Source organism: Antiquaquibacter oligotrophicus (assembly GCF_020535405.1).
Taxonomy (GTDB): Bacteria; Actinomycetota; Actinomycetes; order Actinomycetales; family Microbacteriaceae; genus Rhodoglobus; species Rhodoglobus oligotrophicus.
Map to the genome: position 1 here is coordinate 286,713 of NZ_CP085036.1, position 56,747 is coordinate 343,459.

The 56,747-nt window shown below is 63.7% G+C and carries 57 protein-coding genes and 3 rRNA genes (2 of these 60 cut by a window edge); 8 read left to right on the forward strand and 52 right to left on the reverse strand.

Annotation, left to right across the window (positions count from 1 at the left end; translation table 11 throughout):
* The 20 genes from recN to argC form a co-directional block, all read right to left on the reverse strand.
* Positions 1–471 carry the 5' end (the start) of a DNA repair protein RecN gene (recN, locus tag LH407_RS01415; protein ID WP_322133073.1) on the reverse strand. 1,224 nt of this gene lie to the left of the window's left edge, so 471 of the gene's 1,695 nt are visible here — the first part of the coding sequence; the start codon lies at positions 469–471; its stop codon lies off the left edge, out of view.
* Complete coding sequence (locus tag LH407_RS01420; RefSeq protein WP_322133072.1) at positions 468–1,394, reverse strand: NAD kinase; 927 nt, start codon at positions 1,392–1,394, stop codon at positions 468–470. The genes recN and LH407_RS01420 overlap by 4 nt, the downstream gene beginning before the upstream one ends.
* Before the next feature lie 28 nt (positions 1,395–1,422).
* A complete protein-coding gene (locus LH407_RS01425) occupies positions 1,423–2,217 on the reverse strand; it encodes a TlyA family RNA methyltransferase (RefSeq protein ID WP_322133071.1) in 795 nt (264 codons plus the stop codon).
* Entirely contained in the window at positions 2,210–2,383 is a 174-nt protein-coding gene (locus tag LH407_RS01430; RefSeq protein ID WP_322133070.1) for a hypothetical protein, read from the reverse strand. Before LH407_RS01430 ends, LH407_RS01425 begins: the two co-directional genes overlap by 8 nt.
* A gap of 1 nt (position 2,384) precedes the next feature.
* The gene (locus tag LH407_RS01435; protein WP_322133069.1) at positions 2,385–3,380 is read right to left on the reverse strand and encodes an HAD-IIA family hydrolase; all 996 of its coding nucleotides are present in this window, start codon (positions 3,378–3,380) and stop codon (positions 2,385–2,387) included.
* The gene (locus LH407_RS01440) at positions 3,373–3,939 is read right to left on the reverse strand and encodes a tetratricopeptide repeat protein (RefSeq protein WP_322135029.1); all 567 of its coding nucleotides are present in this window, start codon (positions 3,937–3,939) and stop codon (positions 3,373–3,375) included. Before LH407_RS01440 ends, LH407_RS01435 begins: the two co-directional genes overlap by 8 nt.
* 437 nt (positions 3,940–4,376) lie before the next feature.
* Positions 4,377–4,493, reverse strand: a 5S ribosomal RNA gene (rrf, locus tag LH407_RS01445).
* Between the two features lie 123 nt (positions 4,494–4,616).
* A 23S ribosomal RNA gene (locus tag LH407_RS01450) occupies positions 4,617–7,733 on the reverse strand.
* A gap of 430 nt (positions 7,734–8,163) precedes the next feature.
* A 16S ribosomal RNA gene (locus LH407_RS01455) occupies positions 8,164–9,686 on the reverse strand.
* Together the 16S, 23S and 5S rRNA genes form the textbook arrangement of a ribosomal RNA operon.
* A 476-nt stretch (positions 9,687–10,162) precedes the next feature.
* The gene (locus tag LH407_RS01460) at positions 10,163–10,984 is read right to left on the reverse strand and encodes a DUF4184 family protein (protein WP_322133067.1); all 822 of its coding nucleotides are present in this window, start codon (positions 10,982–10,984) and stop codon (positions 10,163–10,165) included.
* Positions 10,985–10,986: 2 nt separating this feature from the next.
* Positions 10,987–12,279 (reverse strand): tyrosine--tRNA ligase, encoded by a 1,293-nt coding sequence (tyrS, locus tag LH407_RS01465; RefSeq protein WP_407650605.1) that lies wholly within the window; start codon positions 12,277–12,279, stop codon positions 10,987–10,989.
* Between the two features lie 37 nt (positions 12,280–12,316).
* Entirely contained in the window at positions 12,317–12,913 is a 597-nt protein-coding gene (locus LH407_RS01470) for a DNA-3-methyladenine glycosylase (protein WP_322133065.1), read from the reverse strand.
* Between the two features lie 6 nt (positions 12,914–12,919).
* Positions 12,920–13,063 (reverse strand): hypothetical protein, encoded by a 144-nt coding sequence (locus LH407_RS01475; RefSeq protein WP_322133064.1) that lies wholly within the window; start codon positions 13,061–13,063, stop codon positions 12,920–12,922.
* The gene (argH, locus tag LH407_RS01480; protein WP_322133063.1) at positions 13,060–14,487 is read right to left on the reverse strand and encodes an argininosuccinate lyase; all 1,428 of its coding nucleotides are present in this window, start codon (positions 14,485–14,487) and stop codon (positions 13,060–13,062) included. Before argH ends, LH407_RS01475 begins: the two co-directional genes overlap by 4 nt.
* A gap of 22 nt (positions 14,488–14,509) precedes the next feature.
* The gene (locus tag LH407_RS01485; protein ID WP_322133062.1) at positions 14,510–15,190 is read right to left on the reverse strand and encodes a hypothetical protein; all 681 of its coding nucleotides are present in this window, start codon (positions 15,188–15,190) and stop codon (positions 14,510–14,512) included.
* Between the two features lie 46 nt (positions 15,191–15,236).
* Positions 15,237–16,169, reverse strand: coding sequence for an ornithine carbamoyltransferase (argF, locus tag LH407_RS01490; protein WP_322133061.1), 933 nt, complete (start codon positions 16,167–16,169; stop codon positions 15,237–15,239).
* Positions 16,166–17,329, reverse strand: coding sequence for an acetylornithine transaminase (locus LH407_RS01495; protein WP_322133060.1), 1,164 nt, complete (start codon positions 17,327–17,329; stop codon positions 16,166–16,168). The genes argF and LH407_RS01495 overlap by 4 nt, the downstream gene beginning before the upstream one ends.
* Entirely contained in the window at positions 17,326–18,207 is an 882-nt protein-coding gene (gene argB, locus LH407_RS01500) for an acetylglutamate kinase (protein WP_322133059.1), read from the reverse strand. Before argB ends, LH407_RS01495 begins: the two co-directional genes overlap by 4 nt.
* Complete coding sequence (gene argJ, locus LH407_RS01505; RefSeq protein WP_322133058.1) at positions 18,207–19,355, reverse strand: bifunctional glutamate N-acetyltransferase/amino-acid acetyltransferase ArgJ; 1,149 nt, start codon at positions 19,353–19,355, stop codon at positions 18,207–18,209. Before argJ ends, argB begins: the two co-directional genes overlap by 1 nt.
* Positions 19,352–20,398 carry an N-acetyl-gamma-glutamyl-phosphate reductase gene (gene argC / locus LH407_RS01510; protein ID WP_322133057.1) on the reverse strand — a complete coding sequence of 349 codons (1,047 nt, stop codon included), beginning with the start codon at positions 20,396–20,398 and terminating at the stop codon, positions 19,352–19,354. Before argC ends, argJ begins: the two co-directional genes overlap by 4 nt.
* A 264-nt stretch (positions 20,399–20,662) precedes the next feature.
* Between argC and LH407_RS01515 the strand changes: the two genes are divergently transcribed.
* On the forward strand, positions 20,663–21,202 hold the full coding sequence (locus LH407_RS01515; RefSeq protein ID WP_322133056.1) for a DUF937 domain-containing protein: 540 nt from the start codon (positions 20,663–20,665) through the stop codon (positions 21,200–21,202).
* Positions 21,203–21,208: 6 nt separating this feature from the next.
* Here LH407_RS01515 and pheT read toward each other — a convergent pair whose 3' ends face one another.
* From pheT to infC, 10 genes are all read right to left on the reverse strand, one after another.
* Positions 21,209–23,722 (reverse strand): phenylalanine--tRNA ligase subunit beta, encoded by a 2,514-nt coding sequence (gene pheT / locus LH407_RS01520; RefSeq protein ID WP_322133055.1) that lies wholly within the window; start codon positions 23,720–23,722, stop codon positions 21,209–21,211.
* The gene (gene pheS / locus LH407_RS01525; protein WP_322133054.1) at positions 23,722–24,762 is read right to left on the reverse strand and encodes a phenylalanine--tRNA ligase subunit alpha; all 1,041 of its coding nucleotides are present in this window, start codon (positions 24,760–24,762) and stop codon (positions 23,722–23,724) included. The genes pheT and pheS overlap by 1 nt, the downstream gene beginning before the upstream one ends.
* A gap of 11 nt (positions 24,763–24,773) precedes the next feature.
* Positions 24,774–25,703 (reverse strand): amino acid ABC transporter permease, encoded by a 930-nt coding sequence (locus LH407_RS01530; protein ID WP_322133053.1) that lies wholly within the window; start codon positions 25,701–25,703, stop codon positions 24,774–24,776.
* Positions 25,700–26,347, reverse strand: a complete 648-nt coding sequence (locus tag LH407_RS01535) for an amino acid ABC transporter permease (protein WP_322133052.1) — start codon at positions 26,345–26,347, stop codon at positions 25,700–25,702. The genes LH407_RS01530 and LH407_RS01535 overlap by 4 nt, the downstream gene beginning before the upstream one ends.
* A gap of 98 nt (positions 26,348–26,445) precedes the next feature.
* Complete coding sequence (locus tag LH407_RS01540) at positions 26,446–27,285, reverse strand: glutamate ABC transporter substrate-binding protein (RefSeq protein WP_322133051.1); 840 nt, start codon at positions 27,283–27,285, stop codon at positions 26,446–26,448.
* 69 nt (positions 27,286–27,354) lie between these two features.
* The gene (locus tag LH407_RS01545; RefSeq protein ID WP_322133050.1) at positions 27,355–28,092 is read right to left on the reverse strand and encodes an amino acid ABC transporter ATP-binding protein; all 738 of its coding nucleotides are present in this window, start codon (positions 28,090–28,092) and stop codon (positions 27,355–27,357) included.
* A gap of 44 nt (positions 28,093–28,136) precedes the next feature.
* Positions 28,137–28,940 carry a TrmH family RNA methyltransferase gene (locus LH407_RS01550; RefSeq protein WP_322133049.1) on the reverse strand — a complete coding sequence of 268 codons (804 nt, stop codon included), beginning with the start codon at positions 28,938–28,940 and terminating at the stop codon, positions 28,137–28,139.
* A gap of 59 nt (positions 28,941–28,999) precedes the next feature.
* Positions 29,000–29,383: a 50S ribosomal protein L20 gene (gene rplT / locus LH407_RS01555; RefSeq protein WP_322133048.1), complete on the reverse strand. Its 384-nt coding sequence runs from the start codon at positions 29,381–29,383 to the stop codon at positions 29,000–29,002.
* Positions 29,384–29,401: 18 nt separating this feature from the next.
* A complete protein-coding gene (gene rpmI / locus LH407_RS01560) occupies positions 29,402–29,596 on the reverse strand; it encodes a 50S ribosomal protein L35 (protein ID WP_322133047.1) in 195 nt (64 codons plus the stop codon).
* Positions 29,589–30,299, reverse strand: coding sequence for a translation initiation factor IF-3 (gene infC / locus LH407_RS01565; RefSeq protein WP_322133046.1), 711 nt, complete (start codon positions 30,297–30,299; stop codon positions 29,589–29,591). The genes rpmI and infC overlap by 8 nt, the downstream gene beginning before the upstream one ends.
* A 156-nt stretch (positions 30,300–30,455) precedes the next feature.
* Between infC and LH407_RS01570 the strand changes: the two genes are divergently transcribed.
* Positions 30,456–30,794, forward strand: a complete 339-nt coding sequence (locus LH407_RS01570; RefSeq protein ID WP_322133045.1) for a DUF1844 domain-containing protein — start codon at positions 30,456–30,458, stop codon at positions 30,792–30,794.
* 16 nt (positions 30,795–30,810) lie between these two features.
* On the opposite strand, the gene LH407_RS01575 is transcribed toward LH407_RS01570, so the two are convergent.
* From LH407_RS01575 to LH407_RS01600, 6 genes are read right to left on the reverse strand one after another with little or no spacing between them, the layout of a single operon-like run.
* Positions 30,811–31,566: an SseB family protein gene (locus LH407_RS01575; RefSeq protein WP_322133044.1), complete on the reverse strand. Its 756-nt coding sequence runs from the start codon at positions 31,564–31,566 to the stop codon at positions 30,811–30,813.
* A 2-nt stretch (positions 31,567–31,568) separates the two neighbouring features.
* Positions 31,569–32,318, reverse strand: coding sequence for a bifunctional 1-(5-phosphoribosyl)-5-((5-phosphoribosylamino)methylideneamino)imidazole-4-carboxamide isomerase/phosphoribosylanthranilate isomerase PriA (priA, locus tag LH407_RS01580; RefSeq protein ID WP_322133043.1), 750 nt, complete (start codon positions 32,316–32,318; stop codon positions 31,569–31,571).
* Complete coding sequence (gene hisH / locus LH407_RS01585; protein WP_407650650.1) at positions 32,315–32,956, reverse strand: imidazole glycerol phosphate synthase subunit HisH; 642 nt, start codon at positions 32,954–32,956, stop codon at positions 32,315–32,317. The genes priA and hisH overlap by 4 nt, the downstream gene beginning before the upstream one ends.
* Positions 32,953–33,555 carry an imidazoleglycerol-phosphate dehydratase HisB gene (gene hisB / locus LH407_RS01590; protein WP_322133041.1) on the reverse strand — a complete coding sequence of 201 codons (603 nt, stop codon included), beginning with the start codon at positions 33,553–33,555 and terminating at the stop codon, positions 32,953–32,955. The genes hisH and hisB overlap by 4 nt, the downstream gene beginning before the upstream one ends.
* A 31-nt stretch (positions 33,556–33,586) precedes the next feature.
* Positions 33,587–34,660, reverse strand: a complete 1,074-nt coding sequence (locus LH407_RS01595; RefSeq protein WP_322133040.1) for a histidinol-phosphate transaminase — start codon at positions 34,658–34,660, stop codon at positions 33,587–33,589.
* A gap of 49 nt (positions 34,661–34,709) precedes the next feature.
* Positions 34,710–35,078, reverse strand: coding sequence for a LysM peptidoglycan-binding domain-containing protein (locus LH407_RS01600; RefSeq protein WP_322133039.1), 369 nt, complete (start codon positions 35,076–35,078; stop codon positions 34,710–34,712).
* A 258-nt stretch (positions 35,079–35,336) separates the two neighbouring features.
* Between LH407_RS01600 and lexA the strand changes: the two genes are divergently transcribed.
* Positions 35,337–36,029: a transcriptional repressor LexA gene (gene lexA, locus LH407_RS01605; RefSeq protein WP_322133038.1), complete on the forward strand. Its 693-nt coding sequence runs from the start codon at positions 35,337–35,339 to the stop codon at positions 36,027–36,029.
* A 22-nt stretch (positions 36,030–36,051) separates the two neighbouring features.
* Here lexA and metE read toward each other — a convergent pair whose 3' ends face one another.
* From metE to hflX, 3 genes are all read right to left on the reverse strand, one after another.
* Positions 36,052–38,361, reverse strand: coding sequence for a 5-methyltetrahydropteroyltriglutamate--homocysteine S-methyltransferase (metE, locus tag LH407_RS01610; RefSeq protein ID WP_322133037.1), 2,310 nt, complete (start codon positions 38,359–38,361; stop codon positions 36,052–36,054).
* A complete protein-coding gene (locus LH407_RS01615) occupies positions 38,358–39,335 on the reverse strand; it encodes a methylenetetrahydrofolate reductase (protein ID WP_322133036.1) in 978 nt (325 codons plus the stop codon). The genes metE and LH407_RS01615 overlap by 4 nt, the downstream gene beginning before the upstream one ends.
* A 128-nt stretch (positions 39,336–39,463) precedes the next feature.
* Positions 39,464–41,002 carry a GTPase HflX gene (gene hflX, locus LH407_RS01620; RefSeq protein ID WP_322133035.1) on the reverse strand — a complete coding sequence of 513 codons (1,539 nt, stop codon included), beginning with the start codon at positions 41,000–41,002 and terminating at the stop codon, positions 39,464–39,466.
* Between the two features lie 43 nt (positions 41,003–41,045).
* Between hflX and LH407_RS01625 the strand changes: the two genes are divergently transcribed.
* Positions 41,046–41,693, forward strand: coding sequence for a class I SAM-dependent methyltransferase (locus LH407_RS01625; RefSeq protein ID WP_322133034.1), 648 nt, complete (start codon positions 41,046–41,048; stop codon positions 41,691–41,693).
* Here the strand turns inward: LH407_RS01625 and dapF are convergent.
* The 13 genes from dapF to thyX form a co-directional block, all read right to left on the reverse strand.
* The gene (gene dapF, locus LH407_RS01630) at positions 41,690–42,565 is read right to left on the reverse strand and encodes a diaminopimelate epimerase (RefSeq protein ID WP_322133033.1); all 876 of its coding nucleotides are present in this window, start codon (positions 42,563–42,565) and stop codon (positions 41,690–41,692) included. The genes LH407_RS01625 and dapF overlap by 4 nt on opposite strands.
* Before the next feature lie 3 nt (positions 42,566–42,568).
* A complete protein-coding gene (miaA, locus tag LH407_RS01635) occupies positions 42,569–43,474 on the reverse strand; it encodes a tRNA (adenosine(37)-N6)-dimethylallyltransferase MiaA (RefSeq protein ID WP_322133032.1) in 906 nt (301 codons plus the stop codon).
* A gap of 11 nt (positions 43,475–43,485) precedes the next feature.
* Entirely contained in the window at positions 43,486–45,012 is a 1,527-nt protein-coding gene (miaB, locus tag LH407_RS01640) for a tRNA (N6-isopentenyl adenosine(37)-C2)-methylthiotransferase MiaB (RefSeq protein WP_322133031.1), read from the reverse strand.
* A 15-nt stretch (positions 45,013–45,027) separates the two neighbouring features.
* A complete protein-coding gene (locus tag LH407_RS01645; RefSeq protein ID WP_322133030.1) occupies positions 45,028–45,624 on the reverse strand; it encodes a regulatory protein RecX in 597 nt (198 codons plus the stop codon).
* Position 45,625: 1 nt separating this feature from the next.
* Complete coding sequence (recA, locus tag LH407_RS01650; protein WP_322133029.1) at positions 45,626–46,759, reverse strand: recombinase RecA; 1,134 nt, start codon at positions 46,757–46,759, stop codon at positions 45,626–45,628.
* Between the two features lie 270 nt (positions 46,760–47,029).
* Positions 47,030–47,257 (reverse strand): DUF3046 domain-containing protein, encoded by a 228-nt coding sequence (locus tag LH407_RS01655; protein ID WP_322133028.1) that lies wholly within the window; start codon positions 47,255–47,257, stop codon positions 47,030–47,032.
* Positions 47,258–47,320: 63 nt separating this feature from the next.
* On the reverse strand, positions 47,321–47,629 hold the full coding sequence (locus tag LH407_RS01660; RefSeq protein ID WP_322133027.1) for a helix-turn-helix domain-containing protein: 309 nt from the start codon (positions 47,627–47,629) through the stop codon (positions 47,321–47,323).
* 171 nt (positions 47,630–47,800) lie between these two features.
* Positions 47,801–48,277: a CinA family protein gene (locus LH407_RS01665; RefSeq protein ID WP_322133026.1), complete on the reverse strand. Its 477-nt coding sequence runs from the start codon at positions 48,275–48,277 to the stop codon at positions 47,801–47,803.
* Entirely contained in the window at positions 48,270–48,866 is a 597-nt protein-coding gene (pgsA, locus tag LH407_RS01670; RefSeq protein ID WP_322134913.1) for a CDP-diacylglycerol--glycerol-3-phosphate 3-phosphatidyltransferase, read from the reverse strand. Before pgsA ends, LH407_RS01665 begins: the two co-directional genes overlap by 8 nt.
* Before the next feature lie 93 nt (positions 48,867–48,959).
* Positions 48,960–51,665, reverse strand: a complete 2,706-nt coding sequence (locus tag LH407_RS01675) for an FtsK/SpoIIIE family DNA translocase (protein WP_322133025.1) — start codon at positions 51,663–51,665, stop codon at positions 48,960–48,962.
* 93 nt (positions 51,666–51,758) lie between these two features.
* The gene (locus LH407_RS01680; RefSeq protein ID WP_322133024.1) at positions 51,759–53,435 is read right to left on the reverse strand and encodes a ribonuclease J; all 1,677 of its coding nucleotides are present in this window, start codon (positions 53,433–53,435) and stop codon (positions 51,759–51,761) included.
* Positions 53,436–53,457: 22 nt separating this feature from the next.
* On the reverse strand, positions 53,458–54,381 hold the full coding sequence (gene dapA / locus LH407_RS01685) for a 4-hydroxy-tetrahydrodipicolinate synthase (RefSeq protein WP_407650651.1): 924 nt from the start codon (positions 54,379–54,381) through the stop codon (positions 53,458–53,460).
* A 91-nt stretch (positions 54,382–54,472) separates the two neighbouring features.
* The gene (gene thyX, locus LH407_RS01690) at positions 54,473–55,246 is read right to left on the reverse strand and encodes an FAD-dependent thymidylate synthase (RefSeq protein WP_322135030.1); all 774 of its coding nucleotides are present in this window, start codon (positions 55,244–55,246) and stop codon (positions 54,473–54,475) included.
* Positions 55,247–55,295: 49 nt separating this feature from the next.
* Between thyX and LH407_RS01695 the strand changes: the two genes are divergently transcribed.
* The 4 genes in view from LH407_RS01695 to LH407_RS01710 are tightly spaced (at most 28 nt apart) and all read left to right on the forward strand, a layout consistent with a single transcriptional unit that may run on beyond the window.
* Entirely contained in the window at positions 55,296–55,724 is a 429-nt protein-coding gene (locus LH407_RS01695) for a TlpA family protein disulfide reductase (RefSeq protein ID WP_322133021.1), read from the forward strand.
* Positions 55,725–55,745: 21 nt separating this feature from the next.
* On the forward strand, positions 55,746–56,246 hold the full coding sequence (locus LH407_RS01700) for a DUF4395 domain-containing protein (RefSeq protein WP_322133020.1): 501 nt from the start codon (positions 55,746–55,748) through the stop codon (positions 56,244–56,246).
* A 28-nt stretch (positions 56,247–56,274) separates the two neighbouring features.
* Entirely contained in the window at positions 56,275–56,700 is a 426-nt protein-coding gene (locus LH407_RS01705) for an OsmC family peroxiredoxin (RefSeq protein WP_322133019.1), read from the forward strand.
* On the forward strand, positions 56,700–56,747 hold the start of the coding sequence (locus tag LH407_RS01710; RefSeq protein WP_322133018.1) for a TIGR01777 family oxidoreductase. The gene runs 864 nt beyond the window's last position; 48 of the gene's 912 nt are visible here — the first part of the coding sequence; it begins with the start codon at positions 56,700–56,702; its stop codon lies beyond the right edge, outside the window. The genes LH407_RS01705 and LH407_RS01710 overlap by 1 nt, the downstream gene beginning before the upstream one ends.

A 56,747-nucleotide genomic window follows, 5' to 3' on the forward strand; every position in this document is an offset into this window, starting at 1 on the left:
GCGCGCGAGGTCGGGCCCGCCGAATCGGTCGAGAGCCTCGCGCTGTGCTGTTGCCGACCGCAACCGCACCTGGTCAGACTGACCGTGCACAACAACGAGCTGCTCTCCGATCTCCGACAGCACCCCGACGGGTGCGCTACGACCGCCGACGGTGGCGCGGCTGCGACCCTCCGCCGAGACGGACCGGCTGAGGATGAGTTCGCCGTCGTCGACCTCACCGCCAGCGTCGCGTACCCGATCGGCAACGGGCCCGTCGGCATCCACGAGCCAACGACCTTCCACGGCGGCACCGTCCGCTCCCGAGCGGATCGCCCCCGTGTCGGCACGCGAGCCGAGGAGCAGTCCGAGCGCGGAGACAACCATCGTCTTACCGGCCCCCGTTTCACCGGTCACGGCAGTGAATCCGGCACCGAGCGGCAGATGTGCCTGGGCGATGACCCCGAGATCGCGAATGGAGATCTCCTCGATCACGGCTTCGCGCCCTCCTCGCTTCCCGGTCCCCGCCACCCCGTCACCGGGAGGGCGAATTTGCGCACGAGCCGGTCGGTGAACGGAGCCTGCGCCAACCGGGCGAGCCGAACAGGGATCGGGGAACGTCGCACAACAACCCTGGCGCGCGGAGGCAGATCGAAGGTGCGACGTCCATCGCACCACAGCACAGCGCCACCGGGCGTGCGCTCGAGGATTTCCACGGCGAGGGCCGATTCGGGGCTCACGACCAGCGGTCGCGCGAACAGGGCGTGCGCACTGATCGGCACGAGCAGCATCGCGTCGAGGGCCGGCCACACCACGGGGCCCCCAGCAGAGAACGAGTAGGCAGTCGAGCCGGTGGGGGTGGACATCACCACGCCGTCGCATCCGAAGGATGACAGGGGCCGACCGTCTACCTCGATGACCACCTCGAGCATGCGCTCCCGATTGGCCTTCTCCACCGACGCCTCATTGAGCGCCCACGTCTCGTAGATGACCTCTCCGTCGAGCTTGACCCGCACCGAGAGGGTCATGCGCTCTTCGACCTGGTAGTCCCTCGCGAGGGCACGGGCAATGGTCTCTCCGAGTTCCTCGCGCTCACTCTCGGCAAGGAATCCGACGTGCCCGAGATTGACCCCCAGCAGCGGCGCGGAACAGCCGCGAGCTAACTCGGATGCCCGAAGAATGGTGCCGTCGCCACCGAGCACGATGACCAGCTCGAGGTCGCGGCGGTCGACATCGACGTCGAGTAACGCGGCTCCGCTGAGGTCAGGCGCCGCCTGGACGATCTCGAGATGGCCGTCCTCGGGCAGGACGGGCACGATGCCGCCACCGACGAGCTGTCGGCACACCTCGATGGCCGCATCGAGGGAATCGGCTCGTCCGGTGTGCGCGACAACGAGGATGTGCCGATCGGATGTCACGAGCCCTCCACGTCCTGATGCGAGCGCGTCACGCGATCGCGGAAACGGCTGCACTCCATTCTGCCGGATTGCTGCCGCCTTGCGCGGTTAACCAGGCCAGATACTCGCGGTTGCCTGCCGACCCGGCGATTGGGGAGGGAAGGATGCCGGCGGTGCCGAGTCCCAGATCCCACGCAGCCCAGAGCACCCCCATCACGGCCTCGTCCCGCAGCGCCGCACTGCGCACGATTCCCTCGCGGATTCCGCCCCGCCCCACCTCGAACTGTGGCTTGATGAGCAACACGAAGTCGGCGCCGAGTTCCGCAACCTCGAGGAGGGCGGGAAGCACGAGGGCCAGCGAGATGAACGACAGATCACCGACGACGAGGCTCGGGCGCGCGTCGGATCCCACGAGCTCTGCGTAGCCCGCGGAGTCGAGGTACCGCGCGTTGACGCCTTCGAGAACCGTCACGCGGGCATCCGTTCTCACCGGTTCCGCTAGTTGCCCGTGGCCGACGTCGAGTGCGACGACGCTGGAGGCGCCACGCTCGAGCAGAACCTGGGTGAATCCCCCCGTGGAGGCCCCTACGTCGAGTGCGCTCCGGCCCGCTGGGTCGATGGAGAAGCCATCGAGCGCGGCGAGCAGCTTGTGCGCGGCCCGGCTCACGTAGTGGTCGGGCGCCGCGACCTCGAGCCGCTGAGTCTGGCGCACGCGCGCGGAAGCTTTGACGGAAGGAGCACCATCAACGGTGACGAGGCCCTCGGCGATGAGCGCCGCGGCGTGGGTGCGGGATCGCGCCAGCCCGCGCGCCGCAAGAGCCGCGTCGAGACGTTGGTCAGTCATGCGCTCCGAGTCGAGACGCGCTCTCCAATCGCGCAGCGAGTTCGTCATAGACCTGACCGAGCGCGGCCGCGCGTGTTTCGAGCGGCTGATCTTCGATCACACGAAGTCGCGAAACGAGAGAATCATCGGTCGACGACTCGGAGGCGGGGTGAGGCTCGCTGCTCATGTCACGAATATAGTTCCGCCGGCACGTCGAGCCCGTAGATTGCCGCGCCCGAGTTCCAGATCGCGGCCGCTCCGGCACGCAACAGGTCGATTCCGCTGCCCGATTCGACGGTGATCACGTGAGCGCGTCGGCGCACCCGCGCATCCCGCACGATCGTGAGCACCGAATCGCCCTCGTCGACAGTCATCGTCTCCGGGTAGTCCTCGTGAAGCGATCGCAGGTCGTCGACGATGTAGGTCGGTCGTTGGTCGGGCACGGCTGCCAAGACCTGCTTCGCCTGGTCAATGCCCGTAAGAACGAGCACCGAAGGAATCCCGGCACGATTAGCGCCCAGGATGTCTGTGTCGAGCCGATCTCCGAGCATGAGCGCCCGGCGCGAACCGAATCGCCGAAATGCCTCATCAAAGATCGCGACCTCCGGCTTTCCGGCGACCACCGGCAATCTGCCGACCGCCGTGTGAACGGCGGAGACAAGAGTTCCGTTTCCGGGCGCGGTGCCGCGCGCCTGCGGGATCGTCCAGTCGGTGTTGGTGGCGACCCAAGGAATGGATGCGCCGGCCTCACCCCCGAGCACAAACGCCGCCTCGGCGAGCTGAAGCCAGCCCACGGACGGGTCGAAGCCCTGGACCACCGCGGCCGGATTGTCATCACCGGTTCGCGTCACGATAAAACCACGGCGTTCGAGTTCAACGGTGAGACCTTCGCCGCCCACAACGAGAATCGTGGAGCCCGCCGGCACCAACTCGGCCAGCAGTGTCATCGCGGCCTGGGGCGAGGTGACAACATCCTCCGGCGCAACACGCAGCCCCAGGTCGGACAGGTGAGCGGCAACCGTCGCGTCTGAGCGAGACGCATTGTTGGTGAGGTAACCCACCCGGATCGCGGAATCAAGAGCGTTTATGCTTTCGACGGCATATTCGATAGCGTTTGGTCCGCGATAGATCACACCATCGAGATCCGCGAGAACAACATCGATCTCGCGCAAGACGCTACTCACTCGACTCGACCTCTTCTTCTTCGACGATCTCGATTGTGTCAGGCGCGGGGTCTAGTGCCTCGGCGGCGACATCCGCCCGCCTCCACCACGTCGCGGCTTCCTCCTCGCGGCCGAGGTCCTCGAGGACGGTCGCGTAGGCGGCAAAGAGCGCTGGGCTGTAGGAGTACGCGGTAGTGGGGTCGAGCTGAGGAATCTCGAGCTCGAGGAGCGCGGCCTCCGCGTCGCCCTGATCCAGGCGCGCGCCGGACATGGCGATGGCAAGCTCCACCTGCACGGGCACCGGCAGAGAGGAACGAGTGACCGACCTGCCCAACTCGAGAGCCCGGTCTGGGCGACCCAAACCTCGTTCGCTGTCCACCATGAGAGGCAACTGATCGTCGCGACCGGTGATGCGCCGATAGGTCCGCAATTCACGAAGCGCGAGACCGAAGTCCCCCGTCGCGTAGGCGGTGATCGCCAGTGACTCGCGCACGATACCGATTCGGCCACCTCGACGAGCCGCGGATGTCGCGTGCCGGTGGGCAAGCTCGGGATCCTCCTCGATCAGCTGAGCAGCCATGGCGAGGTGGCGAGCTACGAACTCCTGGTTCTCCTTGGTCAGAGTCTTGAGCTCATTGCGCGCCCCACGCTCGAGATGCTCAGGAGTGACGCTGTCCGGTAGATCGGGATCATCGTGCCGGGGTCGAACCGACCGCGTGCCGAACGGGTCGCGGTTGACCTCTGGCTCGCGGGCATCTCTGTCGCCGCGAGCCGGCTTACCATCGCGAGTCCAGAGTCGTTTCTCGCCATCCCGGTCGGATGAACGCCGCGGCTGCGAACCACGGTCGTTACCGCCGCGACGCGGACGGTCGGAGGAACCCGAAGGGCCCGATCGGCGTGGGCGCGATGACCTATCGTCCCGCGAATCCGTCATTCTGAGCCTCCTGCTCGTCGCTCATCGAGCGCGTTAACGCAAAATGGCCACCATTCAAAGAATGGTGGCCATTTCACAAAGAAGTCCGGCGGTGTCCTACTCTCCCACAAGGTCCCCCTTGCAGTACCATCGGCGCAGAGAGTCTTAGCTTCCGGGTTCGGAATGTGACCGGGCGTTTCCCTCTCGCTATGGCCGCCGAAACACTATTGATTTATGTATCAGTACGTGGCCAGAACGTGTGTTCTGGGCGCGATTCCCGACCGTAAATCGGGAACCACAAAGTGGACGCGAATATCTTCTCATTCACCCTCGAAGGGTGGAGTGTTATCAATTTGTCGGCTTATTAGTACGGGTCAGCTCCACGAGTCTTTAGTCCTCGCTTCCACATCCCGCCTATCAACCCAGTAGTCTAGCTGGGAGCCTCTCGACCGAAGTCATGGAAATCTCATCTTGAAGCCGGCTTCCCGCTTAGATGCTTTCAGCGGTTATCCGTTCCGAACGTAGCTAATCAGCGGTGCTCCTGGCGGAACAACTGACACACCAGAGGTTCGTCCATCCCGGTCCTCTCGTACTAGGGATAGATCTTCTCAAATTTCCTGCGCGCGCAGAGGATAGGGACCGAACTGTCTCACGACGTTCTAAACCCAGCTCGCGTACCGCTTTAATGGGCGAACAGCCCAACCCTTGGGACCTACTCCAGCCCCAGGATGCGACGAGCCGACATCGAGGTGCCAAACCATGCCGTCGATATGGACTCTTGGGCAAGATCAGCCTGTTATCCCCGAGGTACCTTTTATCCGTTGAGCGACAGCGCTTCCACAAGCCACTGCCGGATCACTAGTCCCGACTTTCGTCCCTGCTCGACTTGTCAGTCTCACAGTCAAGCTCCCTTGTGCACTTACACTCGACACCTGATTGCCAACCAGGTTGAGGGAACCTTTGGGCGCCTCCGTTACTTTTTGGGAGGCAACCGCCCCAGTTAAACTACCCACCATGCACTGTCCCTGAACCGGATCACGGTTCGAAGTTAGATATCCAGAGTGACCAGAGTGGTATTTCAACAATGACTCCACCTGAACTGGCGTCCAAGCTTCACAGTCTCCCACCTATCCTACACAAGCCACACCGAACACCAATACAAAGCTATAGTAAAGGTCACGGGGTCTTTCCGTCCTTCTGCGCGTAACGAGCATCTTTACTCGTAGTGCAATTTCGCCGAGTTCGCGGTTGAGACAGCTGGGAAGTCGTTACGCCATTCGTGCAGGTCGGAACTTACCCGACAAGGAATTTCGCTACCTTAGGATGGTTATAGTTACCACCGCCGTTTACTGGGGCTTAAATTCGCAGCTTCGCCTTACGACTAACCGCTCCTCTTAACCTTCCAGCACCGGGCAGGCGTCAGTCCGTATACATCGTCTTGCGACTTAGCACGGACCTGTGTTTTTAGTAAACAGTCGCTTCCCACTGGTCTCTGCGGCCTTCAAACGCTCCAGGAGTAAATCCCTTCACGCCTCAGGCCCCCCTTCTCCCGAAGTTACGGGGGCATTTTGCCGAGTTCCTTAACCACGATTCTCTCGATCTCCTTGGTATTCTCTACCTGACCACCTGAGTCGGTTTGGGGTACGGGCAGCTAGAACCTCGCGTCGATGCTTTTCTTGGCAGCATAGGATCACCGAATTCCCCCGTGAGGGGTATGCATCAGATCTCAGGCTATGTGAGAGACGGATTTGCCTATCTCTCGCCCTACGTCCTTACACCGGGACAACCATCGCCCGGTACGGCTACCTTCCTGCGTCACACCTGTTAATACGCTAACCGCACCAGCATGGGGTCGAGCGTTAGGCCGGAAGCGTCACCCCGAAGGGATCTGTCATCCGGATTAGGACTCTTAGCACTACTGGATTAGTTTGGGCGGTTCTTCGCCGGTACGGGAATATCAACCCGTTGTCCATCGACTACGCCTGTCGGCCTCGCCTTAGGTCCCGACTTACCCAGGGCGGATTAGCCTGGCCCTGGAACCCTTGGTCTTTCGGAGGACGGGTTTCTCACCCGTCTTTCGCTACTCATGCCTGCATTCTCACTCGTGTGGCGTCCACGGCTGGATTACTCCGCCGCTTCACTCGCCACACGACGCTCTCCTACCACTCCGTGCGCCTGGACACTAGGTGCCGGGCAAATGCACGAAATCTACAACTTCGGTGGTGTGCTTGAGCCCCGTTACATTGTCGGCGCGGAATCACTTGACCAGTGAGCTATTACGCACTCTTTCAAGGGTGGCTGCTTCTAAGCCAACCTCCTGGTTGTCTGTGCAACTCCACATCCTTTCCCACTTAGCACACGCTTGGGGACCTTAGTTGGTAGTCTGGGTTGTTTCCCTCTCGACGATGAAGCTTATCCCCCACCGTCTCACTGCTGCGCTCTCACTTACCGGCATTCGGAGTTTGGCTAACGTCAGTAACCTTTTGGGGCCCATCAGCTATCCAGTAGCTCTACCTCCGGCAAGAAACACGCAACGCTGCACCTAAATGCATTTCGGAGAGAACCAGCTATCACGAAGTTTGATTGGCCTTTCACCCCTATCCACAGCTCATCCCCTCAGTTTTCAACCTAAGTGGGTTCGGTCCTCCACGACGTCTTACCGTCGCTTCAACCTGGCCATGGATAGATCACTTCGCTTCGGGTCTAGGACCAGCGACTGAATCGCCCTATTCAGACTCGCTTTCGCTACGGCTACCCCTCTCGGGTTAACCTCGCCACTGATCGCTAACTCGCAGGCTCATTCTTCAAAAGGCACGCTGTCACCCCTGCTAGGGAGGCTCCAACGGTTTGTAAGCAGACGGTTTCAGGTACTATTTCACTCCCCTCCCGGGGTACTTTTCACCTTTCCCTCACGGTACTTGTCCGCTATCGGTCATCTGGGAGTATTTAGGCTTACCAGGTGGTCCTGGCAGATTCACACGGGATTTCTCGGGCCCCGTGCTACTTGGGATACTTCTCGGGCCATTACGACATTTCGACTACGGGGCTGGCACCCTCTGTGGCTGGCCTTTCAAGACCATTCGTCTATATCGCGCTGTAACCCTTGCGGTACGGCAGTTCCGCTGAAAAGTCCCGCTACCCCGACCATGCAACGCCTGCCGGCTATCACACATGATCGGTTTGGCCTGTTCCGATTTCGCTCGCCACTACTAACGGAATCACGGTTGTTTTCTCTTCCTGTGGGTACTGAGATGTTTCACTTCCCCACGTTCCCTCTACCCGCCCTATATATTCAGGCGGGAGTCACTAGGTCGGATTGCTCCGCCTAGCGGGGTTTCCCCATTCGGAAATCCTCGGATCAAAGCTCTATTATCAGCTCCCCGAGGCTTATCGCAGATTTATACGTCCTTCTTCGGCTCCAGATGCCAAGGCATCCACCGTCTGCCCTTAGAAAATTGATATCACATGAGTTTGAATCGATCGCCGAGGCCGAAGCCCCGGAGATTGACCAATGAATTATGACTCTGTCCAAAAGAACAGAATCAGAAGTCATCATTTGTGATACAGATCTTTCGATCTATATCTAAGATGCTCGCGTCCACTGTGTAGTTCTCAAATTACGGGCGGTACCCCGTGTGCCGATCAGCTGATCAGTCACAACAAGGTCCAGAGGTCCGTTCCCGCCAGAGGCGGTGCCCGGTCCCTCAGGACCCAACAGCGTGCAGAAGATCAGACTCGAGCAGGGCATCCGTTCCAGCTTCGCCGAAGCGAAACGTACTGAGAGGCACAGCCTCATCTGATCACAATGTCAATGTTCCACCCATGAGCTCCGGCCGAGAACATTCGTCTCGGTTCCGGCTCTGTCACTCCGAAGAGTGCAGTGCTCCTTAGAAAGGAGGTGATCCAGCCGCACCTTCCGGTACGGCTACCTTGTTACGACTTAGTCCTAATCACCGATCCCACCTTCGACAGCTCCCTCCTTGCGGTTAGGCCACTGGCTTCGGGTGTTACCGACTTTCATGACTTGACGGGCGGTGTGTACAAGGCCCGGGAACGTATTCACCGCAGCGTTGCTGATCTGCGATTACTAGCGACTCCGACTTCATGAGGTCGAGTTGCAGACCTCAATCCGAACTGAGACCGACTTTTTGGGATTCGCTCCACCTTACGGTATTGCAGCCCTTTGTATCGGCCATTGTAGCATGCGTGAAGCCCAAGACATAAGGGGCATGATGATTTGACGTCATCCCCACCTTCCTCCGAGTTGACCCCGGCAGTCTCCTATGAGTTCCCACCATTACGTGCTGGCAACATAGAACGAGGGTTGCGCTCGTTGCGGGACTTAACCCAACATCTCACGACACGAGCTGACGACAACCATGCACCACCTGTTTACGAGTGTCCAAAGAGTTGACCATTTCTGGCCCGTTCTCGTATATGTCAAGCCTTGGTAAGGTTCTTCGCGTTGCATCGAATTAATCCGCATGCTCCGCCGCTTGTGCGGGCCCCCGTCAATTCCTTTGAGTTTTAGCCTTGCGGCCGTACTCCCCAGGCGGGGAACTTAATGCGTTAGCTGCGACACAGAAACCGTGGAATGGTCCCTACATCTAGTTCCCAACGTTTACGGCATGGACTACCAGGGTATCTAATCCTGTTCGCTCCCCATGCTTTCGCTCCTCAGCGTCAGTTACGGCCCAGAGATCTGCCTTCGCCATCGGTGTTCCTCCTGATATCTGCGCATTCCACCGCTACACCAGGAATTCCAATCTCCCCTACCGCACTCTAGTCTGCCCGTACCCACTGCAGGCTGGAGGTTGAGCCTCCAGTTTTCACAGCAGACGTGACAAACCGCCTACGAGCTCTTTACGCCCAATAATTCCGGATAACGCTTGCACCCTACGTATTACCGCGGCTGCTGGCACGTAGTTAGCCGGTGCTTTTTCTGCAGGTACCGTCACTTTCGCTTCTTCCCTACTAAAAGAGGTTTACAACCCGAAGGCCGTCGTCCCTCACGCGGCGTTGCTGCATCAGGCTTGCGCCCATTGTGCAATATTCCCCACTGCTGCCTCCCGTAGGAGTCTGGGCCGTGTCTCAGTCCCAGTGTGGCCGGTCACCCTCTCAGGCCGGCTACCCGTCGTCGCCTTGGTGGGCCGTTACCTCACCAACTAGCTGATAGGCCGCGAGTCCATCCTTGACCGAAATTCTTTCCACGCGCAGAAGATGCCTTCGCGCGTCGTATCCGGTATTAGACGTCGTTTCCAACGCTTATCCCAGAGTCAAGGGCAGGTTACTCACGTGTTACTCACCCGTTCGCCACTAATCCGCCGGAGCAAGCTCCGGGTTCATCGTTCGACTTGCATGTGTTAAGCACGCCGCCAGCGTTCATCCTGAGCCAGGATCAAACTCTCCATAAATGTTTATGCGTCATCATCGCCTCCGGAATGGGAGGACAGACAATGACAAGTTTGAAACTGACAAGAACAAATCATTACTGACTTGCTTGTTTTGTTTATATCTATTCCAAAGGAATCCGTAGCTAACCGAAGTTAGCCAACGGGTTTTTGGCATTTGACATTGTGCACGCTGTTGAGTTCTCAAGGATCGGGCGCTCCTGCTACTCCACCTCGCGGTTTCGTTTCAGGGCAACTGCTCTAACCTACCACCAAGAGTGTAGTCGTCAATTCGACTCGCCGGAGAAGAAATTCTTCGGCTTCACTGCTTGAGTGGATTTTCACCCTAGTCCTGGAAGAACGAACTTATCCAGTTCGCCTTGCTTGGGGGTGTTTGTCCCGCTTGAGGCCGGGAAGTTGAGGGCTTCAGCCGCTCCGAACTTTCCGCACCTTTGGGGTGACGAGTGATTACATTACGTGGATGTTGGGGGGCCTGCAAGTTACCGTGCATCCCGGGCGTGTCGCGCGATAACTACGCAGATCCCGAGGCTCAGGATGCCGAGGAACACCAGGTACGCGCTCGCGCCGGCGAGAGCGGAGCGCTCCACAAAAACCACGGCACCGACGTCACTCGGCCACCCGCGCGCCAGCCCGACGACGGGCGCCGCAATCGCCACGAAGATCGGCAGTGCGAGCCAGGCAGTCCAGCGGACGGCGGGTCGCACTCTCCACCCCAGTGGCGATGGCGTCGCGTGCCGCACGCTCGCGATCGCCCACCATCCGATGACGAGCAGTCCGAAACACGAGCTGCCGATTTGCAGCCAGTCCGTAGCGGCAAGCGCCCCCCACGATTGCGAGAGACCAGGTACGAGCGCACTCCCCCACCGCCCCTCGTGCGTGAAAGCATCCCAGACGAGGTGCGTTGCGATACCGATCATCAACGACGCGACGAGCGTCACTGTGGCAATCAGACGAGGTCGCAGCCGCGCACGACGTCCACCCCAGGTATCCCACCACCCGGACAACGGCCATGGCCAGGTCGCGGCCGACCACGACACCGGCAGCCGCTCGGCGACCCATCGCGGTGAAAGCTGGGGAAGAGCGGGCCTCAGGACGACGCGCCACACCAGCAGGAAGCCGAGCGCCAACGGCAGGTCGACCAATACGAGCCCCAGCGGGCTATGGGTGAACCAGTAGTCGATACCGACGCGGAAGAAGAGCGGGGCATCCGGAGTCATCGCCCCCACGGCGATCGCCGCGGGAACGAGCGGCGTTCGCGCGAACGGGATCGCGACCACCGCGTGTGCCGGCGTGAACGGCATGGCTACTCGACGAAAACGCCAGCGAGAGTCTTTTTGCCGCGACGAAGGACTGCCATGCCAGCAAGCAGGTCGATCGACTCGAAGGTTGCCTGATCGTCCGCGACCTTGAGGTTGTTCACGTACACGCCGCCCTGGGCGACGGCGCGGCGTGCCTCACTCACGCTCGCCGTGAGGCCGGTATCGGCGAGGGCCTGCACGATGAGCGTCGATGGAGCGGTGGTCGTATTCGGTAACTCTCGAAGGGCGGACTCGAGGGTTGCGCTGTCGAGAGCCGTGAGGTCCCCCTGACCGAACAGCGCCTCGGATGCCGCGATCGCAGACAGCGTGGCATCCTCCCCGTGAACGAGCGAGGTGACCTCCCAGGCGAGAACCTTCTGCGACTCCCGCCGAAACGGCTCAGACTCGACAAGGCCCGCCAACCGCTCGATCTCGGTTCGAGGCAGGAACGTGAAAACCTTGAGGCGGTCGATGACATCGGCGTCGTCGGTGTTCAACCAGAACTGGTAGAACGCGTACGGGCTCGTCATGGTGGGATCGAGCCACACCGCGTTGCCCTCGCTCTTACCGAACTTGGTGCCATCCGAGTTCGTGATCAGCGGTGTGCCGATCGCGTGGGCGGAGACCCCCTCGGATTTGTGGATGAGATCCGTGCCGCTCGTCAGGTTGCCCCACTGGTCGCTACCGCCCGTCTGGAGGACGCAACCGTACTGGCGGTAGAGCTCGCGGAAGTCCATGCCCTGGAGTATCTGGTAGCTGAACTCGGTGTACGAGATGCCTGCATCGCTGTTGAGACGGGCGCTCACGGCATCCTTCTTCAGCATCGTGCCCACACGGAAGTGCTTGCCGATGTCTCGCAGGAACTCGATCGCCGACAGTGGCGCAGTCCAGTCCAAGTTGTTCACGAGTCGAGCCGCATTATCGCCGTCGAAGCTCAGGAACCTCGCGACCTGGGCTTGCAAGTAACCCACCCATTCCGCGACGACACTTTCGTCGTTGAGAGTGCGTTCGGCGGTCGGACGGGGGTCGCCGATCAACCCCGTGGATCCACCAACCAGCCCGAGCGGTCGGTGCCCGGCGAGTTGCAGTCTTCGCATGAGGAGGAGTTGCACAAGATTGCCGAGATGCAAGCTCGGTGCTGTCGGGTCGAACCCGCAGTAAAAGGTGATGGGTTCACCCGCGAGGAGTTGCTTGAGCTCATCGGGGTTCGTCGACACGTGCACGAGACCGCGCCACGTGATCTCCTCCCACACGTCGTCGAAGGTGGAGTCGTTCGCAGGAGTTGTCACGTCTGGCACGGCATCCACCGTAACGGAGGAACGGGCGGGCGTAGGTTCATGGGCGACGCCGGGCGGTTGCACGCCGATACGGGGACACGGTGGGGTCGCCGTCGATCCAGAATCGCCAGGAATAATCTTCAGACCCGCCGGGACCAGCCACACCCGTACGCGGCCCCGAACGGATCTCGTCGGCGCGCAGCGGGCTGTCGCGCGGAGTGAGGGCGAACCGGCCGGCACCGAGCTTCGCCCCGTCGTCCGCGAGAGTGATGCCGAGAGCGACACACAAGCGCGCCGGTCCTCGAGCGAGGTCCGCGTCTTCACGGCTCGTGGTTCTCCGAGAGCGGGCGAGTTCGCGTCCGGAGATCACCTCTCCGGCGCGGAGTAGCACCGCGGTCGCCTCACCCGGTGGTGAACAGACGATGTTTGCGCACACGTGCATGCCGTACGTGAAGTAGGCGTAGATGTGCCCGGGCGGTCCGAACATCACGGCGTTCCGTCGAGTCTCTCCCCGGAAGGCATGTGACCCGGGGTCGCGCTCGCCCAGGTATGCCTCGACCTCTGTGATTCGCAGCGTCACATCACCCACCTCGAGGGTGGAGCCAAGCAGAAGCGGCGCAACCACGGTGGACGGTGCGGTCAGGTCGAGAATCACTGTGGGTCAGAACAAACGGATGCCCGACGCCACCGCGAAGATGAGAAGCCCGACGATGATCGCCCCAGCCACAACAAAGAGCCCAACTTGCGCTCGCGAGGAGAGACCCCGTCGCCACCAGCCTGGATCGTTGTTCTTGTCGTCGGTCATTGGTCAGTCTCCGTGATGAGGTCGCGCACACGAGCGACGAGATGGGTGCGTTGTTCAGCTACGCGGTCCGGCGCAGTGCCGCCGATACCGCTGCGGCTAGCCACTGACCCGCTCACGGACAGCACGTCGCGGACCTCGGGGGTCAGGTGCGGGGAGATCGCGAGGTACTGCTCGTCCGTCGGTTCATGGAGGTCGAGACCGTTGCTTTCGCAGAAGGCTACGAGGGCACCACTGATCTCGTGGGCTTCCCGGAACGGCACACGCTGACGTACCAGCCAGTCCGCGACATCCGTCGCTAGCGAGAACCCTTCTGGGGCGAGCGCCGCCATACGATCCGTGTCAAATCGAAGTGTCGCCACCATCCCGGTGAACGCCGGTAGTAGGACCTCGATCGTCGTCACCGAATCGAAGACGGGCTCCTTGTCTTCCTGCAGATCGCGGTTATAAGCCAACGGAAGCGCCTTGAGCGTGGCGAGCAGGCCAGTGAGGTTGCCGATCAGTCGACCGGCCTTGCCTCGGGCGAGCTCCGCGATATCCGGGTTCTTCTTCTGCGGCATGATCGACGACCCGGTCGAGAACGCGTCGTCGAGCGTCACGAACCCGAACTCCCTGGTGTTCCAGAGAATGATCTCCTCCGCGAACCGGGAGAGATCGATACCGAGTTGCGCGAGGACAAAAGCGAACTCCGCCACAACATCGCGGCTCGACGTCGCATCGATCGAGTTCTCCGACGGGCCCCTGAGCCCGAGCTCCGCGGCTACGAGCGCCGGGTCGAGTCCGAGTGAGCTTCCCGCGAGGGCTCCGGAGCCGTAGGGGCTCCAGGATGCCCTCCCCCGCCAGTCGCGTAGGCGTTCCAGGGTGCGCGCAAGAGGCCACGCGTGTGCAAGCAGGTGGTGGGCGAGAAGGATCGGCTGCGCGTGCTGGAGGTGTGTCCTGCCCGGCATGACCGCATCCTCGTGTGCCGAGGCTTGCGCGACGATGGCGTCGATGAGGTCAACGACGAGACTGCGGATCACGGCCGCGTGATCGAGCAAGTACAGCCGGACGAGTGTCGCGATCTGGTCGTTGCGACTCCGCCCAGCACGAAGACGCCCGCCGAGTTCCGCGCCGACGATGTCGATGAGCGCCGCCTCCAGGGCTCCGTGCACGTCTTCGTCCTCGGGGCGCGCCGTGAGCGAACCATCCGTCACCCTGCGCAGCAACTCGTCGAGGCCCTCGTGCATGGCCCGTTCCTCATCGGCGGAAAGGTATCCGGCCGCCGCGAGTGCGCGCGCGTGGGCGTGCGATCCTGCGATGTCGTACGGCGCCAACGCCCAATCGAAGTGAGTCGACCGGCTGAGGGCGGCAAGCTCCGCCGACGGACCGCTCGCGAACCGCCCTCCCCAGAGTGAGCCTTCGCCTGTGCTACCTGTGCTGTTCGACATCGGGTCCAGTCTAGAGACGGCCTTAGGCCGAGAAGCTGAAGCTCGTGATGAGGTCGTCGAGCGAGACCGACCCCGCGGCGAGGAGACTGATCTGCAGGTTGTCCTTCAGAGCGACAAGCATCTCGGCCGTCCCGCCGTCGGGCAGGCTGATCGTCCCACGCTTCGCCGGGGCGCCATCGAGATCCGTGTCGGATGACTCGGTCAGGGTGCCGCCGGCCGCCGCCGCGCCGCCCTCGAGGGAGTTCATGAGCATGGTGTCGAGGTCTTGGTTCAGAATCTCATCCGGGAACGTGGCAACGTTCACCGCTGCGAGGTCGGATCCGGCACTCCACTGGGCCTGGGTGAGCGGGATATCGAACCCGGCGATCTGCTGCACATCCGAACGCTCCTGGGGTTCGGCCGGGAAGTCGACGGAGAAGCCGAACTCGTCGTTGGTGTACACGAAGGGCGCGTCGCTCTCGGGGGCTTCGGTGCCCGGCTCCTCCTGGCCTGACGTCTCCGACGGGGCGGGTGTGTTACCCCCGGAGTTGAAGAGCGCCGTGAAGCCGATGAAGCCTCCCACGGCAACAACGAGGGCGACGACGATCAGAATCACCCACTGCCGCGTACGCGGACGGCGCTGGGCGGGATCCGGTGCGGGATACGAGGTCTCGGAGTTCTCCGGGGCCGACGAGTTATCGGGGGCAGGGGGCAGGTCAGTCATGATTCTCCTGGAGTAGCGCGCGGAAGGCGACGAAGCCTCGAACCTATCAGTCGCGATCTTGCTGTTCGAGCAGCCACACCAACAGCGCTTTCTGGGCGTGGAGACGATTCTCCGCCTCGTCCCAGATGACGCTCTGCGGGCCGTCGATGACCTCCGAGGTGACCTCGTAGCCGCGGTCGGCGGGCAGGCAGTGCAAGAAAATAGCGTCCGGCTTCGCGAGCGACATCATCTCGGCGTCGACCTTGTAGGGGCTGAGGGATGCTACGCGTGCGGCCTTCTCCTCCTCCTTGCCCATCGATACCCACGTGTCGGTCACGACCACGTCGGCACCGGCAACGGCTTCGAGAGGATCGGTGAAGATCGTGACCGAGCCACCCGTCGTCACGGCGATGGCGTCGGCATCCGCCACCACGCGCTCGTCGGGCTGGTAGTCCTCCGGACACGCGACACGTACGTGCATACCGGCAGTCGCGCCAGCCAAGAGGTACGAATGCACCATGTTGTCGGCACCGTCGCCCAGGAACGTGACGGTGAGGCCCGCCAGCTCACCCTTGTGCTCGCGAATGGTCAACAGGTCGGCGAGCAGCTGGCAGGGATGGAACTCGTCGCTGAGAGCGTTAACCACGGGCACCGTGGTCTCGTTGGCCATCTCGACGAGACCGGACTGCGCATAGGTGCGCCACACGATCGCGGCAACCTGACGCTCGAGAACGCGCGCGGTATCGGAAGGACTCTCTTTACCGCCGAGTTGGCTGTTCGCCGTGGAGATGATGAGGGGCTGACCACCGAGGTCGGCGATTCCCACAGCGAAGGAGACGCGAGTGCGCGTCGAGGACTTGTCGAAGATCACTGCGACCGTTTGGGGCCCCGCGAGCGGCTTGCGACCCCAGCGATCCTTCTTGATCTCCTCGGCGAGGTCGAGGATCGCTGTCTGCTCTGCTTGGGTCAGGTCGTCGTCGCGGAGAAAATGCCGGGTCATGGGAGTGCCTCCAGGGCGGAAGTGAACAGGTCGAGGAACTCGGCGACTTCAGCGTCGCCGATGATGAGTGGTGGGGCGAGTCGGATGCTCGACTCGTTGGGCGCATTGATGATGAGGCCGCGCTCAAACGCCGCACGGCTCAGAGCGGTCGCAGACGGGTGCTCGAGCCCGAGCCCGATCAACAGCCCCGCGCCGCGCACCTCGGTCACACCCGGAAGTGCGATGAGCTCCCGGCGCAGCTGGTCGCCGCGAAGCCGGGCATTCTCGACGAGACCCGCGCGCTCGATCTCAGCCAGGACGGCGTTCGCCGTCGCGGTGACGAGCGGATTGCCGCCGAAGGTGCTCCCGTGCTGGCCGACGGTGAGGAGGTCGGATGCCGCACCGAAGGTGATGAGGCCGCCGATGGGCACTCCCCCGCCGATGCCCTTGGCCACCGTGATCGCGTCGGGAACGATGTCGTGCTGCTGGAACGCGAACCATGTTCCGGTGCGCCCGGCACCGGTTTGGATCTCGTCGAGGATGAGCAGCGCGCCGTGCTCGTGGGTGAGGTCCCGTGCCGCCCGCAGGAATCCCTCGGGCAGATCGAGGACGCCCGCTTCCCCGCGGATCGGCTCGACAACGACGGCCGCCACGTCGTCACCCATGGCTGCCTCGAGGGCCTCGATCGACGTGTCGATGTGCTCCATCCCAGGAAGCAGGGGCTCGAACGGCTCGCGCAGCACGGCCTTGCCCGTGAGCGACAGCGAACCCATCGTGCGACCGTGGAACGAGTCCTTGAGCGACAGGATGCGACGGCGCCCCGTGCGCCGAGAGAGCTTGATCGCCGCCTCGATCGCCTCGGCGCCCGAGTTGCAGAAGTACACACGATCGCCGCCGGAAACCCGGAGGAGGCGCTCAGCAAGATCGAGCTGCGGCGGTGTGGCGAAGTAGTTGGAGACATGCGCGAGTGTTGCCGCTTGTCTGCTGATGGCATCGACAAAAACAGGGTGCGCGTGGCCGAGAGAGTTGACGGCGATACCGGCGAGGAAGTCGAGGTAGGGCTTTCCGTTGTCGTCCCATACGTAGCATCCCTCCCCGCGCACGAGTCGCGCGAGCGGGGTGGGAGCCGACTTCATGATGCGGGAGCCGTAGTGGTCCTGCCACGTGGATTCGGCGCTCACGAGGGAACAACCTCCGTTCCGATGCCCTGCGTCGTGAAAACCTCGAGCAGGATCGAGTGTGGCTGCCGACCGTCGATGATCGCCGCCTTCGGGACCCCGCCGGCGACCGCCTCGAGGCAGGCCGCCATCTTGGGGATCATGCCGCTCTCGAGGCTCGGGAGCAGTGCCGCGAGCTCTTCTGTATCGATGACCGAGACGAGTGAGTCACGATTGGGCCAATCGCTGTAGAGCCCCGCAACATCCGTGAGCACCACGAGTTTTGCAGCTCCCAGGGCAACGGCGAGCGCCGCCGCCGCCGAATCGGCGTTGACGTTCAGGATGCCGTCCGCCCCGTCCTCGCGCGCCACCGTCGAGATGACAGGGATACGATCCGCCGCCAGCTCGAGAAGCACGGCATCCGGCTGGACACGAGTGACCTCGCCCACGAGACCAAGGTCGACCGGTTCCCCATCGACAACGGCACCGCGCCGAACGCCCGTGAACAGACCGTACTCGTCACCTGAAATGCCGTGCGCGAGCGGACCGTGTTCATTGATGAGACCCACCAGCTCGCCACCGACCTGTTCGGCGAGCACCTGACGCACAACCCCGATGGACTCCTCGGTCGTCACGCGATACCCACCGCGGAACTCGCTCGGGATGCCACGGCGTGTGAGCTCGGCGGTGATCTGCGGCCCCCCGCCATGGACGACAACGGGCTTCACGCCCGCGTAACGCAGGTAAACGATGTCCTCGGCGAACGCGCGCTTCAGATCGTCGTCGATCATCGCGTTTCCACCAAACTTGATGACGATGGTCTCGCCGTGGAAACGCTTCAACCACGGGAGCGATTCAATGAGTACCGCGGCCTTCGCTGCCGCCTGATCCTGGCTGACCATCAGCTCGAGTACGCGCTGTTCTCGTGCACGTAGTCATGCGTGAGGTCATTGGTGAGGATCGTCGCCGTCGCATCGCCGACACCCAGATCGATGAGCACGTCCACGCGGCGCGGTGTCAGATCGACGTCGTCGCGGGGGCGGTCGGGTGCGCCGGCGTGACACACCCGTACACCGTTCATCGAGACGTCGACGTTGTACGGGTCGAATGCGGCCGAGGTGGTGCCGATGGCGGCGAGAACTCGGCCCCAATTGGGATCGTTTCCGAACACTGCGGCCTTGAAGAGGTTGTTGCGAGCCACCGATCGCCCGACCTCGACGGCGTCGTCCTCACTTGCGGCTCCCACGACCTCGATCCGTATGTCGTGGCTTGCACCCTCCGCATCACCCTGAAGCTGCTCGGCAAGGTCGCGACAGACCTCGGTGAGGGCATCCGTGAACTCGGTGAGATCGGGAGCGATTCCCGAAGCGCCGCTCGCGAGGAGGCTCACCTGATCGTTGGTGGACATACATCCGTCGGAATCGAGCCGGTCGAAACTCACTCGCGTTGCGGCGCGCAAGGCGCGATCGAGTTGATCAGGCTGGAGCACGGCATCCGTCGTGATCACAACGAGCATGGTCGCGAGACCGGGTGCGAGCATGCCAGCACCCTTCGCCATGCCGCCGATCACGTAGCCGCTTCCCTCGCGGACGGAACGTTTGGGCTTCGAATCGGTTGTCATGATCGCTTCGGATGCCGCGACGCCGTTCTCGCCGAGCGAGGAGGCCGCGGCCTCGACACCGGCGAGCATCCGGTCCAGCGGAAGTTGCTCCCCAATGAGTCCCGTGGAACACACGAGCACGTCTCCGGCGGAGATGCCGAGCGCGGAGGCCACGGCTTCGGCTGTGGAGTGAGTGACTTGGAAGCCCTCGGAGCCCGTGAAGCAATTAGCCCCGCCGGAGTTCAGCACAATCGCATCGGCACGTCCGTCGCCGATGACCTGCTGAGACCAGATGATGGGGTTAGCCTTCGCACGATTGCTGGTGAACACCGCCGCGGCGGCATGCTCCGGGCCCTCATTGACGACGAGCGCGAGATCGAGGCCCCCGCTTGCTTTCAAACCCGCGGCTACTGCTCCCGCGGTGAACCCGCGCGCCGCTGTCACGCTCATGGAGCGACTCCGTTCGTGGTCAGGCCCGCGCTTTCCGGGATACCGAGCGCAATGTTGGCCGATTGGATGGCGGCCCCCGCGGTGCCCTTGACCAGATTGTCGAGCGCGCTCACGACAACAACACGACCGGCCGTCTCGTCGATGGCGATCCCCATGAGGCAGGTGTTCGCGCCCACCGTGTCGGCTGTTCGCGGGTACTGCCCCTCCGGGAGAAGGTGAACGAACGGCTCGTCGTCGTACGCCGAGCTCCAGGCATCCCGCACACTGTGGGCGGTCGCGCCCGGGGCGAGCCGCGCCGTCGAGGTGGCGAGGATCCCGCGGCTCATGGGCACGAGCATGGGTGTGAAGGAGATCGTCGGACCGTCCCCACCCGCCACCTCAAGATTCTGGACGATCTCGGGGGTGTGCCGGTGGACACCACCAACCCCGTAGGCCGAGCTCGATCCGAGGATCTCGCTGGCCAACAAATCGGTGCGCAACGCCTTCCCGGCACCGGACGGCCCTACCGCGAGCACCGAGACAATATCCTGCGCGGAGATCACACCCGACCGGATGCCCGGCGCGAGGCCGAGCGTGATCGCTGTCACGTTGCATCCGGGAACCGCGATGCGACGGGACTGTCGCAGAATGTCTCGTTGCGAACTCCCGTCGGCGTGTAACAGCTCCGGCATGCCGTAGTCCCAGGCACCGAAGTACTCTCCGCCGTAGAAGCGGTCCCACGCCTCGGGGCTCGTCAGACGGTGGTCCGCCCCACAATCGACAACAAGGGTGCCGTCGCCGAGACCCTCGGTCAACTCGCCCGATTTGCCGTGCGGCAACGCGACGAAGACCACGTCATGTCCCTCGAGCACGTCCGGCGTCGTCGGGGCGAGGGTGAGACCAGCGAGAGAACGCAGGTGGGGTTGCACAGAGCCGAGCTTCTCGCCTGCATTCTGGTGGGCGGTCACGGTCGTGACCTCGAGCTCGGGATGGGAGGCGAGAAGACGCAAGATCTCCCCGCCCGCATAGCCGCTGGCGCCGGCAACGGCGACCGAATAAGTCATTGATCAACCTTAGTGAAAACGAAGTGGTGGACGGAGGGGCGGCGACGCTCCGCGGCGGCCCTGTCGGGCATCCGTGTTGAGGCGTCGCCTAACGTCGCTCGTCGCTACCGCGTCGGCGCAGCGCTGCGGAGGGGGTGAGCCCCAGAAATCCGTCGCGCGCATCGTTCACATAGTGGAGGCTACTCCTCCCCCAGGTCTCGGTCTAATCGCTAGCCTTGCCTCGAGCGCTCCGCCTGGAGCCGACCCACGAACAGAGGAGTCACGATGACCGACCTGTCTGGTCTCATGGACCACATCCCGATCAGCGACATCGCCCGCAAACTGGGCGTCGACGAAAGCGTCGCGCGCGCGGCCGTCGATGCCGCCGTTCCCGCGATCGTCGGCGGACTCGCCGCGAACGCGAAGTCCGGAGGCGAGAAGTCACTCGAAAGCGCCCTCAGCAAGCATGCCGGCCGATCGACGAAGCTCGCCGACATCGACGAGGAAGATGGCAAGAAGATCGTCAAAAACGTGTTCGGCACCAAAACGGACGACGTCGTTGCCGCGGTGTCGAAGAAGGCCGACACCGGCGGCGGCATCGACTTCAACGCGATCGTTCAGCAGGTGCTGCCCATCATTGCCCCGATCGTGCTCGCCTACCTCGCCAACCAGTTCTCCGGCGGCAAGAGCACTCCGGCGCCCAAGGCCGAGGAGCAGAGCGGCGGCGACCTCGGTTCGCTCATCGGCGGACTGCTCGGCAGCCAGCAGGGCCAGGATCTCGTCGGTGGGCTGCTCGGCGGCCTCCTCGGCGGGGGCCGCAAGTAGGAACCGTTACTCCCTGGCGGTCGCGCCCACTCGTGCGGCCGCCAGGGCCACAGCGGCATTCTTCGCCTCGGTCGCCTCGGCCGCCGTCAGGGTGCGGTCGGATGCGCGGAACCTCAAGGCGAAAGTCAGCGACTTGCTCCCGTCCGGGATGCCCGGTCCCCGGTACTCGTCGACGAGTGCCGCGTGCTCCAGGAGCTCACCGGCGCCTTCAACGATGAGGGCCTTCACCTCGCCAGCGCGCACCGTCTCGCTCACCACGAGAGAGACGTCTTGCGTGGCGGCGGGGAACCCCGCGATCGGCGTGGCCGACACATCCGTCGCCGCAAGCGCGATGACGGCATCCAGGTCGAGTTCGAGTATCGCTGTCACCCGCGGGAGGTCCCAATCGCTCGCGAGCGCAGGGAGCAGCTCGCCGGCGAAGCCAACAGGCTGACCCGCGACGCGTAGCTGAGCTGTGCGGCCCGGGTGCAGCGCGTGATGCTCACCCGTCACAACCTCGAGGTCGGCCGAGAGCGTTGTCGCGATCTGATGAGCGGCACCGAGAGCATCCGCTAGCCCGCTCGCCACGGCCGGTTGCCCGGGCTGCTTTCGCACGGCATCGCCCACGAACAGGGCCCCGATACTCCACGGCTGCGGCGGGATGCTTGCACGAAGCTCGGCGAGCTCTGCTTCTGCCGGAAGGGCGCCACCGCGCGGAAGCGCATCACTGCCGTACTCCACACCCGGCTCGGGACGGAAAACCGTTCCCACCTCGAAGAGGGCGAGGTCGGTGAGTCCGCGCGAGAGATTGCGCCGAGCCACTCCGATGAGTCCCGGAATGAGCGACGTGCGCAACCACGCGGCATCCGGATCGAGAGGGTTCGCCAGACGGATCGCGGCCACGCCACCCGCTACGGGAGATCCGAAGAGATCGTTGAACGACGCGGCGACAAACGGGTAGCTGAGCACTTCCGTTGCGCCACCCGCGGCGAGAGCCTGAGCTGCGATCCGCCGCAGTCGCTGCGATCGACTGAGTCCACGGCCGGGAGGTGCCACCGGCAGGATAGCGGGGATGCGGTCGTACCCGACGATACGGGCGACCTCCTCCACGAGGGTCCACCGGTCCGTGAGGTCGGGGCGCCACGTCGGCGGTGTCACGAGCCATCCGTCGGACGCAGGCTCGACGGTCGCACCGATTGCAGTGAGGGAGTCAGTCACCTCGTCTGCGGAATACGCAACTCCCATGATCGATTCGGCGAATCCGTCGGGCAGCTCAATCGGCTCCGGCGGCGTCGACGAATCGGTGTAAAAGCCGGCGAGGTCGATCGTTCCCCCCGCGAGTTGCTGCACGAGCGTAATCACGCGTGCCACCGCAGCTGCTGACGCCGCGGGATCCACCCCTCGCTCGTATCGTTTGGCGGCTTCACTGGGGAGTTTGTGTCGACGCACCGAGCGCGAGATCGTGACCGGCTCCCAGATGGCCGCCTCAACGAGGATGTCTGTGGTGGAGTCCGAGATTTCGGAGTCCAATCCGCCCATGACCCCGGCGAGCCCGACCGCGACGGACTGGTCTGCAACCACGAGGTCCTCGGGGTCGAGGTTTCGTGTCTTGCCGTCGAGGGTGACGAGCGTCTCCCCCGCGCGGGCGCGTCGAACTACGAGTCCGCCCGAAATCTTCGCCAAGTCGTAGGCATGCGACGGCTGGCCGAGCTCGAGCATGACGTAGTTGGAGATGTCCACGATGAGCGAGATCGAACGGATGCCCGCCAGCGTCAATCGCGACACCATCCACGGCGGCGTGGGAACGGAGGGGTCGACGCCGCGCACGACGGCAGCCGTGAACACCGTGCAGCCCTGGCGACCACGAACGGGCGCATCGTCGGAGATCGTGACGGCGAACCCCGTCGCAGCGCGACGCTCGTCGGCGGCGGCGCTCAGAGCCGGATCCAGTAGAGGGTCCCGGAAGGTCGCACCCGTGGAGTTGGAGTACTCACGGGCGATCCCGCGAACCGAGAATGCGTATCCGCGGTCGGGTGTGACATTGACCTCGACTGCGACATCATCGAGACCGAGAAGAGCAATGGCGTCGGTGCCAGGCTCGGGGTCGAGCCCCAGTTCGGCAAGACGCAGAATGCCCGAGTGCTCGTCGCCGAGGCCGAGCTCCCGCGCCGAGGCAATCATTCCGTCGGACACGTGCCCGTAGGTCTTGCGCGCCGAGATGGGGAACGGACCAGGCAGCACGGCACCGGGGAGCGACACAACAACCTTGTCACCCGGCGCGAAGTTGTGGGCACCACAGACGATGCCGCGCGGCTCCGCCTCACCGACATCGACCTGACACCAGTTGATCGTCTTGCCGTTGCTCTGCGGTTCGGGCTCGGCCGAGATGACTTGTCCGACAACGACGGGTCCCGTGACCTCGAACGAGTGGATGTCCTCCTCCTCGAGCCCGACACGCACGAGAGCCGCGTGGACGTCCTCGGGTGTGGCATCCGCCGGCACATCCACGAACTCGCGGAGCCAACTGAGGGGTACTCGCATCAGACCACCATCCCGAACTGCTGAGAGAAGCGGATGTCGCCCTCGACCATGTCGCGCATGTCATTCATGTCGTTGCGGAACTGGAGCGTGCGCTCGATCCCCATTCCGAACGCGAAGCCCTGGTAGACCTCGGGGTCGATGCCAGCCGCGCGCAGCACGTTGGGGTTGACCATTCCGCAGCCGCCCCATTCGACCCAGCGGGCGCCGCCCTTGGCGTTCGGTTGCCAGACGTCGAGCTCGGCGCTCGGCTCGGTGAAGGGGAAATAGTTGGGACGCAAACGAATGCGTGCCTCCTCGCCGAACATGGCGCGCGCGAGGTGTTCGAGGGTGCCCCGCAAGTGGCCCATCGTGAGTCCCTTATCGATGGCGATTCCCTCGATCTGGTGGAACACGGGCGTGTGGGTGGCGTCGAGTTCATCGGTTCGGAAGACGCGCCCCGGAGCGACCACGTACACGGGAAGTTCGCGGTCGAGCAGGGACCGCACCTGGACGGGACTGGTGTGCGTGCGCAGCACAAGATGGCGCTCCACGGGGTCCACGAAGAACGTGTCCTGCATGGCACGGGCAGGGTGGTCCTCATCGAAGTTGAGCGAATCGAAGTTGAACCACTCGTTCTCGAGCTCCGGGCCCTCCGCGACCTCCCACCCCATACCGACGAAGATGTCCGACATGTGCTCCATGAGCAGGCTCAGCGGATGACGCGCCCCCGGACGCCAACGGAGGGCGAGAGCGGTGACATCCACTGTCTCCGACGCGAGTCGCGCCGATTCCTCGGCCGCTGCCAGCTCGACCTCACGAGCGGCGAGCGCCTGCCCGATTCGAGCACGCGCTCCTCCCACGAGTTTGCCCGCGGCCGCGCGGTCCTCGGGGGCGAGAGTTTTCAGCGAACCGTTGAGGCGTGCGATCGGCGACGACTCGCCCGAGTGCGCTGCCCGGGCTGCGTGGAGCTCTGCGATGGTCGATGCCTCCGCGAAGGCCGCGAGTGCGGCATCCGTCGCAGCCGCGACCGAGCTCTCGGAGATGATGGTGGGGTCTGACACAAGTGTCGAGTTTAGTGGCCGGAGGAGTCGCCCTCAGGCGGGTCATCCAGTCGAGCACCCTCCATACCGGCCCCACCGAGTTGCGCGAGCACTCGTGCCGTACGGCGAGCGCGGCGCGCAGCGACTCCACCAGCGCTTGTGCGGCGAGCCACCAGGCGCGCGATCCAGGACAGAGTGAGATTGACGGCGAGGTAGATCGCCCACACCACAAAAAAGAACGTAAAGAGGTAGCGACTTCCAAAGGTCGTCGGTCCTTGGCGAAGGACGATGTTGAGGAGTTCCTGGTACCCGATGATGAAGGCCAGCGACGTGTCCTTCAGGAGTACAACAAGCTGGGCGATGATGATCGGCAGCATCTGGCGGAACGCCTGCGGAAACTCGATCGTGAATCTCACCTGGAGCGGTGTCAGGCCGATCGCGAGTCCCGACTCACGTTGCCCGCGCGGCAGCGACGCGATTCCGGCACGCAGCGCCTCGCCGATCACCGCTCCGTTGTAGAGCGCCAACGCTCCAACTCCCGCCCAGTAGGCGCCAGAGGAGAACACCAAGAGGATGAACAACATCATCAGGAGGACAGGCATCCCCCGGAAGAACTCCACGAGCACCACGGCAGGTACTCGAATGAACGCAGAGCGTGCTGTGCGTGCCAGCGAGAGCAGTGTTCCGATGACGAGGGCGAGGACACCAGCGACCGCCGCCATCTGCAGGGTGGCCGTGAGACCCACCCCGACGCGCCGCCAGAAGGCGAGGTCACGCAGGATGTCCCAGCGACTGGGATCGAGGATGCCCGGCTGTTCCACTCCGCCCGCGTTGACCCGAGGTGACGCGAGGAACACGACCATCCAGATCAGCCCCGCCAGGATCACGAGCCCAGCCACGATCGAGAGGATCAAGGACAGCCGCCGCGCGCGCGGCCCCGGGACGTCGTAGAGCACGCTCATCGACCCATCACCACCCTGCGCTCGAGGCGGCCCGCGATGAGACCGAGCGGAATCGTGATGAGCAGATAAAAGACGGCCACCGCGATCAGGATCGGGATCGTCGCGTTGCCGTTGAACTGGATGACCTGGCGGGACACCGCCACGAGCTCCAGTACCGAAAAACCGGCCGCCACTGAGGTGTTCTTCGTGAGGGCGATGAGCACGTTGATGAGCGGCGGGATCACCATCCGGATCGCTTGCGGTAACACGACAAGACCCACCGTCTGGCCAAATCTCAGCCCGAGCGCCCGTGCCGCTTCGGCTTGCCCCACCGGCACCCCGTTGATCCCGGAGCGCAGGGCCTCGGCAACAAAGGGTGAGGTGTACACCGTCAGTCCGATGAGAGCAAAGGCAACGAAATCGAGTCGGAGCCCCAGGCTCGGCAGCACAAACGCGCAGAAGAACAGTACGAGCGTCAGCGGGGTGTTGCGCACGATCTCGGTGTAGGTCGTGACGAATCCGCGCAGCGCCGGAATCGGTGAGATTCGCATGGCCGCGACCAGGGTGCCGATGACGAGCGCACCCAAGCCCGAGATCACCAGCAGACGCACGGTCATGAGGAACCCGCCGACGAAAGCCGGGAAGTTCTCGACGATGGCGTCCACGGCTGACTCCTCTCAGGCGGGCGGGCGGGTTGGTGCGCGTGGTAGGTGAGGAAGGGAACGGATGCCCGCCCGACAACGAGCGGGCGGGCATCCGTGTCTCAGTACCGGTCCACCGTGGGTGGGTCGGGCAGCGGGAGAACCGTTCCTGCGGTCTTCTCCCACGCGTCAGCCCACGTGCCGTCCTCGAAGGCCTCCTCAAGAACGTCGTTGATGAACATGCGGAATTCGGTGTCCTCGAGGGCGAGACCGATTCCGTACGGCTCCTCGGTGAAGGGGTTGCCGACGACCTCGAACTCTCCACCGCTGCCATCGGCGAGACCAGCGAGGATCACGTTGTCGGTCGTCAGGGCAGCCACCTGTCCAGAGCTGACGAGGGGAAGGCAATCCGCGTAACCCGCGAGTGACGTGACCTGGTCGGTGTACTCGGAGATGTTGGCCTCCGACGTAGAACCGGCGACGGTACACACCGGCTTGCCTTCGAGATCCTCGGGTCCGGTGATGTTGTCGGGGTTGCCAGCGAGAACGAGGATGTCCTGTCCTGCGTTGTAGTACGGACCGGCGAAGGAGATGACCTCCTTGCGTTCGTCGTTGATCGTGTACGTCGCAACAACGATGTCGACCTCACCCGATTGGATGAAGGGCTCCCGGTTCGACGACACGGTTTCGGTCCAGGTGATGCCGCTCTCGGGGATACCGAGTTTCGACGCGATGAGCTTGCCGATCTCGACATCGAATCCCTGTGGATCCCCGCTGGCGTCCACCTGTCCGAAGAGAGGTTGGTCGAACTTCGTCCCGATCGTGATCGCGCCCGCCTCATTCAGCGCGGCCATGGTTGTGCCCGCCTCGAACTCGACAGTCTCCGGTGCTGCGCTCTCCTCCCCTGTTGGGGCTCCTGAGTCGACGCATCCGGCGAGTCCGAGAACTCCTACCGCCGCCATCGCAGAGATCATTAGGCCTTGTGTGAGCCTCATGGTTCCTCCTGTTCGCTGTGCCGTCCCACCCACCGGTTAGTGGGCAAGTACTTTCGAGAGGAAGTCCTTCGCTCTCGGAGTCGTGGGGTTGGTGAAGAAGGAATCGGGAGCTGCCTCTTCGACGATTTCGCCGTCCGCCATAAAGAGCACGCGGTCGGCGGCACGTCGGGCGAAACCCATCTCGTGGGTGACGACCACCATGGTCATTCCCTCCTCGGCGAGGCCGACCATCACGTCGAGCACCTCGGCGATCATCTCGGGGTCGAGCGCCGACGTCGGCTCATCGAAGAGCATGATCTTCGGGTCCATCGCAAGCGCCCGCGCGATGGCGACTCTCTGCTGTTGCCCACCCGAGAGCTGAACAGGCATCTTCGCTGCTTGGTCGGCGACCCCCACGCGCTCGAGGAGTTCCATCGCGCGCTCGGTTGCCTCGCGAGTCGATCTGCGACGGACAACGGTTTGTCCGAGGGTGACGTTCTGCAGGACGGTTTTGTGAGCAAAGAGGTTGAAGGATTGGAACACCATGCCGACGTCGGACCGCAGTCTCGCCAGCTCTGAGCCCTCCGCGGGCAATGGTTCACCGTCAATGGTGATGGTTCCGCTGTCGATGGTCTCGAGGCGGTTGATCGTCCTGCAGAGGGTGGATTTTCCGGAACCGCTCGGGCCCACCACCACCACGACCTCGCCCCGTCCGACCGTTGCTGAGATGTCCTTCAGAACATGCAACTCGCCGAAGTGCTTGTTGACTCGATCGAGGACGACAAGCGCTTTCATCCCTCAAGAAAATCACACCCCCAAACGGGGGTCAACTGGGACGACTACCGGCTGCGTTGCGCGAAGGCGCTCTCATAAAGGCAGACCGCGGCCGCCGTGGCGAGGTTCATCGACTCGGCGTGGCCGTAAATCGGGACTCGAATCGCCCGGTCAGCCAGAGAGAAGTGCTCGTCAGTCAGACCCCGCGCCTCATTGCCGAAAAGCCATGCCGTGGGCGCGGACAGTGCACCCTCCGTGCGGGCGCGGAGGAGGTCCTCACCCTTGACGTCGGCCGCGATGACGGTGAGCCCACTCGCCCGCACTCGATCGACGACCGACTCGAGGTCCGACCCTCGCGCGAGCGGCATGTGGAAGAGAGAGCCAGTGGTCGCACGCACGACCTTCGGGTTGTACACATCGACACTGCGACCGGTGAGGATCACGGCATCCGCACCGGCTGCATCCGCCGAACGGATGATCGTCCCAGCGTTCCCGGGGTCGCGAACCTCCTCGAGCAGCGCAATCAGACGCGGCCCTTCCGCGAGGATGTCATCCACCGAACGGAGGAACTGCCTGCTCACCGCAATGATGCCCTGGGGGGTCACAGTGTCGGCCATGGCGTCCAAGACGTGCTCGCTCACGAACTCCACCTCGACGCCCGCGCTCTGGGCCGACGCGGCGAGCCCGCTGTGTTTCTCCCACGCGGTGGGGGTCGCGAAGAGGTCGACCAGAAGTTCCGGGCGGAACGCGAAAGCTTCCGCCACCGCTTGAGGACCCTCAACGAGAAAAAGCCCGGTCTCAGACCGGGCTTCTCTCTTTGCGAGTTTCGCCACAGCGCGCACGCGGGGTGAGCGCGGGTTGTCGATCATGTCGACAGCCTATTGTGGCGTCCTGCGTGCAGCCTTTCGGCTCGCTGAACTCGCGGTGACTAAGCGACCTTCGGGGCGTTGACGTCCGACGGCAGCGCCGCCTTCGCCGTTGCCACGAGCGCGGCGAACGTCGCCGGCTCGGTTACAGCGAGGTCGGCGAGGATGCGGCGATCCACCTCGACACCCGCGAGACCGAGGCCCTGGATGAAACGGTTGTAGGTGAGGCCGTTCGCGCGGGCGGCCGCGTTGATGCGCTGGATCCACAGGCGACGGAAGTCACCCTTGCGCGCACGACGGTCACGGTACGCGTAGACGAGCGAGTGCGTGACCTGCTCCTTGGCCTTACGGTAAAGGCGCGAACGCTGTCCGCGGTAACCGGAGGCGCGATCGAGGATAACGCGACGCTTCTTCTGGGCGTTGACCGCCCTCTTGACTCTTGCCATTGTTCTGTGACCTGACCCTTACTTACCGAGAAGCTTCTTGATGACCTTGGCGTCTGCCGGAGCGAGAACCTGCTCCGCGTTGAGGTCACGCTTCTTCTTGCCGCTCTTGACCTCGAGGTTGTGGCGCATGCCAGCCCCTTGCTTCATGACCTTGCCGCTACCGGTGAGCTTGAAGCGCTTCTTCGCACCGGAGTGCGTCTTCTGCTTAGGCATCCTTGTCTTCCTTTTCCGTTGGTTCTTCGTCAGCAGCCGGTGACTCCGCTGCTTCATCTGACGGTGCCGTCCGGGCCTTGCTCGCGGACTTGCGAGCCTCGGCCTCGGCCTTGGCGGCCGCCTTGGTCTTGTGGGGGCCGATTACCATCACCATGTTTCGTCCATCGATGGTGGGGGTCGATTCGACCGAACCGAACTCCGCGACATCCTCGGCGAAACGCTGCAGCAGACGCACACCCTGCTCGGGGCGCGACTGCTCGCGTCCGCGGAACAGGATCATGGCCTTGACCTTGTCACCCGCCTGGAGGAAGCCCTCCGCGCGCTTGCGCTTCGTCTCGTAATCGTGCTTGTCGATCTTGAGGCGGAAACGAACCTCCTTGAGGATCGTGTTCGCCTGGTTGCGTCGCGCTTCCTTGGCCTTCTGGGCCTCTTCGTACTTGAACTTGCCGTAATCCATGATCTTGGCGACGGGAGGCTTGGAATTGGGAGCAACCTCAACCAAATCCAGGTCGGCCTCCTGAGCCAGACGGAGAGCGTCCTCGATGCGGACAACTCCAACCTGCTCACCATTGGGGCCGACGAGACGAACCTCGGGAACGCGGATTCGGTCGTTGGTACGGGGATCGCTGATGCGGGACTCCTCTGTTATGTCGGTGTGGTGTGGCGGTTGCCACGACAAGAGGAAATTCCTGAAATGCGACATGCGCATCACGCACCCTTACGCTGCTCGAACGTTGCCGTTCGAACGGGGTGCAACTACCCGATAACCTAAAGAGGCGGCTATCAGGTGGGAGAATCTCCACTTCGTCAGCTCCGAGACGTGCCCGAAGCCTGCACAACAATAGCAGAAGGATGCCCCATGGACGACGCTCAGGACGAAATCCGCGATATCTCGGAGGTTCCCGCCGTTGAGCTCATCAACACCGTCGCCGTACACCTCATGAGTGCGGCCGCGGTCAAGCTGGGGCTCGGTGACACCGAGGACGCCGCTGCCGACATCGACCTCGACGAGGCGCGCAAGATCATCACCTCGCTCGCGGGTCTGGTCACGGCCGCCGCACCGGAGATCTCAGACAGTCACGCCCGGCCGCTCCGTGACGGACTCCGGTCGCTGCAGCTCGCGTTCCGCGAAGCCTCCGCGATCCCCGATGCTCCGGGCGCCGGTCCCGGCGAGAAGTTCACCGGCTCAGTGGTCTAGAGGCGAGGCCGCCCGGTCACACTGAGGCGACAACACGCACGGCGAGGGAATCGACGCGTGTGGCGATGACCTCGCTCTGCGTCCAGCGCGAGCGCAGCCGGGCGAGGATCGCATCGAGCCGCTCGCGATCCAGTCCGTCGTCGAGGACGAGGTGCACGAGGAGTTCCGGACCGCGGAGCCGGGCATCCGGATCGCCGGGAGCAACGTAGAGTTCCCGCACCGCATCCTCGTGTGACGCGGACTCGAGGAACGTGTCGAGAACGGCGGGGTCAAGGTAGCTGGGGATCCACGGAGCGGACTCTGCCATGGCCCACAGCGCGGGTCGCCGCACGACGAACTCCGAGTCACTCGTGGGGTCGAGCACCACGAGTTCTGCTCCGTCGCCGATGGCGGACAACGCCACCCGGGGGGCTGCGGCCGGCACGGGGCGCGCCTTCGGATTCCACGCCGCCATAGCGGACATGGACGTGAAGGCGGGTTGGACCGTGCGACCATCGGGTCCGGCGACGCGAACGAGCGAAAGCTCCTGAGACTTGTCGACCTGAAGACCGGTTTCGGTTGTGCCCGACTCTCCCAGCTCAGCCACGAGCGGTACGAGCAACCGCGACTCGCGCAGCGCATCGACTACCTCTGCCTGGCCGAGCTCGCCTGCGCGGAAGCGGCGCAGCGCCTCGATGAGGCGAGGTGGTGCGGAGCCGTCGTCGGCTGCCGCGACGGGGGTCTCGATGTGCCGTCCCTCCCAGGGAACACCGGCACTGTCGGAACCGGACATGGTCACGCAGAGGCGACGTCGAGAGCCTCGGCGAGCGTGAAAGCTTTCGCGTAGAGGGCCTTCCCGACGATCGCTCCCTCAAGCCCCTGGGGTACGAGGTCACGGAGCGCGGCCAGGTCGTCGAGAGTCGCGACACCGCCGGACGCGATGACGGGCCGGTCTGTGCGGTCCATCACCTGCTCGAGAAGCTGGATGTTGGGCCCCTGCAGTGTGCCGTCCTTGGTGACGTCCGTCACGACGTAGCGAGCACAGCCGGCATCCTCGAGGCGGTCCATGACCGCCCACAGGTCTCCGCCCTCCTGCGTCCACCCGCGTGCAGCGAGAGTCGTTCCGCGGACGTCCAGGCCGACAGCGATCGCCTCGCCAAACTCGGCGATGACGTGAGCGGCCCACTCGGGGTTCTCGAGCGCGGCCGTGCCGAGGTTGATGCGCTTGGCGCCCGTCGCGAGCGCGGCCTCGAGGCTCGCGTCATCCCGGATACCGCCGGACAGTTCGATGTTGACGCGACGCGGCGTCGACTTGATGACCTTCCGGATGATGGCGTGGTTGTTGCCGCGCCCGAACGCCGCGTCGAGGTCGACGAGGTGGATCCACTCGGCTCCTTGGTCCACCCACTCCTGTGCCGCGTCAACAGGGTCGCCGTAGTTCGTTTCCGAGCCGGCCTCGCCCTGAGTGAGCCGCACAGCTTTTCCTCCTGCGACATCGACGGCCGGGAGCAATACGAGTGCAGGGGTGGTGTTGAATTCGCTCACAAGGTTTCCAGCCAGTTCGTCAGGAGTCGGATCCCGGCGTCGCCCGACTTTTCGGGGTGGAACTGGGTGGCCGACAGTGGACCGTTCTCCACGGCCGCGAGAAAGCGCGAGCCGTGTTCGGCCCACGTGAGAACGGGAGGCGGGAACGGGGCGTTCGTCTCGAGCGTCCACTCCTGGGCCGCGTAGGAGTGTACAAAGTAGAAGCGCTCATCGCGAATCCCGCGGAAGAGAGTCGACGCCTCGGGCGCCGAGACCGTGTTCCACCCCATGTGGGGCAACACGGGCGCGTCGAGCTCACGTACGGTGCCCGGCCACTCCCCCAGGCCCTCGGTGTCGACGCCGCGCTCGACCCCTTCGGAGAAAAGCACCTGCATCCCGACACAAATCCCGAGTACGGGGCGACCGCCAGCCAGGCGGCGTTCGATCACCGATTCACCGCCGGCAGCACGCAACCCCTGCATGACTGCTGAGAACGCCCCGACACCGGGAACCAACAATCCATCCGCCGCGATCGCCCGACCGCGATCCGCGGTCAGTTCGACGCGCGCGCCGGCGAGCTCGAGCGCCTTGGCGGCCGAGTGCACATTTCCAGAGCCGTAATCGAAGAGAACGACAGACGGTGAGACGGCCACCGTCAGAGCGCACCCTTCGTCGAGGGGATGCCGAGCACCCGATCGTCACGGGCGACCGCGAACCGGAACGCCCGAGCGAAGGCCTTGAATTCGGCCTCGGCGATGTGGTGCGGGTCACGACCGCCCAGCACCGTCACGTGAACGGTGAGCCCTGCGTTGAAGGCGATCGCCTCGAAGACGTGACGAACCATCGAACCGGTGAAGTGACCACCGATGAGGTGGTGCTCGAAACCGGGTGGCTCCCCCGTGTGAACGAGGTAGGGACGACCGGACACGTCAACGACTGCCTGAACCAGCGCCTCATCGAGGGGTACGAGAGCGTCGCCGAAACGCGAGATGCCGGACTTGTCGCCCAGTGCCTGGCGAATGGCCGTGCCGAGCGTGATCCCGATGTCCTCCACGGTGTGGTGGACGTCGATGTGCGTGTCACCAGATGCCTCGACAGTGAGATCGACCAACGAGTGACGAGCGAAAGCGGTCAAAAGGTGGTCGAAGAACGGAACACTCGAGTTGATCGTCGACTTGCCCGTGCCGTCGAGATTCAACGAGAGCTCGATAGTCGATTCACTCGTCTGACGACTCAGGGATGCCTCGCGGGAACTCATGACCTCAATCCTAGTGAGAAGCGTTGCAGGCTCAGCGGCCGCTCAATCGCGCCAAGGTGTCGAGAAAAATGGAGGTCTCTGCCTCAGTTCCTGCGGTGACACGCAAGTGCCCGGGGATTCCTACATCCCGAATGAGGACTCCCTCGGCATAGAGCTTGGTGAACAGCGCGTGAGGATCTGCCACCCCGCCGAACAGGACGAAGTTCGCAGCGCTCGGCAAGGGCTCGTAGCCGAGCGCCGGGAGGGCTTCGATCATCCGGTCGCGCTGCACAATGATCTCGTCGACCATGGCGAGCATCTCATCGGCGTGAGCGAGGGCCGCCACCGCTGCGGCCTGGGTCAGCGCGGAGAGGTGATACGGAAGACGGACGAGTCTCAACGCATCGATCACCGCCGGGTCGGCGGCTAAATATCCGAGACGGATCCCAGCGAATGCGAACGCCTTGCTCATCGTGCGGCTCACCAAGAGACGCGGACGCCCCTCGAGAAGGGTGAGGGCGGACGGGCCGCTTGCGAACTCCGCGTACGCCTCGTCGACGAGAACGATGCCGTCGGTGGCGTCGTATGCGGCCGCGATCACGTCGATATCGAGGGGTGTGCCCGTCGGGTTGTTGGGTGAGCACAGGAACACCACATCTGGGCGCGTCTGTCTAATCGCACCCACCACGTCTGCTTCGGTCAGGACGTAATCGGGACCACGCTCGCCGGTGACCCACGTCGTGCCCGTTCCTCCCGCGATGATCGAGTGCATCGAGTAGGTGGGAGGGAAACCGAGCACACGGCGTCCCGGCCCACCGAAGGCCTGGAGCACGTGCTGTAAGACCTCGTTCGACCCATTGGCCGCCCAAATGTTCTCGGCGGTGACACCGTGGCCGAGATAGTCAGCCAGAGCGGTTCGCAGTTCTGTGAACTCGCGATCGGGGTACCGGTTTGCCCCCAAAACGGCCCGAGCTAGCGAACGGACTATGTCGGTCGCGACGTCTTCGGGGATCGGATGCGTGTTCTCATTGACGTTGAGACGCACGGGGACCAGGTCTTGAGGTGCGCCATAGGGCTTCTTGCCTCGGAGGTCGTCTCTGATCGGGAGTTCGTCGAGGGATGTCACCGGACAAGCTTAGGGCGCACCAACCAGCCGCTCATCCGTCGTGGTGCGGTCAGTGGGCCGCGTACTCGAGCGGAATCGTCAACTGTTGGCCGGCATACACATCGGCAGACTCGAGACGGTTGAGTCGGACGATCGCGTCAATCACTTCCCGTGGGTCGGAGGTGGGAGCAACCGATTCTGCGACCTGCCACAGCGACTCCCCGGTCTCGACAGTGACCACGTCGAAGGAGGCGGTAGACCCTTCGAGAGAGGCAACGGCACCGCCCCCATTGATTGCGAACGCGAGAGCAACAGCAATCACCGGCGTCACCAGCATCCCGAACAGGACACGACGACCCCGTCGAGTGATGCGCAAGCGCGGCTGGGCGGGGCGGACCGAGGCCGAATACGTCATCGAGGGAAAAGTCATCGTGCTCATCGTGTGCTCCTCATCCTGAAACCCGAGTCGGTCGAACGGGGTTTCGTATCCGGTACTCGGCCGGGAGTACCGGATACGAAGTCTGTAGAACGTCTGTACCGAACATAACTTCGATCTACGAGAAAATCAAGGTCATCTTCGAACTGCTCGCGGCGATAACCCCGACACACTCGAAGATGTGTTTGTTTCGAGCATCCGTTCTGGATACAGTTTCGAGTGAGCCACCGACATTCCATCGCGGGGCGGAGATGAGGGACCGTGACCGACGCAACGCCTGAACAGTTCGGCGAAAAACCAGCCACCCGTCGCCGCAAGAGCCTCAGCGAGAAGCAGATGGCCATCCTTGACGTGATTCAGCGATCCGTCGCGACCCGCGGTTATCCGCCGAGCATGCGCGAGATCGGCGACGCTGTCGGCCTCGCATCCCTCTCCAGCGTCACCCATCAACTCGGTCAACTCGAGTTGAGTGGCTACCTCCGGCGCGACCCGAATCGCCCCCGCGCAATGGAAGTACTCATCGACCTTCCCGAGCTGGAAACGGGTTCGGTTGTCGAGAGCGGTGCCCCGTCGGTGGGAGACGCGGCCCTCGTGCCCCTCGTCGGCAGGATCGCTGCCGGAATTCCCATCACGGCAGACGAGCAAATTGATGAGGTTTTCCCCCTCCCCCGCAGGCTCGTGGGCAAGGGAGAGCTGTTCATGCTCAAGGTTGTCGGTGATTCCATGATCGATGCGGCCATTTGCGACGGCGATTGGGTCGTCGTGCGTCAGCAGAGTGACGCCACTAACGGCGATATCGTCGCGGCCATGCTCGACAGCGAAGCAACGGTCAAAGTGTTCCGCCAGCGCGACGGACACACCTGGCTTCTCCCCCGAAATTCTGCGTTCGAACCCATTCTGGGTGACCACGCGGAGGTGCTCGGCAAGGTTGTGGCGGTCCTACGCGCGGTGTAACACCGCCACACCCCTAGGTCCGCTAGACGGTCGCCTTCGCTCGCGCCGCTCGTGTGGCCTCGAGAACGTTGGCGAGTGACTGGACGGTTTCGTCGTAGCCGCGCGTCTTGAGACCACAATCCGGGTTCACCCACACCTGGCGCTCCGGAATGGAACCGAGGGCGATTTCGATGAGTTCGGAGACTTCCTCGACCGAGGGCACTCGTGGAGAGTGGATGTCGTAGACCCCGGGTCCGATGCCACGCCCAAATCCGCTGCGCTTGATGTCCGGCACGACCTCCATCTTCGAGCGAGCCGCTTCGATCGACGTGACGTCGGCATCGAGACGGTTGATGGCGTCGATGACGACACCAAACTCCGAATAACACAGGTGAGTGTGGATCTGAGTGCGGTCCTCTACGCCGGCCGTCGCGAGCCGGAACGAACCGACCGACCAGTCGAGGTAGTCGTCGTGATCCTTCTTCTTGAGGGGGAGCAACTCACGCAACGCCGGTTCATCGACCTGAATGATTCCGATGCCCGCCGCTTCGAGGTCCGCGATCTCATCGCGCAAGGCGAGGGCCACCTGGTTCGCTGTCTCTCGCAGCGGTTGGTCATCACGCACGAACGACCAGGCCAGGATCGTTACCGGTCCCGTGAGCATGCCCTTCACGGGCTTGTATGTGAGGCTTTGGGTGTACGTCGACCACTCGACAGTGATGGGCGCAGGACGTGAGACGTCGCCCCAGAGGATCGACGGGCGCGTACAGCGCGATCCGTAAGATTGCACCCAGCCGTTCTGCGTCACCGCGAAACCGTCCAGATTCTCCGCGAAGTACTGAACCATGTCGTTGCGTTCGGGCTCGCCGTGCACGATGACATCGAGGCCGATTTCCTCCTGGAGGTCGACGACTCGACGGATCTCGGCACGCATGGCCTCCACGTAGTCATCGTGGCTGAGTTCGCCCCGCACGAGTGCAGCACGAGCCTTCCGGATGTCGCCGGTCTGGGGGAAAGACCCGATCGTCGTCGTCGGCAGGAAGGGGAGATGCAGAGCCTCCTCCTGCGCTGCCAGCCGCGCGGAGTAGTCGCCGCGCGAGAAGTCGCTCGGAGTGAGGGATGCAGCGCGCTCGCGCACGGCGCCGTCGTGCACGCCCGCTGCCGCGTGACGGGCTTCGAGGGCATCCGTGGCCGCTTGCAACTCGTCCGCAATGGCATTCCGACCCTCGGTGAGACCCTTGGCCAGGATCGACACCTGGGCCACTTTCTGATCGGCGAAGGCGAGCCAACTCTTCAACCAGCCTTCGAGCAACGGCTCATCCTCAACGTCGTGTGGCACGTGGAAGAGGCTCGTCGATGTCGACACGGCCACGTTCGGGTTTGAACTCCGCAGTCTCTCGAGCGCGGAAAACGCGTTGTCGAGGTCGCCGCGCCATACGTTGTGTCCGTCGATGACCCCGCCGACGAGAACCTTGTCCGTGGTGAAGCCCGACGGGAGTGAGCCCTTGACCAGATCTAGCCCTATAGCCTCCACGGGCGTTGACGCGAGCACGGGGAGTGCGTCGTCGAGCGAAGCATAAGGCGACGCAACAAAAATGGCGGGCCGCACGACCGAAGACCCCAGCGCCTCGTAGGCGCGGCGAGTGGCCTCGAGAACGACCTCACGAGGTACGTCAATGCTCTCGCTCACGAGCGCAGGCTCGTCGAGTTGAACCCATTCCGCGCCGGCTGCCGTCAGTGCCGCGAGCAACTCGGCATAAACAGGGAGGAGGTCGTCCAGACGATCGATCGGCTGGAAATCCGCCGGGGCACCGTCGCTCGGCTTGCTCAGGAGGAGGAAGGTGACGGGACCGACGATGACGGGTCGAGTGCGGTATCCCGCGACCGTCGCCTCCGCCACCTCGCGCACGAGGCGATCCGATGCCAGGTGGAAGTCGGTCTCCGGACCGATCTCCGGCACGAGGTAGTGGTAGTTCGAGTCGAACCATTTCGTCATCTCGAGGGGTGCGTCCTGACCCTCGCCTCGCGCAATCGTGAAGTAGCCGGCCAGGTCGACGGACCCGTCTTCCTTCACCAAACGCGCGAATCGTTCCGGCACTGCACCTACTGTGACGGCGGCGTCCAGGACCTGGTCGTAGAAGCTGAACGCCTCGGGAATGGACGAATCGGATCGCCCGAGACCGAGGGAGACGAGCCGCTCACGCGTTGCCGCTCGGAGTTCAGAAGCGGACTGCTCCAGTTCCTCTGCGCTGATCTTTCCTGCCCAGAAGGCCTCGACCGCGCGCTTCAGCTCGCGTCGACGGCCGATGCGCGGGTAACCGAGGATTGTGCCGGTGGGGAATGAGACGGTCATGCGATGTCGCTTTCTTCCAGTGATGGGTATCGTGCCGCGTCATCGAGGAGTCCGACCCCGCGAAGCACGGCGAGAGGTGCCGAATGTTGGTTGAAGGTATACAGGTGAAGGCCGGGGGCGCCCCCGTCGAGTAGTGACGTCCCGAGCTCGATCGCGTGGGCGATTCCGACGCGTCGCTGGGCTTCCTCGTCGCCAGCGCTCTCGAGCGCACGGTGGAGGTCAACGGGAGTCTCCTCGCCCGTAAGCTCGATGATCCGCTCCAGGCGTCGGATGCTCAGCACGGGCATGATCCCGGGCAGGATTCGCATCGTCACTCCCGCCTCGCGTGCACGCTCGACGAAGCTGAGGTACTCGTCCGCGTGGAAAAACAACTGGGTGATCGCGAGATTCGCACCCGCGGCTTCCTTGGCGAGCAGGGTGTCGAGATCCTGCTCAACCGATCGCGATCGCGGATGGCCGTTCGGGAACGCCGCAACCGCAATCGTGACCTTCTCGCCGCTCTCCACTCGTTTGGCACCGGGGAATCCAGGCACATCGCCGAAGCGGAAGGGCTCCCGCTCCTTCTGCACACGATGGATGAGTTGCACGAGCTCGCCGGCACTGCCGAGGTCACCGAGGAAGTCATCATCCTCTGTCGACCCCGCTGGCGGGTCTCCCCGAAGGGCAAGGAAGCTCGTGATGCCGGCATCCAGGAACTCCCGGATGAGCCCGCTGGCCTCCGCGTAGGAGGAACCAACACACGTCAGATGGGCCATCGGTTTGACCGACGTCGTCGACAACATGTGCGTGAGCACGGCAAGGGAGAGTCCTCGGGTCGAACCACTTGCGCCGTACGTCACCGAGATGAACTCCGGCGACGCAGCCACGAGTTCTGCGATCGAGGCATACAGCGCGGCCTCGGCGTCACCCGATCTCGGCGGATAGAGCTCAAACGAGAACGTCGGGCGCGCGGGGAAATGCGGTCGCTCACTCACGTCGCACACACCCTCCGGTAGCCAGAACTCTGCAATCCGTTGGGGCGGGTGCCGGGCTCGGCTGTCGCACCTGTCGGGGTCACCCGACATGACGAGTCTAAGCAGCCGAGCCCGGCGATGACGCAGTGTTACGCCGACACAACAAACGCTTCGAGTTCAGCTGTTCGTCCGGGGTGGACGAGGGCACGAACACGAGTTCCCGACTCTTCGTACTCGGTGCTGAGCACCCTGCCCTGGACATGGAGGCGCGAGATGATCTCGCCACGGTCGTAGGGCACGAGGAGGTCGAGTTCGATTTCGGGGCTCGGGAGGAGCTCCGCGATCTGCGCGAGCAACTCGTCGACACCCTCGCCGGTGCGCGCCGAGACGAACACACCATTCGGCTCCAGGCCGCGAAGCACGAGTCGGTGATCGTCGTCGGCAAGATCTGACTTGTTGAAGACAACAATCTCGGGGATGTCACGAGCGCCCAGTTCACCGATGACGTCGCGGACGGTGGCAAGCTGACCTGCCGGATCCGGGTGCGACGCATCAACGACGTGGACGATGACGTCGGACTGACCGACCTCCTCGAGAGTCGAACGGAATGCCTCCACCAACTGGTGCGGCAGGTTTCGAACGAAGCCGACCGTGTCCGCGAGTGTGAACAGACGACCGTCTGGCGTGCTCGAGCGGCGGACCGTGGCATCCAGGGTTGCGAACAGAGCGTTCTCCACGAGCACTCCGGCGCGTGTGATGCGGTTGAGGAGACTCGATTTGCCTGCGTTCGTGTACCCCGCAATGGCCACACTCGGCACCTCGAAGCGGTTACGGTTGGCCCGCTTCGCTTCGCGAGCAGGAGCGAAGCCCTTGATCTGGCGGCGGAGCTTGGCCATGCGCGAATGGATGCGACGTCGATCGAGTTCGATCTTCGTCTCACCTGGTCCGCGGCTCCCCATTCCCGTTCCGGCGCCGACCTGGCCACCGGCCTGGCGGGACATGGACTCACCCCAACCGCGAAGTCGCGGAAGAAGGTACTCGAGTTGCGCGAGTTCGACCTGCGCCCGACCCTCGCGGCTCTTGGCGTGCTGAGAGAAGATGTCGAGAATGACCGCTGTCCTGTCGATAACTTTCACTCGCACGACGTCTTCGAGCGCACGGCGCTGACTCGGGGCGAGCTCAGTGTCGGCGATGACCGTGTCGGCTCCTGTTGCAGCCACGACGTCCCGAAGTTCCTCGGCCTTTCCCTTACCGAAGTACGTGCTCGGGTCGGGGTGCGGCCGGCGTTGAAGCAGCCCGTCGAGAACCACGGCGCCCGCCGTTTCGGCCAGCGCCGCCAACTCGCGCAGGGAGTTCTCGGCATCCTGCACTGTGCCAGCGGAGTAGACCCCGATGAGGACAACGTTCTCCAGGCGAAGCTGTCGATACTCAACCTCGGTGACGTCCTCGAGCTCGGTCGAGAGGCCAGGTACGCGCCGAAGCGCCTGCCGATCCTCTCGATCGAACTGCTCGCCGTCGCGAAGATCCTCGTAGTGGGCATCGTCCTGGAGTGCAAGCGCGGTTGCCGATCCGAACCGCGACACCGTTGCCGCCTGCGTGGACTGCCGCACCAGCACACGCTCCGCATCGCTCTGCTCGGCGGCGTCGTTGCCCGTTGCGGCGGATTGCGAAAGTTTGTCTGTCGTCATTGTGTGTTAACCCTATTTCTCTTCTCTTCGGTAAGTTCTCTGCATGGCAAACGAGCACTACTTCTCTTCTTCCCCGGGAAGTGAGCTCAAGCCGCGGACCGTTCACGTGCGCATCGCCGGTGTTGACCGCGACGTGATTACGGCGGGTGGCGTCTTCAGCCCCGACCGCATTGACACAGGCACACAGGTGCTCCTCGCGAGCGTCCCTCCCCCACCACCGGGCGGAAACCTTCTCGATCTCGGATGCGGGTGGGGGCCGATTGCCCTCACACTCGCAACGGAGTCACCTCACGCGACGGTGTGGGCAGTGGACGTCAACGAGCGCGCACTCGATCTTGTGCGGGCTAACGCCGAAAAACTGTCCATGACAAACGTCAACGCGGTTCTGCCTCAGGATGTTCCCGATGACGTCGTTTTTACTACCCTCTGGTCGAACCCGCCGATTCGGGTGGGCAAAAACGAGCTTCACGGCCTCCTCGAGCGGTGGCTTCCCCGTGTCGAGATCGGTTCGGATGCGTGGCTTGTCGTCCAGCGCAACCTTGGTTCCGATTCCCTCCACCGCTGGCTGCAAGCTCGGTTCCCGGAGGACTTCTCTGTCGTGCGGGCCGCAACAAACAAGGGTTATCGCGTGCTGCGAGCTCGGCGGCGAACGGGCATGACGGCGCCCATCGAGGTCATCGAGCCCGACTAGACCTCCAACACCCCACTGAAAACGAGTTCAGCGGGGCCACTCAGGGAGACATGCTCGCCCTCTTGCGTGGGAAACATGCGCACTCCGACGCGGCCGCCCGCCACGTCGACGCGCCACTGGTTCGGCGCGCCCTCCCCGGCCCAATAGCGCGCCGCGAGAGCGGTCGCTACAGCTCCGGTGCCGCACGAAAGCGTTTCTCCGCTGCCGCGCTCGTGCACGCGCATCCTCACATGGCCGACCCCGTCACTGACAAGGGGGTCGGCGGCGACCATGAACTCGACGTTTGCACCGTTCTCCGGTACGGGATCGAGCAATGGTGCGTAGGCGAGATCGGCCTCCTCGAGTTCCTCCTCGGTCGCCAGAGCAACAACGACATGGGGGTTTCCCACATTGATGCCGAGTCCGGGCCGCGCCACGGGTAGCTCTTTGGCGCGCACAAGTGGCTCACCACCGTCGAGCTTCCATCTGCCGAGGTCCGCCGAGAAACCGTCCGTCGCCAGTTGCACGTCACGCACACCGCTTCGCGTACCGATCGGGAGCGTCTCGCCCGGGCTCAGCGTTGCGAGCTCGTTCTCGAGGAGGAACCGGGTGAAAACGCGTATTCCATTGCCACACATCTCTGCAATCGAGCCATCGGCGTTGCGGTAGTCCATGAACCATTCGGCGTCCGGGTCCTCGGCGAGTGCTGCAGCACCCGCCTCGAGGTTGCTGCTGCGGACCGCTCGAAGGATGCCGTCGGCGCCCACGCCGAAATGGCGGTCGCAGATGGCGGCGACTTGCGCCGCCGTGAGATCGGTCTCGCCTTCGGGGTCCGCGAAAAGCACAAAATCATTTCCCGTGCCTTGGCCCTTGGTGAAGGCGATCGTGGTCATGTCTCAATCCTGCCGTATGTGCCGGTCGGCATCGCTCACGAGGGTCGGGCTGCCCGAGCGAAGTGCCACGGCATTGGGGTACCGCTTGAACCAGCCCACCTGGCGTCGCGCGTACCGGCGTGTGAGAGCCGCGGTCTCGGCGATCGCCTCATCGATGGTTGCCGCGCCGTCGAGATGGGCGAGCGCCTGCGCGTAACCGATGGCACGGCTGGCCGTCACACCCAGACCCCCGGGACGTAATCGGCGCACCTCCTCAGTGAGACCGCTCTCGAACATCCCCGACGCTCTGCTGTCGAGGCGGGTGACGAGCTCATCCCGGGGCGACTGCAGAAAGAAGATCACAGCGTCGCGCCACGGGGGCCGGTTCTCCGGCAAACCAGCGCCGAATGGCTCACCGGTCATCTCGATGACTTCGAGTGCGCGAACGATTCGCCGCCCGTTGTGCGGCCCAATCGAGGCTGCTGCCGCCGGGTCGAGGAGGGCAAGCCGCTCGAAGAGAAGACCGGGGCCGCGATCACGGAGTTCATTCTCGATCCGTGCCCGAATATCGGGATCGGTTCCGGGGAACTCGAAGTCCTGGATGACACTGGAAACATAGAGTCCGGACCCTCCCACGAGGATCGGCACAGCACCCCGCGCCTCGATCTCCTCGACGGCGCGGCGGGCTTCACGCTGATACCGCGCTACCGACGCCTCCTCGCTGGGATCAAGCACGTCAAGGAGGTGATGGCGGATCCCCCGACGTTCCCCCATAGGCACCTTTGCCGTGCCGATATCCATGCCGCGATAGAGCTGCATGGCATCCGCGTTGACGATCTCCGCATCACCGACACGCTCCGCGAGGTCGAGCGATAGCGCACTCTTGCCGGTTCCTGTTGCCCCGACAATGACGATGAGGCGTTGGCCCACGACAGAGGTTTTCAGCGGAGGCCGTCGGCCGTGTCGTAGATCGGGGTCGTCGCAACGCGGAGCGTCGGAAGACCGAGCGAGATCCGCGCTGACGACGGCTCCGCCGAGGGAACGGCGCACGATTCGGCCTCCGCTCGATCCCAAGCATCTCCCGATCGGGTCCTGCGGATCTCGAGCGTTCCGTCCGGGGAGTCCGCGATCAGGTAGAACGGTGCGGCCGAGGTTACCTGAAGCGTGACAACGTCGCCGGGGCGCGGCACACCGCTGCCCTCCGGCACGTCGAAGTGCACGAGCCGCGAATCCTGAGCTCGCCCGGAGAGACGATGCGTCTGGTCGCTCTTGCGGCCCTCAGCAGCCGTCACCATCACGTCGACCTTACGGCCGATGAGACTCTGGTTCTCCTCGAGCGAGATCCTGTCCTGAAGGGCGGTGAGGCGGTTGTATCGCTCCTGGACGATGGACTTCGGCACTTGGTCCGCCATCGTGGCCGCTGGTGTTCCGGCGCGCACCGAGTACTGGAACGTGAAGGCCGACGCGAAGCGTGCTTGCTCGACCACGCGCAGTGTGTCGAGAAAGTCTTCCTCGGTCTCGCCGGGAAAGCCCACGATGATGTCGGTGCTAATCGCGGCGTGCGGGATGCGCGCTCGAACCCGGTCAAGGATGCCGAGGAATTTCTCCGAGCGGTACGAGCGTCTCATCGACTTGAGAATGCGGTCGGAACCAGACTGGAGCGGCATATGCAACTGCGGCATGACGGCCGGCGTCTCGGCCATCGCATCGATGACATCGTCGGTAAACGCTGCCGGGTGGGGGCTCGTGAAGCGCAGACGTTCCAGGCCCTCAATCTGACCAGCCGCGCGGAGGAGTTTTCCAAACGCCTGCCGGTCCCCGAACTCCACCCCGTAGGAATTGACGTTCTGCCCAAGCAGGGTGACCTCTGTTACGCCGTCGTCAACGACCGCCTGAATCTCAGCGAGGATGTCGCCCGGTCTGCGATCTTTTTCTTTGCCTCGGAGGGAGGGCACAATGCAGAACGTGCACGTGTTGTTACATCCGACAGAGATGGACACCCACGCGCTGTGAGTCGACTCCCGCTTCGTCGGCAGAGTAGATGGGAAAACATCGAGCGATTCGAGGATCTCGAGTTGAGCTTCGTCATTGTGCCGGGCGCGCTCGAGAAGTGTCGGTAGCGATCCCATGTTGTGGGTGCCGAAAACGACGTCGACCCACGGGGCCTTTTCGAGGATCGTCGCCTTGTCCTTCTGAGCGAGACAACCGCCGACCGCGATCTGCATGCCCTCGTGCACACGCTTAGTCGAGGCCAGTTGACCAAGATTTCCGTACAGCTTGTTGTCTGCGTTCTCGCGAACGGCACAGGTGTTGATGACCACGACATCGGGATCGCCGTCGGTCGCTCGAACATAGCCTGCAGCTTCGAGAGAGCCACTCAGTCGCTCGCTGTCATGCACATTCATCTGGCAACCGAAAGTGCGCACCTCATAGGTGCGCACGCGAGTCGCGTCCACGATCGACGTCATGATCCCATGCTACGTCTAGCGGAACACGGGCCCCGTCGATGCTGCGCTCTCGAGCGACCGATCTGTGGCGATCATCGCGATACCTGCCGAGTAGCCCTTACGCAGGAGGAAGGCACTCAATCGTCGCCTGGCCGTATCGCGATCGAGCGAACCAAGCTGGCGCGCGCGGCGAGCGGCCACCTGCAGCGCGCGGTCCAGTTCGGTCTCGTCGTGTTCTGCGCTCTGTGAGAGAACAGCGTCGATAACGGAACTGTCGATTTTGCGGCGCCGCAACTCAGCCACAACTCCCGATCTCCCGAGTCCCTTGCGATCCCGGAGTGTGCTGAGGAGTGATTCGGCAAGCACCCGATCGTCGAGGAGTCCGACGCTCAACAACCGATCACACTCCTGCTCAACCTCGGCGGAATCGAAGTCGCGCCGTACGAGGAAGTCGCGCATTTCCGCAATCGACATGCCCCGCCTCGCTAAGGCGCGCATGCTCACGTTATTGATGCGCTCGAACTCGCCATTCCGGCCGGGTTCGCGGTCGTTTCCTTCGTCGTGTCGTGGCTGTTCTGGTTCGCCGAACAGCCACGACACGGGAGCGAGGCGATCGCCGTCGTCGATCGGCACGTTACTTGCCGACCACCTGCAGGGAGGGGGCAGAGTCGACGGACATGACGGGAGCTCCCTTCGAAGCCGCGGTCTTGGCCTGCTTGCCGGTAGGGGCAGGTGGCGCCTCGGGGGCCCGGCCTTGCGCTGCGCGGGCTTCTGCACCGATTCCGAGCTTGATCATGATCTTCTGTTCGATCTCGCGTGCAATCTCGGGATTCTCGAGAAGGAAATTACGCGAATTCTCTTTGCCCTGACCGAGCTGATCGCCGTCGTAGGTGTACCACGCGCCCGACTTGCGGACGATCTCATGCTCGACACCGAAGTCGAGAAGGCTGCCTTCGCGGGAAATGCCCGTGCCATAAAGGATGTCGAACTCCGCCTGTTTGAAGGGCGGTGCCATCTTGTTTTTGACGATCTTGACGCGCGTGCGGTTACCGACGGCATCAGTTCCGTCTTTGAGGGTCTCGATGCGACGGATATCGAGGCGAACCGATGCGTAGAACTTGAGTGCCTTACCGCCGGCCGTCGTCTCGGGGCTGCCGAAGAAGACGCCGATCTTCTCGCGGAGCTGGTTGATAAAGATCATGGTCGTGTTGGTCGAACTAAGACCACCGGTGAGCTTGCGGAGCGCCTGCGACATCAATCGAGCCTGCAAACCAACGTGCGAGTCACCCATCTCGCCTTCGATCTCGGCACGAGGCACGAGGGCAGCCACCGAGTCGACAACGATGAGGTCGATCGATCCCGAGCGGACAAGCATGTCGGCGATCTCCAAAGCCTGCTCACCGGTGTCGGGCTGCGATACGAGAAGCGAATCGATGTCCACCCCGAGCTTGGCTGCGTACTCGGGGTCGAGCGCGTGCTCGGCATCGATGAAGGCAGCAATCCCACCGGCTCGCTGCGCATTTGCAATCGCGTGAAGGGTGAGGGTCGTCTTACCGGATGACTCGGGACCGTAGATCTCGACGATGCGGCCTCGGGGCAACCCTCCGATTCCGAGAGCGACATCGAGGGCAATGGACCCGGTCGGGATGACCTCGACAGGTGCACGCTCGTCGCTGCCGAGACGCATGACGGAGCCCTTGCCGAACTGGCGGTCAATTTGCGCGAGAGCCGTCTCAAGGGACTTCTCGCGGTCTGCTGCTGATGGCATCTACTTCTCCGGTTCTGTTGCGACTCGTCCTGTCGACGACTCGATGTCTGCTGCCCATAGGCTGTCGCGCCGCGTACGGACCGATCGTGCAAGGTCCGCAGCCTCCCGACAAAGGCTGGTGGTGCTCGCAAGTCACGCTACGCCGAAGCTCCGACATTGCTGTCGCAGCGTCCAGCGTGTTGTGGATGCAAACCGTCTTCGATGAGACGGTAGGGAGAAGTTATCAGGATTCGAACCAGTGTTCGATAGGTGCGCGGCGTGTCGGAACGCTTATCCGCGCCGAGGGTCACGGCGGCCGACGCCGTATCGACGTTCCGGCGGTATATCCATCGCCGCGCACAGGGCGAGCCAGACCTCTCGTGGTGGACGCCCCTTAGCCAGCGCCTCATCCGCTGTCAGGCCGTCGAGTGCACCCAAAACAAGATCCCGTGTGAGGACACGACCGTAGCCGTCCCCGAACTCCTCGGCGACAGCCAACCAGAACTCGCTCAGACGCATGACACAACGGTAGCCGCACGCACAAGGATGCCCCGGCCTTGGCCGGGGCATCCTTGAAGCTGGTTAGCGGGTGACCAACCCCGAATCGAACTCCGCGACAAGCTCGTCGGGGAGGATGTCGGGGACGGGGCTCACACCCTCGATAACGGCGAGACGATCGCCGACCTCACGCATGATGACGGAGATCGGAGTATCGAGCGCCTCGGCAACGGAGGCGAGAATCTCGGAACTCGCCTCTTTCTGCCCGCGCTCCACCTCGCTGAGGTAGCCGAGCGCAACGCTCGCCTTGCTTGCGACCTGACGAAGGGTACGACCCTTCTGCAGGCGGAAGTCACGGAGAACGTCGCCCAATTCCTGTCGAACCAGAACCATGGGACCCTCCTTAGTGTGCCTGACTGTGCGGTCGAAATCTCATATGCAGCTAACGCTGTGGGTAGCTAAGACTACAGCCACCCGGGTACATGAACTCTAACCACCCAAATCTGTACGGTGCTTGTGAACTCGTCATCTGTAACGTGATCGAAACGGGCCGTATTCCCTTCGTCACGTCAGCGCCTCGGCGAGGCTCAGGAGAGCTTCGGAGACCGTGGCTTCACGGATTGCATGGCGGTCTCCCGAGAGCATGACACGGCGAGACGACACAACATTTCCGACCGCAATCCCGATGTAGACCGTTCCGACGGGGGCATCTCCCTGAGGGTCGGGCCCCGCCACGCCAGTGGTAGCGACCCCGACATCCGCTGGGCGCCCATCGACCGCGAGGACCGTGCGAACCCTGTCGGCCATCTGCCGGGCGACATCGCCGTCGACGGGGCCCCTCTCCGCCAGAAGCTCGCTGTCGACACCCAGCACAGAATGCTTGAGGCGGGTGTCGTAGGCCACGACCCCTCCCAGCACGGCGTTGGATGCGCCGGGAACATCGATGAGCCTAGCGACAAGCATCCCGCCGGTGAGCGACTCCGCGACCGCTAGGGTCAGCCCTCTCTCCCGAAGCAGGGAGATAATCGCGGTCTCACGCACGTCGGCGGTTTCCGCGCCAGGCCTGGATCAGATAATCCGCACCCGTGACAACGGTGAGCACGAGGGCAATCGCCATAGCAACGTAGTTCACCCACAGGATCCACGGTCCGACCACGGTCGCGAGAGGCAAAAGGAAGAGCGAGATCGCGACCGACTGGAAAATCGTTTTGAGTTTGCCGCCGCGTGACGCGGGGATGACCCGATCGCGCAGAACAGAGAATCGGAACACTGTGATCCCGATCTCGCGAACGAGGATGACGATGGTCACCCACCACCACAACTCACCCAAGATCGACAGCATGACAAGCGCTGCTCCTGTCAGCACCTTGTCGGCGATGGGGTCGAGAATGATGCCCACATTGGTGACCAGATTGCGACTTCTCGCGAAGAATCCGTCCACGCCGTCGGTGGCGATGGCGACAATGAAGAGTCCAGCGGCAAGCCACCGCAGCAGCCCGTTGTCCCCGTTGTCTGCGGCGAGCAGATAAACAAAAACAGGGGCGAGCAGGATGCGAACGACGGTGATGATGTTCGCGACGTTCCCATTGCTGGCCGGGGTGTCGCCACGCGACGACACACGGCCGCGCATCGAATCCCGCACCGCCGCCGCCCTCTCCGCCGAGGTGCGACGTTCACGGGCGGGCGCCACGTCGCGGGACTCCTCCGGCTCAGGCTCCACGGTCTACTCCCGGTCGGTCAATTGCCACGCGTCCTCGTCGGACCCGCTGTCGACCACATCGTATCCGCTGAACGATTCCTCGACCTGATCGCGCGGCGACGTCGACGTCGGAACCCCCGCGGGTGCATCCTGCCCTCGCAGTTTCGCCAGCACCCCCGGCAACTGTTCGGCTGTGACAAGAACATCCCGCGCCTTCGAACCCTCGGACGGCCCCACGATCTCACGAGACTCGAGGAGGTCCATGAGGCGCCCCGCCTTAGCGAAACCGACGCGGAGCTTGCGCTGCAGCATCGAGGTGGAGCCGAACTGGGTACTCACAACGAGTTCGGCCGCAGCGAGCAGCAACTCGAGGTCGTCGCCGATATCGGAGTCGATGTTCTTCTTCTCAGCGACGGCCTCGACATCGTCGCGGTACTCGGGCCTCGCCTGGCCGATGACGTGCTGAACAACGGCGGCCACCTCGCTCTCTCCGACCCACGCGCCCTGGACGCGGATGGCCTTCGACGAGCCCATCGGCAAGAAGAGAGCGTCACCTTGACCGATGAGTTTGTCGGCGCCGGGCTGATCGAGGATGACCCGGCTGTCGGTCATGCTCGAGACTGCGAAGGCCAGGCGCGATGGCACATTCGCCTTGATGAGGCCCGTCACCACGTCCACCGACGGACGTTGCGTAGCCAGCACCAGATGGATGCCCGAAGCGCGAGCCAGTTGTGTGATGCGCACGATCGAATCCTCGACGTCACGCGGTGCCACCATCATGAGGTCGGCGAGCTCATCAACGACAACAAGGAGGTAAGGGTAGGGCGAGAGCTTGCGCTCGCTTCCGGGCGGGAGCACGATCTCGCCCGCGAGTACCGCGCGGTTGAAGTCGTCGATGTGGCGGAATCCGAACGACGCGAGGTCGTCGTACCGCATATCCATTTCCTTGACGACCCAGGCGAGCGCCTCGGCCGCCTTCTTCGGGTTCGTGATGATCGGCGTGATGAGGTGGGGCACTCCCGAGTAGATCGAGAGCTCGACTCGCTTCGGGTCGATGAGAACCATACGCACCTCGGCCGGCTTGGCGCGCATGAGAACCGACGTGATCATCGAATTGACGAAACTCGACTTTCCGGAGCCCGTAGAACCGGCGACGAGAAGGTGGGGCATCTTCGCGAGGTTCGCGACGACGAAACCGCCCTCCACGTCCTTGCCGAGACCAATGGTCATCGGGTGCTCACTCGTGGCAGCGGCCTTTGACCGCAGCACATCGCCGAGGGAGACGATCTCACGATCCTTGTTGGGGATCTCCACCCCGATCGCGGACTTGCCGGGGATCGGCGAGAGGATGTTGACCTCGTTGCTGGCCACGGCGTAGCTGATGTTCTTCGCCAGAGCCGTGACACGCTCCACCTTGACGCCGGGGCCGAGCTCGAGCTCGTATCGCGTTACGGACGGTCCACGGCTGAAACCGGTGACCGCGGCATCCACCTGGAACTGCTTGAGCACCTCGGTGATTGCGGCAACCACCTCGTCGTTGGCCGCGCTCCTCGACTTGGGCGGAGTCCCAGCCGAGAGAAGTGATGCTTGTGGGAGGCGATACGCCGCAGCCGGGCGCGCGGGCTGTGCGGGTGTTTCGAATTCGCCCGCCTTGCCCTTCTCGCTCGCCGACGTGGCGAATCCGGGCAGGACGCCTGACCCGTCATCGCGGATGCTCGTCGCACCCGGCGGCGTGCTCTCGACGAAGTCCTCCACCGCGGACTCCGCGCTCTCGAGTTCCTCGAGGAGGTTCCACGAGCTCTCGCTCAGAGGCTCGATGACCTCGGTCTCCTCCGCGATCACCTCGGTCTCGTCCTTGGACAGGACGGGGCTATCAAAAGCAGGCTCGGCCGAAACGGACTTGTTGCGCCGCCACCACGGCAGCGAAGCAGGATCGTCGTCGAGTCCGAGATCGCCCAGCGTGCCGAACTCCGAATCGGCCGCCTCGCCGCGCCGAGCGGCCTTAGCGGCAGCACGTTCGGACTCGTCGGGTAGCTGAGCCCCGAAGAGATAGGCGTACAGCTCCCGCAAGCGCGAACCCACTCTGTTCGGCGGAGTTTTGGTGATGATGAAGATCGACAGCACGATGAGTAGCGAGAGAACAATCGTCGCGAGGATGCCCGTGCCGAGGAAGATGAGCGGACCCGCGAGTATCCACCCCACGATGCCGCCGGCGCGAGCAAGTACCTCCATGCCGTCGGTGGGCTGAGGCTGGCCACCAAAGGTGTGACAGAGCCCGCTGATCGATGCCACGAGCACGGTGACACCGATGCCGATTCGTGTGTTGTCATGGACGCTCGACGGGTGACGGAACAGCCACACGGCGAAAAAGAGCATGATGACGGGAAGCGCGAAAGCTACGCGTCCGAGGAGTCCACCGAAAGTCCAGGTGTCGAGGGCAATCGCGACGGGGTCGTCCGGGTTGAACCATTCGACGATCGCCCCGGCGACAGCGAGAACGAAGATCAGGAAAGGCACACCGTCGCGACGCTCCTCCTTCGCGAGCGTCTCCTTGCCGAGCACGCGGAACGCTCCGCCGGTGGCATGCGCGAGACCCATCCACGCCTTCGTGAGAAGGCCTGGCTCCTCGACCGGGGGCTGTTTGCCCCGCGGGAGGCGCTTGGTCGGTTGTGTTCGACCGCGCATCGACGACGTGCGCGCGCGCGACGAAGACCTGGTGCTCGTAGCCATGCGGTCAACGGTAACCGCGTGGGCTGACTCAGACGGGCAACGACACCCTCCGCAACAACCCCTGGACGACGAGGCTAGACCTCGATGACGAGGCTACGCCTCAATGACGACCGGGACGATCATGGGGCGACGGCGGTGCTGTGTGTTCACCCAGCGGCCGACCGTACGACGCACAACCTGCGAGAAAGCGTGGGTGTCGCGAGTTCCGTTTTCCGCGGCATCCGTGAGGGCCTTGACGATCTGTGGAAGCACATCGTCGAAGACCCCTTGATCTTCGGCGAAACCGCGCGCCTGAATCTCGGGCCCGACGATGACCTTGCCGGTCTGCGGATCGACTGCCACGAAGATGGAGATGAAGCCCTCCTCGGCGAGGATGCGGCGATCCTTCAGATCCGCGTCCGTGATCTCGCCAACACTCGACCCGTCCACGTAGACGTATCCGAGGTCGAGCTGACCGACGATCGAGGCGACACCGTCGCGCAGATCGATCACCGTTCCGTCCTCGGCGAGGATCGTGTTCGATTCGGGAACCCCCGTCTGGATGGCGAGGTTCGCATTCGCCACCAGGTGACGCTGCTCACCGTGCACCGGGAGCACATTCCTCGGCTTGAGGATGTTGTACACGTAGAGCAACTCGCCGGCCGCGGCGTGCCCCGAAACGTGGACACGCGCGTTCGCCTTGTGAACGACGGTTGCGCCGAGCTTCATGAGGCCATTGATGACGCGGTACACGGCGTTCTCATTACCCGGAATGAGACTCGACGCGAGGATGACCGTGTCACCCTTGCCGACCTCGATCTGGTGCTCAAGATTCGCCATCCTGGCAAGTACCGCCATCGGTTCGCCCTGGCTTCCCGTGGACATGTAGACGAGCCGGTCATCGGGCAGATCGGCGGCGCGCTTCGCGTCGAGCAGCACCCCGTCAGGAACTTTGAGGTAACCAAGGTCAGCCGCGATCCCCATGTTGCGCACCATGGAGCGCCCCATGAGCACAACCTTGCGGTCGTTCGCGACGGCGGCGTCGAGAACCTGTTGGACGCGGTGCACGTGACTGGAGAAGCTCGCGACGATGACACGACGCGGGGCCTTGGCGATAACGGCCTCCAGGACGGGCCCGATATCGCGCTCGTTGGGTGTGAACCCGGGCACGTCGGCGTTGGTGGAATCGGAGAGGAAGAGGTCAACCCCTGCCTCCCCCAACCTCGCGAAGGCGCGCAGGTCGGTGATCCGATCGTCCAGCGGCAGCTGATCCATCTTGAAATCGCCGGTGTGGAGTACAACACCAGCAGGCGTCGAGATGACAACGGCGAGAGCATCCGGAATCGAGTGATTGACAGCAACGAACTCGAGATCGAACGGACCGAGTCGCTCGTGCTGGCCCTCACGCACCGTGAGCGTGTACGGCGTGATCCTGTGCTCCTTGAGCTTCGCCTCGATGAGGGCGAGGGTCAGAGTGGAACCGATAAGGGGGATGTCCTGCTTGAGCTTCAGCAGGTAGGGCACCGCACCGATGTGATCCTCGTGGCCGTGCGTCAGCACGATGCCGACAACGTCGTCGAGGCGATCGCGGATGGGCGTGAAGTCGGGCAGGATCAGGTCGACACCCGGCTGGTGCTCCTCGGGAAAGAGCACGCCGCAGTCGACGATGAGGATCTTGCCGTCGAACTCGAAGGTCGTCATGTTGCGACCGATCTCGCCCAGCCCTCCGATCGGGGTCACCCGAAGGGTTCCCGGCGGCAACGGCGGCGGCGTGATCAATGAAGCTGGCATCTCTCCAGAGCCTACCGTCGCATCAGCGTGTCGTGCCCGCGACCTTCGGAAGGGCGCCACCGGCTGCAGCGTTGCGGTCCGGACGGAAGTTGTCGAACGAGACACCGGGGATGCTGCGCACGAGATCGAGTTCGTCCTCAATCTGCGCGGCCTCCCACTCCTCCGGACCCACGAGCGGAAGCCGCACGCGAGGGCTCGAGATACGGCCGAGCCCGTGGAGGATGTACTTGGAGGCAACCGTGCCGGGAACGTGTGTCATGGTCGCGCGCACGAGCGGCTCAAGGGATTGATGCGCAGCGGTAGCAGAGCGCAGATCGCCCGCGTTGACGGCGTCCACCATCTGCCGGTACGGCGTTGGAGCGATATTGGCTGTCACACCGATGAGGCCCGTCGCACCGATCGCGAGGCTCGGCAGAACGTTTGCGTCATCGCCGCTGAAATACATCAGATCCGTCTGGTTCAGTACCCGGCTCACCTCCGAGAGGTCACCCTTCGCGTCCTTCACGGCCAGGATGTTCGGGTGCTTGGCAGCACGCAGGATGGTCTCGTAGCGAATCGGCACACCGGTGCGACCAGGGATGTCGTAGAGAATGACGGGCAGGTCCGTGGCGTCGGCGATCATGCGGAAGTGCGTGAGGATGCCAGCCTGGGTCGGCTTGTTGTAGTACGGCGTGACGATCATGTTGCCGTCCGCGCCGGCCTGCTCGCTCTTTTTGGCGAGCTCGATCGCGTGCGCCGTCTCGTTCGAGCCACCACCCGTGATGACCTTGGCACGGTCACCGGACACGGCCTTCGCCACCTCCACGAGACGGATCTTCTCGGGGTCGGTCAGCGTCGAGGTCTCCCCCGTCGTGCCCGTAACGACGATGCCGTCCGCCCCGGCGGTGATCACGTCGTCGATGTGCTTCTCGACGTCAGCCCAGTTGACCTCACCATCGGCGTTCATGGGCGTCACCAGGGCAACAAGAACCTGGCCAAAAGGGTTATCGAGCGTAGACACGCACCAAGGTTATCGCGCGACGAGTCGGCCGCGATGACTACGGAGCTACCCGACCGTTCTCATTGAACGCGGCATAGGTGAGGGGCATGAGTTCGGCCCACTGCGCTTCCATCTGCTCCGCCGCCATCTCGATCTCCCGCTGGGGGAATGATGGGAAGTGGGTGCCCTCGCGCTTCGTGCGGAGGGAGAGGAAGTTCATGAGCGATCGCGCGTTCATCGTGACGTACATCGACGAATAGATCGACAGCGGCAGCACGATCCGTGCGACCTCGCGGGCGATGCCCGCGTCGAGCATCCGCTGGTAGGAGGCGTACGCCTCGGATGCCACGGCCTTCGCCTCGTCGACAGCTAACTGTGACTGTTCGGGGCTGCCGGGAAGGAACTCGTAGGCACCGGCCTTACCTACCTGCACGAGGTTGCGATCGGGGCCCGGCACGTAGAAAACGGGGTTCAGCTCGCGGTAGCGGCCGCTTTCCTCGTTGTAGGAGGCGATGCGGTGGCGCATGAACTCACGGAAGACGAAGATCGGCGCCTGTACGTAGAAGGTCATCGAGTTGTGTTCGAACGGGGAGCCGTGACGGTCCCGCATGAGGTAGTTGATGAGCCCCTTGCTACGCGAGACGTCGGCCTCGGCATCCTGCGCCTGCTCGAGCGTCTGCTCACCTTGCGTCGACACGCGTGCCGCGAACACGACATCGGAATCCTGGGCACTCGAGCGAACAAGCTCGACTGTCACATCGGAACGGAACTGGACCTCGGGCTTCGACTCATCAGGCACGGCCTTCACCATAGCGAGAGATGCGCGCGTCATAAGCCGCAACACTCGGGACAGAAGGCCTCCGCGCTCCTACATTGGCGATATGTCACCGCTCGTCGTCGCAGCAGCACTGATCGTGCTCGTCTCCGCGACCACGGCGGTGGGTCTGCTCTGGCGTCACACCCAGGGCCGAGCCGTTCGAGTGCACGACGGGAGTGTTGTCAGGGCGTCTGACCTGCCCGGCCTGCGCCGGTTGCCTCGCGGTGTCACGCTTGTGCAGTTCTCTACGGATGTGTGTGCACCGTGCCGCAGTACGCACGCGGCACTCGACCGCCTGGCTTCCGAGAATGACCGCGTGACACACATCGACGTTGACATCACAACGCGACCAGACATCGCCAGTCGATTCCGCGTGCTGCAGACGCCGACGACTCTCGTTGTCGACGAGCGAGGGGCAATCCGTGCCCGCATCGGTGGCGCGCCCCGACTCGACGCGCTTCAAGCCGAACTCGATCGGGCACTCACCGCCTGATCCCTACCCGAGGAGATAGCCATGACCGCCACCGGAATCGACCCCCGCAGCCCTCGGTTTGGCGCGGGTATCACCGCCGTCCTCCTGCTGGTGGTCATAGCCCTCGCGCTAGCAACACCCCTCGGCTCAACCATCGGGGCCCGCCTCGTGGAGCCGGCCTTCATCGTGTTCGCGGTCATCTCGGCGCTCTTCGCGTGGGGAGCGTTTGCGGGCATCCGTCGCCATCCCTACGGTGTGCTGTTTCGGCGTCTCATCCGGCCACGCCTGGCTCCGCCGACGGAGCTCGAAGACCCGACCCCACCAACGTTTGCACAGGGTGTCGGTTTCATCATCACGTTCGTTGGGCTCGCCTTGCACCTCGCGGGAGTACCGTTCGCCATCGTTGTCGCGGCCTCAGCGGCCTTCGTTGCGGCCTTCCTGAATTCGGTGTTCGGATACTGCCTGGGATGCCAGATCTATCTCGCACTCGCACGGACGGGAATCATCGGCAAGAGGGGTGCCTCCGAGGCGTCGTCGGCCTAGTCTGGGTTCGACGAAAGGAACTTCACAGATGTCAGTGACGAGCGAAGCAACGACCCTCTGGTTCGGCGACCTGATGAGCGGATCGGGGACCACGTCCCTCGATTCCTCCGACGCGGCGGAGTTCCCCGTCAGTTGGGCAGCGCGATCAACGGGTGAGGCCGGCAAGACCAACCCCGAGGAACTGCTCGGCGCCGCCCACTCCGCGTGCTTCGCCATGGCGTTCTCGCACGCTCTCGCCGGCAACGGAACGGCACCGGAGAGTCTTCAGGTGACCGCGGCAGTGACGTTCGACCCCGCCGAGGGCATCACGGGCAGCCACCTGCTCGTGAGCGCGAAGGTTCCGGGTCTCTCCGACGAGGACTTCCAGCGGTTGGCCGAAGAGGCGAAAGCAGGATGCCCCGTGTCCCGCGCACTCGCCGGTATCCCCATCACCCTCGAAGCCAGCCTGGCCTAATGGCCCCTTCGGGGCGGACGGTCCTCGTCAGCGGCGCATCGGGCTTC

Excerpts from the sequence above, each read along its gene's own strand:
- LH407_RS01425 (WP_322133071.1), bottom strand. The coding sequence starts at position 2,217 with ATGACTGACCAACGTCTCGACGCGGCTCTTGCGGCGCGCGGGCTGGCG.
- LH407_RS01660 (WP_322133027.1), bottom strand. The coding sequence starts at position 47,629 with ATGGTTCTGGTTCGACAGGAATTGGGCGACGTTCTCCGTGACTTCCGC.
- LH407_RS01515 (WP_322133056.1), top strand. The coding sequence starts at position 20,663 with ATGACCGACCTGTCTGGTCTCATGGACCACATCCCGATCAGCGACATC.
- rpmI (WP_322133047.1), bottom strand. The coding sequence starts at position 29,596 with ATGCCTAAGCAGAAGACGCACTCCGGTGCGAAGAAGCGCTTCAAGCTC.
- dapA (WP_407650651.1), bottom strand. The coding sequence starts at position 54,381 with ATGAACGCCGATGGTGAGGTCAACTGGGCTGACGTCGAGAAGCACATC.
- LH407_RS01530 (WP_322133053.1), bottom strand. The coding sequence starts at position 25,703 with ATGAGCGTGCTCTACGACGTCCCGGGGCCGCGCGCGCGGCGGCTGTCC.
- LH407_RS01680 (WP_322133024.1), bottom strand. The coding sequence starts at position 53,435 with ATGCCAGCTTCATTGATCACGCCGCCGCCGTTGCCGCCGGGAACCCTT.
- LH407_RS01575 (WP_322133044.1), bottom strand. The coding sequence starts at position 31,566 with ATGTCCGGTTCCGACAGTGCCGGTGTTCCCTGGGAGGGACGGCACATC.
- argJ (WP_322133058.1), bottom strand. The coding sequence starts at position 19,355 with ATGAGCGTGACAGCGGCGCGCGGGTTCACCGCGGGAGCAGTAGCCGCG.
- LH407_RS01695 (WP_322133021.1), top strand. The coding sequence starts at position 55,296 with ATGTCACCGCTCGTCGTCGCAGCAGCACTGATCGTGCTCGTCTCCGCG.
- rplT (WP_322133048.1), bottom strand. The coding sequence starts at position 29,383 with ATGGCAAGAGTCAAGAGGGCGGTCAACGCCCAGAAGAAGCGTCGCGTT.
- hisB (WP_322133041.1), bottom strand. The coding sequence starts at position 33,555 with ATGAGTTCCCGCGAGGCATCCCTGAGTCGTCAGACGAGTGAATCGACT.
- argH (WP_322133063.1), bottom strand. The coding sequence starts at position 14,487 with ATGTCGAACAGCACAGGTAGCACAGGCGAAGGCTCACTCTGGGGAGGG.
- LH407_RS01705 (WP_322133019.1), top strand. The coding sequence starts at position 56,275 with ATGTCAGTGACGAGCGAAGCAACGACCCTCTGGTTCGGCGACCTGATG.
- LH407_RS01460 (WP_322133067.1), bottom strand. The coding sequence starts at position 10,984 with ATGCCGTTCACGCCGGCACACGCGGTGGTCGCGATCCCGTTCGCGCGA.
- LH407_RS01625 (WP_322133034.1), top strand. The coding sequence starts at position 41,046 with ATGGCAAACGAGCACTACTTCTCTTCTTCCCCGGGAAGTGAGCTCAAG.
- LH407_RS01675 (WP_322133025.1), bottom strand. The coding sequence starts at position 51,665 with ATGGCTACGAGCACCAGGTCTTCGTCGCGCGCGCGCACGTCGTCGATG.
- LH407_RS01540 (WP_322133051.1), bottom strand. The coding sequence starts at position 27,285 with ATGGCGGCGGTAGGAGTTCTCGGACTCGCCGGATGCGTCGACTCAGGA.
- LH407_RS01545 (WP_322133050.1), bottom strand. The coding sequence starts at position 28,092 with ATGAAAGCGCTTGTCGTCCTCGATCGAGTCAACAAGCACTTCGGCGAG.
- LH407_RS01700 (WP_322133020.1), top strand. The coding sequence starts at position 55,746 with ATGACCGCCACCGGAATCGACCCCCGCAGCCCTCGGTTTGGCGCGGGT.
- LH407_RS01485 (WP_322133062.1), bottom strand. The coding sequence starts at position 15,190 with ATGACTGACCTGCCCCCTGCCCCCGATAACTCGTCGGCCCCGGAGAAC.
- dapF (WP_322133033.1), bottom strand. The coding sequence starts at position 42,565 with ATGACCACGATCGCCTTCACCAAGGGCCAAGGCACGGGAAATGATTTT.
- LH407_RS01430 (WP_322133070.1), bottom strand. The coding sequence starts at position 2,383 with ATGAGCAGCGAGCCTCACCCCGCCTCCGAGTCGTCGACCGATGATTCT.
- LH407_RS01655 (WP_322133028.1), bottom strand. The coding sequence starts at position 47,257 with ATGCGTCTGAGCGAGTTCTGGTTGGCTGTCGCCGAGGAGTTCGGGGAC.
- argB (WP_322133059.1), bottom strand. The coding sequence starts at position 18,207 with ATGGTCAGCCAGGATCAGGCGGCAGCGAAGGCCGCGGTACTCATTGAA.
- LH407_RS01570 (WP_322133045.1), top strand. The coding sequence starts at position 30,456 with ATGGACGACGCTCAGGACGAAATCCGCGATATCTCGGAGGTTCCCGCC.
- argC (WP_322133057.1), bottom strand. The coding sequence starts at position 20,398 with ATGACTTATTCGGTCGCCGTTGCCGGCGCCAGCGGCTATGCGGGCGGG.
- LH407_RS01600 (WP_322133039.1), bottom strand. The coding sequence starts at position 35,078 with ATGAGCACGATGACTTTTCCCTCGATGACGTATTCGGCCTCGGTCCGC.
- LH407_RS01550 (WP_322133049.1), bottom strand. The coding sequence starts at position 28,940 with ATGATCGACAACCCGCGCTCACCCCGCGTGCGCGCTGTGGCGAAACTC.
- hflX (WP_322133035.1), bottom strand. The coding sequence starts at position 41,002 with ATGACGACAGACAAACTTTCGCAATCCGCCGCAACGGGCAACGACGCC.
- argF (WP_322133061.1), bottom strand. The coding sequence starts at position 16,169 with ATGACCCGGCATTTTCTCCGCGACGACGACCTGACCCAAGCAGAGCAG.
- miaB (WP_322133031.1), bottom strand. The coding sequence starts at position 45,012 with ATGACGTCGATCGTGGACGCGACTCGCGTGCGCACCTATGAGGTGCGC.
- pgsA (WP_322134913.1), bottom strand. The coding sequence starts at position 48,866 with ATGCGCGGCCGTGTGTCGTCGCGTGGCGACACCCCGGCCAGCAATGGG.
- recA (WP_322133029.1), bottom strand. The coding sequence starts at position 46,759 with ATGCCATCAGCAGCAGACCGCGAGAAGTCCCTTGAGACGGCTCTCGCG.
- infC (WP_322133046.1), bottom strand. The coding sequence starts at position 30,299 with ATGTCGCATTTCAGGAATTTCCTCTTGTCGTGGCAACCGCCACACCAC.
- pheT (WP_322133055.1), bottom strand. The coding sequence starts at position 23,722 with ATGCGAGTACCCCTCAGTTGGCTCCGCGAGTTCGTGGATGTGCCGGCG.
- LH407_RS01475 (WP_322133064.1), bottom strand. The coding sequence starts at position 13,063 with ATGACCGACGACAAGAACAACGATCCAGGCTGGTGGCGACGGGGTCTC.
- LH407_RS01440 (WP_322135029.1), bottom strand. The coding sequence starts at position 3,939 with ATGGCTGCTCAGCTGATCGAGGAGGATCCCGAGCTTGCCCACCGGCAC.
- metE (WP_322133037.1), bottom strand. The coding sequence starts at position 38,361 with ATGACCGTCTCATTCCCCACCGGCACAATCCTCGGTTACCCGCGCATC.
- thyX (WP_322135030.1), bottom strand. The coding sequence starts at position 55,246 with ATGACGCGCGCATCTCTCGCTATGGTGAAGGCCGTGCCTGATGAGTCG.